General features: G+C 43.0%; 54 protein-coding genes, 2 tRNA genes and 3 pseudogenes. 18 read left to right on the forward strand and 41 right to left on the reverse strand.

The annotated features are described in order from the left end of the window. Positions 1 to 297: pseudogene (locus LW728_RS02210) on the forward strand (hypothetical protein); the annotation flags it as partial. 69 nt (positions 298 to 366) lie between these two features. Next, positions 367 to 1,002, forward strand: a complete 636-nt coding sequence (gene plsY, locus LW728_RS02215) for a glycerol-3-phosphate 1-O-acyltransferase PlsY (protein WP_409771241.1) — start codon at positions 367 to 369, stop codon at positions 1,000 to 1,002. 65 nt (positions 1,003 to 1,067) lie between these two features. Here plsY and LW728_RS02220 read toward each other — a convergent pair whose 3' ends face one another. Both LW728_RS02220 and LW728_RS02225 read right to left on the reverse strand, forming a co-directional pair. Beyond that, positions 1,068 to 2,069, reverse strand: coding sequence for an Npun_R2821/Npun_R2822 family protein (locus LW728_RS02220; RefSeq protein ID WP_287666913.1), 1,002 nt, complete (start codon positions 2,067 to 2,069; stop codon positions 1,068 to 1,070). A 134-nt stretch (positions 2,070 to 2,203) separates the two neighbouring features. After that, complete coding sequence (locus LW728_RS02225; protein WP_287764966.1) at positions 2,204 to 3,709, reverse strand: hypothetical protein; 1,506 nt, start codon at positions 3,707 to 3,709, stop codon at positions 2,204 to 2,206. Between the two features lie 127 nt (positions 3,710 to 3,836). On the opposite strand from LW728_RS02225, the gene LW728_RS02230 reads away from it, so the two are divergent. Further along, a tRNA-Glu gene (locus tag LW728_RS02230) sits at positions 3,837 to 3,909 on the forward strand. Positions 3,910 to 3,928: 19 nt separating this feature from the next. Here LW728_RS02230 and LW728_RS02235 read toward each other — a convergent pair. Next, positions 3,929 to 5,278 carry a sensor histidine kinase gene (locus LW728_RS02235; protein ID WP_287666902.1) on the reverse strand — a complete coding sequence of 450 codons (1,350 nt, stop codon included), beginning with the start codon at positions 5,276 to 5,278 and terminating at the stop codon, positions 3,929 to 3,931. A 48-nt stretch (positions 5,279 to 5,326) separates the two neighbouring features. After that, complete coding sequence (locus LW728_RS02240) at positions 5,327 to 5,509, reverse strand: hypothetical protein (RefSeq protein WP_287764968.1); 183 nt, start codon at positions 5,507 to 5,509, stop codon at positions 5,327 to 5,329. Positions 5,510 to 5,597: 88 nt separating this feature from the next. Here LW728_RS02240 and LW728_RS02245 point away from each other — a divergent pair, with 88 nt between their 5' ends. The 3 genes from LW728_RS02245 (at position 5,598) to LW728_RS02255 (ending at position 7,262) form a co-directional block, all read left to right on the forward strand. Then, a complete protein-coding gene (locus tag LW728_RS02245) occupies positions 5,598 to 6,071 on the forward strand; it encodes an EVE domain-containing protein (protein ID WP_002799938.1) in 474 nt (157 codons plus the stop codon). 3 nt (positions 6,072 to 6,074) lie between these two features. Next, the gene (locus LW728_RS02250; protein WP_002799939.1) at positions 6,075 to 6,929 is read left to right on the forward strand and encodes a prohibitin family protein; all 855 of its coding nucleotides are present in this window, start codon (positions 6,075 to 6,077) and stop codon (positions 6,927 to 6,929) included. A 261-nt stretch (positions 6,930 to 7,190) separates the two neighbouring features. Beyond that, a tRNA-Gly gene (locus LW728_RS02255) sits at positions 7,191 to 7,262 on the forward strand. 62 nt (positions 7,263 to 7,324) lie between these two features. Here LW728_RS02255 and LW728_RS02260 read toward each other — a convergent pair. From LW728_RS02260 to LW728_RS02340, 17 genes are all read right to left on the reverse strand, one after another. Then, complete coding sequence (locus tag LW728_RS02260) at positions 7,325 to 7,594, reverse strand: ParE family toxin-like protein (protein WP_002799940.1); 270 nt, start codon at positions 7,592 to 7,594, stop codon at positions 7,325 to 7,327. Further along, positions 7,591 to 7,809, reverse strand: coding sequence for a hypothetical protein (locus LW728_RS02265; protein ID WP_043997602.1), 219 nt, complete (start codon positions 7,807 to 7,809; stop codon positions 7,591 to 7,593). The genes LW728_RS02260 and LW728_RS02265 overlap by 4 nt, the downstream gene beginning before the upstream one ends. Positions 7,810 to 8,227: 418 nt before the next feature. Beyond that, on the reverse strand, positions 8,228 to 8,626 hold the full coding sequence (gene vapC / locus LW728_RS02270; protein WP_194016021.1) for a type II toxin-antitoxin system VapC family toxin: 399 nt from the start codon (positions 8,624 to 8,626) through the stop codon (positions 8,228 to 8,230). After that, entirely contained in the window at positions 8,613 to 8,825 is a 213-nt protein-coding gene (locus tag LW728_RS02275) for a type II toxin-antitoxin system VapB family antitoxin (RefSeq protein WP_002758634.1), read from the reverse strand. Before LW728_RS02275 ends, vapC begins: the two co-directional genes overlap by 14 nt. A gap of 229 nt (positions 8,826 to 9,054) precedes the next feature. Further along, positions 9,055 to 9,759 (reverse strand): Holliday junction resolvase-like protein, encoded by a 705-nt coding sequence (locus LW728_RS02280; protein ID WP_287764971.1) that lies wholly within the window; start codon positions 9,757 to 9,759, stop codon positions 9,055 to 9,057. An 842-nt stretch (positions 9,760 to 10,601) separates the two neighbouring features. Further along, entirely contained in the window at positions 10,602 to 10,937 is a 336-nt protein-coding gene (locus tag LW728_RS02285) for a XisI protein (RefSeq protein WP_002799944.1), read from the reverse strand. Continuing rightward, entirely contained in the window at positions 10,925 to 11,341 is a 417-nt protein-coding gene (locus tag LW728_RS02290; RefSeq protein ID WP_002799945.1) for a XisH family protein, read from the reverse strand. The genes LW728_RS02285 and LW728_RS02290 overlap by 13 nt, the downstream gene beginning before the upstream one ends. 111 nt (positions 11,342 to 11,452) lie before the next feature. Beyond that, positions 11,453 to 11,680 (reverse strand): hypothetical protein, encoded by a 228-nt coding sequence (locus tag LW728_RS02295; RefSeq protein WP_002781858.1) that lies wholly within the window; start codon positions 11,678 to 11,680, stop codon positions 11,453 to 11,455. Continuing rightward, positions 11,668 to 11,973, reverse strand: a complete 306-nt coding sequence (locus tag LW728_RS02300) for a hypothetical protein (RefSeq protein ID WP_002781857.1) — start codon at positions 11,971 to 11,973, stop codon at positions 11,668 to 11,670. Before LW728_RS02300 ends, LW728_RS02295 begins: the two co-directional genes overlap by 13 nt. Positions 11,974 to 12,156: 183 nt before the next feature. After that, positions 12,157 to 13,311: an ISL3 family transposase gene (locus tag LW728_RS02305; RefSeq protein WP_287764973.1), complete on the reverse strand. Its 1,155-nt coding sequence runs from the start codon at positions 13,309 to 13,311 to the stop codon at positions 12,157 to 12,159. A gap of 48 nt (positions 13,312 to 13,359) precedes the next feature. After that, complete coding sequence (locus LW728_RS02310; protein ID WP_287764976.1) at positions 13,360 to 16,548, reverse strand: Eco57I restriction-modification methylase domain-containing protein; 3,189 nt, start codon at positions 16,546 to 16,548, stop codon at positions 13,360 to 13,362. A gap of 56 nt (positions 16,549 to 16,604) precedes the next feature. Next, positions 16,605 to 17,045: a DUF29 domain-containing protein gene (locus LW728_RS02315; protein WP_002799947.1), complete on the reverse strand. Its 441-nt coding sequence runs from the start codon at positions 17,043 to 17,045 to the stop codon at positions 16,605 to 16,607. Positions 17,046 to 17,270: 225 nt separating this feature from the next. Beyond that, on the reverse strand, positions 17,271 to 18,542 hold the full coding sequence (locus tag LW728_RS02320) for a C-terminal helicase domain-containing protein (RefSeq protein WP_002799951.1): 1,272 nt from the start codon (positions 18,540 to 18,542) through the stop codon (positions 17,271 to 17,273). A gap of 131 nt (positions 18,543 to 18,673) precedes the next feature. Further along, positions 18,674 to 19,054 (reverse strand): clan AA aspartic protease, encoded by a 381-nt coding sequence (locus LW728_RS02325; RefSeq protein ID WP_287664728.1) that lies wholly within the window; start codon positions 19,052 to 19,054, stop codon positions 18,674 to 18,676. A 4-nt stretch (positions 19,055 to 19,058) separates the two neighbouring features. After that, positions 19,059 to 19,325: a hypothetical protein gene (locus tag LW728_RS02330; RefSeq protein ID WP_002765250.1), complete on the reverse strand. Its 267-nt coding sequence runs from the start codon at positions 19,323 to 19,325 to the stop codon at positions 19,059 to 19,061. Positions 19,326 to 20,009: 684 nt separating this feature from the next. Then, positions 20,010 to 20,477 carry a hypothetical protein gene (locus LW728_RS02335; protein ID WP_287664724.1) on the reverse strand — a complete coding sequence of 156 codons (468 nt, stop codon included), beginning with the start codon at positions 20,475 to 20,477 and terminating at the stop codon, positions 20,010 to 20,012. A 340-nt stretch (positions 20,478 to 20,817) separates the two neighbouring features. Beyond that, positions 20,818 to 22,242, reverse strand: a complete 1,425-nt coding sequence (locus tag LW728_RS02340) for a protein adenylyltransferase SelO (protein WP_409786507.1) — start codon at positions 22,240 to 22,242, stop codon at positions 20,818 to 20,820. Between the two features lie 82 nt (positions 22,243 to 22,324). On the opposite strand from LW728_RS02340, the gene LW728_RS02345 reads away from it, so the two are divergent. Further along, the gene (locus LW728_RS02345; protein ID WP_287764983.1) at positions 22,325 to 22,582 is read left to right on the forward strand and encodes a CRR7 family NDH-1 assembly protein; all 258 of its coding nucleotides are present in this window, start codon (positions 22,325 to 22,327) and stop codon (positions 22,580 to 22,582) included. A 173-nt stretch (positions 22,583 to 22,755) separates the two neighbouring features. Further along, a complete protein-coding gene (locus tag LW728_RS02350) occupies positions 22,756 to 23,166 on the forward strand; it encodes a salt stress protein, Slr1339 family (protein ID WP_002799982.1) in 411 nt (136 codons plus the stop codon). A gap of 6 nt (positions 23,167 to 23,172) precedes the next feature. Here LW728_RS02350 and LW728_RS02355 read toward each other — a convergent pair whose 3' ends face one another. The 3 genes from LW728_RS02355 to LW728_RS02365 form a co-directional block, all read right to left on the reverse strand. Next, the gene (locus LW728_RS02355; protein ID WP_287764986.1) at positions 23,173 to 24,402 is read right to left on the reverse strand and encodes a hypothetical protein; all 1,230 of its coding nucleotides are present in this window, start codon (positions 24,400 to 24,402) and stop codon (positions 23,173 to 23,175) included. 190 nt (positions 24,403 to 24,592) lie between these two features. After that, positions 24,593 to 26,302 (reverse strand): 2-succinyl-5-enolpyruvyl-6-hydroxy-3-cyclohexene-1-carboxylic-acid synthase, encoded by a 1,710-nt coding sequence (gene menD / locus LW728_RS02360; protein ID WP_002799986.1) that lies wholly within the window; start codon positions 26,300 to 26,302, stop codon positions 24,593 to 24,595. A gap of 174 nt (positions 26,303 to 26,476) precedes the next feature. Further along, on the reverse strand, positions 26,477 to 27,817 hold the full coding sequence (locus LW728_RS02365; protein WP_287764988.1) for an ArnT family glycosyltransferase: 1,341 nt from the start codon (positions 27,815 to 27,817) through the stop codon (positions 26,477 to 26,479). A gap of 87 nt (positions 27,818 to 27,904) precedes the next feature. Here LW728_RS02365 and LW728_RS02370 point away from each other — a divergent pair, with 87 nt between their 5' ends. From LW728_RS02370 to LW728_RS02380, 3 genes are all read left to right on the forward strand, one after another. Further along, positions 27,905 to 28,900 (forward strand): formylglycine-generating enzyme family protein, encoded by a 996-nt coding sequence (locus LW728_RS02370; protein WP_002799989.1) that lies wholly within the window; start codon positions 27,905 to 27,907, stop codon positions 28,898 to 28,900. Positions 28,901 to 28,977: 77 nt separating this feature from the next. Then, positions 28,978 to 30,240 (forward strand): glycosyltransferase, encoded by a 1,263-nt coding sequence (locus tag LW728_RS02375; protein WP_287664709.1) that lies wholly within the window; start codon positions 28,978 to 28,980, stop codon positions 30,238 to 30,240. An 87-nt stretch (positions 30,241 to 30,327) separates the two neighbouring features. Further along, positions 30,328 to 30,750, forward strand: coding sequence for a M67 family metallopeptidase (locus LW728_RS02380; RefSeq protein WP_149975709.1), 423 nt, complete (start codon positions 30,328 to 30,330; stop codon positions 30,748 to 30,750). Here the strand turns inward: LW728_RS02380 and LW728_RS02385 are convergent. The 3 genes from LW728_RS02385 to LW728_RS02395 form a co-directional block, all read right to left on the reverse strand. Continuing rightward, positions 30,729 to 31,292, reverse strand: a complete 564-nt coding sequence (locus LW728_RS02385) for a DUF4334 domain-containing protein (protein ID WP_287664705.1) — start codon at positions 31,290 to 31,292, stop codon at positions 30,729 to 30,731. The two genes, LW728_RS02380 and LW728_RS02385, sit on opposite strands and share 22 nt — an antisense overlap. A 120-nt stretch (positions 31,293 to 31,412) precedes the next feature. After that, positions 31,413 to 31,814, reverse strand: a complete 402-nt coding sequence (locus LW728_RS02390; protein WP_287764992.1) for a phage integrase SAM-like domain-containing protein — start codon at positions 31,812 to 31,814, stop codon at positions 31,413 to 31,415. A 140-nt stretch (positions 31,815 to 31,954) separates the two neighbouring features. Beyond that, positions 31,955 to 32,773, reverse strand: coding sequence for a hypothetical protein (locus tag LW728_RS02395; RefSeq protein ID WP_287764995.1), 819 nt, complete (start codon positions 32,771 to 32,773; stop codon positions 31,955 to 31,957). A gap of 245 nt (positions 32,774 to 33,018) precedes the next feature. On the opposite strand from LW728_RS02395, the gene LW728_RS02400 reads away from it, so the two are divergent. After that, positions 33,019 to 34,182 (forward strand): cysteine desulfurase family protein, encoded by a 1,164-nt coding sequence (locus tag LW728_RS02400; protein ID WP_287664698.1) that lies wholly within the window; start codon positions 33,019 to 33,021, stop codon positions 34,180 to 34,182. Positions 34,183 to 34,244: 62 nt separating this feature from the next. On the opposite strand, the gene LW728_RS02405 is transcribed toward LW728_RS02400, so the two are convergent. After that, entirely contained in the window at positions 34,245 to 35,717 is a 1,473-nt protein-coding gene (locus tag LW728_RS02405) for an NADH-quinone oxidoreductase subunit M (RefSeq protein WP_002799996.1), read from the reverse strand. A gap of 444 nt (positions 35,718 to 36,161) precedes the next feature. On the opposite strand from LW728_RS02405, the gene LW728_RS02410 reads away from it, so the two are divergent. Further along, positions 36,162 to 36,362 (forward strand): DUF4282 domain-containing protein, encoded by a 201-nt coding sequence (locus tag LW728_RS02410; protein WP_287765022.1) that lies wholly within the window; start codon positions 36,162 to 36,164, stop codon positions 36,360 to 36,362. Between the two features lie 116 nt (positions 36,363 to 36,478). On the opposite strand, the gene LW728_RS02415 is transcribed toward LW728_RS02410, so the two are convergent. The 11 genes from LW728_RS02415 to LW728_RS02465 all read right to left on the reverse strand — a co-directional run bounded on the left by LW728_RS02415 (position 36,479) and on the right by LW728_RS02465 (position 48,986). Next, positions 36,479 to 36,973, reverse strand: coding sequence for a pentapeptide repeat-containing protein (locus LW728_RS02415; RefSeq protein WP_287764998.1), 495 nt, complete (start codon positions 36,971 to 36,973; stop codon positions 36,479 to 36,481). Between the two features lie 382 nt (positions 36,974 to 37,355). Further along, positions 37,356 to 38,021 carry a hypothetical protein gene (locus tag LW728_RS02420; RefSeq protein WP_287765000.1) on the reverse strand — a complete coding sequence of 222 codons (666 nt, stop codon included), beginning with the start codon at positions 38,019 to 38,021 and terminating at the stop codon, positions 37,356 to 37,358. A gap of 2 nt (positions 38,022 to 38,023) precedes the next feature. Beyond that, on the reverse strand, positions 38,024 to 39,274 hold the full coding sequence (locus LW728_RS02425) for a GUN4 domain-containing protein (protein ID WP_287765003.1): 1,251 nt from the start codon (positions 39,272 to 39,274) through the stop codon (positions 38,024 to 38,026). After that, the gene (locus tag LW728_RS02430) at positions 39,275 to 40,120 is read right to left on the reverse strand and encodes a S1 family peptidase (RefSeq protein WP_287765005.1); all 846 of its coding nucleotides are present in this window, start codon (positions 40,118 to 40,120) and stop codon (positions 39,275 to 39,277) included. It lies immediately after the preceding gene. 14 nt (positions 40,121 to 40,134) lie between these two features. Next, entirely contained in the window at positions 40,135 to 40,662 is a 528-nt protein-coding gene (locus tag LW728_RS02435) for a COP23 domain-containing protein (RefSeq protein WP_287765008.1), read from the reverse strand. A 487-nt stretch (positions 40,663 to 41,149) separates the two neighbouring features. Continuing rightward, entirely contained in the window at positions 41,150 to 43,021 is a 1,872-nt protein-coding gene (locus tag LW728_RS02440) for a serine/threonine-protein kinase (protein WP_287765011.1), read from the reverse strand. Between the two features lie 110 nt (positions 43,022 to 43,131). Further along, the gene (locus LW728_RS02445) at positions 43,132 to 43,488 is read right to left on the reverse strand and encodes a hypothetical protein (RefSeq protein WP_287765014.1); all 357 of its coding nucleotides are present in this window, start codon (positions 43,486 to 43,488) and stop codon (positions 43,132 to 43,134) included. 537 nt (positions 43,489 to 44,025) lie between these two features. Next, positions 44,026 to 44,697, reverse strand: a complete 672-nt coding sequence (locus LW728_RS02450; protein ID WP_002800010.1) for a riboflavin synthase — start codon at positions 44,695 to 44,697, stop codon at positions 44,026 to 44,028. A gap of 15 nt (positions 44,698 to 44,712) precedes the next feature. Next, a complete protein-coding gene (gene proA / locus LW728_RS02455) occupies positions 44,713 to 46,008 on the reverse strand; it encodes a glutamate-5-semialdehyde dehydrogenase (protein WP_287765016.1) in 1,296 nt (431 codons plus the stop codon). 482 nt (positions 46,009 to 46,490) lie between these two features. Next, positions 46,491 to 47,663 carry a 1-deoxy-D-xylulose-5-phosphate reductoisomerase gene (gene dxr, locus LW728_RS02460; RefSeq protein ID WP_287666969.1) on the reverse strand — a complete coding sequence of 391 codons (1,173 nt, stop codon included), beginning with the start codon at positions 47,661 to 47,663 and terminating at the stop codon, positions 46,491 to 46,493. Positions 47,664 to 48,152: 489 nt separating this feature from the next. Further along, positions 48,153 to 48,986: an acyl-CoA desaturase gene (locus tag LW728_RS02465; RefSeq protein WP_002748596.1), complete on the reverse strand. Its 834-nt coding sequence runs from the start codon at positions 48,984 to 48,986 to the stop codon at positions 48,153 to 48,155. Between the two features lie 119 nt (positions 48,987 to 49,105). Between LW728_RS02465 and LW728_RS02470 the strand changes: the two are divergent. Together LW728_RS02470 and LW728_RS02475 are read left to right on the forward strand one after the other, a co-directional pair. After that, a pseudogene (locus LW728_RS02470) lies at positions 49,106 to 49,204 on the forward strand (aluminum resistance protein); the annotation flags it as partial. 206 nt (positions 49,205 to 49,410) lie between these two features. Further along, a complete protein-coding gene (locus tag LW728_RS02475; protein WP_287666963.1) occupies positions 49,411 to 50,697 on the forward strand; it encodes an ABC transporter permease in 1,287 nt (428 codons plus the stop codon). A 12-nt stretch (positions 50,698 to 50,709) separates the two neighbouring features. On the opposite strand, the gene LW728_RS02480 is transcribed toward LW728_RS02475, so the two are convergent. Next, positions 50,710 to 51,372 (reverse strand): ABC transporter ATP-binding protein, encoded by a 663-nt coding sequence (locus tag LW728_RS02480; protein WP_287666976.1) that lies wholly within the window; start codon positions 51,370 to 51,372, stop codon positions 50,710 to 50,712. A gap of 402 nt (positions 51,373 to 51,774) precedes the next feature. Here LW728_RS02480 and LW728_RS02485 point away from each other — a divergent pair, with 402 nt between their 5' ends. The 3 genes from LW728_RS02485 (at position 51,775) to LW728_RS02495 (ending at position 55,236) form a co-directional block, all read left to right on the forward strand. After that, complete coding sequence (locus LW728_RS02485) at positions 51,775 to 52,047, forward strand: hypothetical protein (protein WP_287666961.1); 273 nt, start codon at positions 51,775 to 51,777, stop codon at positions 52,045 to 52,047. Positions 52,048 to 52,371: 324 nt separating this feature from the next. Next, a complete protein-coding gene (locus LW728_RS02490; RefSeq protein ID WP_002800019.1) occupies positions 52,372 to 53,985 on the forward strand; it encodes a cytochrome b5-like heme/steroid binding domain-containing protein in 1,614 nt (537 codons plus the stop codon). A 153-nt stretch (positions 53,986 to 54,138) separates the two neighbouring features. Then, positions 54,139 to 55,236 (forward strand): type III polyketide synthase, encoded by a 1,098-nt coding sequence (locus tag LW728_RS02495; protein WP_287666956.1) that lies wholly within the window; start codon positions 54,139 to 54,141, stop codon positions 55,234 to 55,236. Here the strand turns inward: LW728_RS02495 and LW728_RS02500 are convergent. Further along, positions 55,227 to 55,332 (reverse strand): annotated as a pseudogene (locus LW728_RS02500) (IS30 family transposase); the annotation flags it as partial. The gene LW728_RS02495 and the pseudogene LW728_RS02500 sit on opposite strands and share 10 nt — an antisense overlap.

A 55,332-nucleotide genomic window follows, 5' to 3' on the forward strand; every position in this document is an offset into this window, starting at 1 on the left:
CAGAAAAGAGCTTCTAGACTAGACATAGATGGGTTGGGGGTGCTGAGTTTATATATTTTTCAGCTTACTAGCCCCCGCCTTTTCTTTCCTCCCTTATCCCGAACTGACGTTAATATTACTGCTAACGTGGTTTTGCCAAGTGTTATCGATACTCCGGGCAACCGGGAAGCGATGGGAGAGGCAAATGCCAAGGACTGGGTCAGTCCCCAATCTCTAGCCGAGGTGATCTGTTTTCTGGCGGGGGAAGGGGCGAAAGACTTGCGCGGGGCGGCAATTCCCGTCTATGGTTCCCTGTGAGTGTTTTTTTGTCTTCAGGCTGATACACTGATAACGGCGCTCGCTCTTGCTAAAAATTGGGCTTAATTTATGCTTATTCCGATTCTTATCAGTCTTACTATCTTACTTTTATCCTATCTGTTCGGTTCGATTCCCACGGGTTATTTAATCGGTAAATACAGCAAAGGTATCGATATTCGTGACTATGGTTCCGGTTCCACCGGGGCCACCAATGTGCTGAGAACTCTGGGAAAATCTGCTGGGGCGACGGTGTTATTAATTGATATGTTAAAGGGAATGGTGGCGGTGGCCCTGGTACGAGGACTATATTTTATTGATGTCAATCCTCTCCCAGAAAGTTGGTATTACTGGTTAATTATCGGGGCAGGATTGGGGGCAATCATTGGTCATAGTAAATCGATTTTCTTGAATTTTAGTGGTGGTAAATCCGTCGCCACCAGTTTAGGGGTTTTATTAGTGATGAATCCCCTAGTGGCTTGTGGAACTTTGGCAAGTTTTTTAGTTATTCTCGCACTTTTCCGGATTGTTTCTTTAGGTTCGATTATCGGGGCGCTGGTGGTGAATATTTTAATGGTTATTTTAGGTCAACCTCTCCCCTATATTTTATTTAGTTTGATGGGGGGAATCTATGTGATTGTTCGTCATCAGGGTAATATTAAAAGATTGTTGGCAGGGACGGAACCGAAAATAGGTCAGAAAGTATAGCCATCATCGGAATTAGGTTACAGCGTTTCTCCTACAGATGAAGTGTAACCTAATTTGCTATATTATTATTTTCCTAAGCCCAGTTTTCTGGTTACTTTTTGCCAAAAAGTTGGGGTCGGTGGTTGATAGGGTTTGGGACTACCGGTAAATATAGGACGTTGACTAGGTTGGTAGAGATAACGATAGTGTAAGAAAATATCTCGATAGGGAAAATCGAGGTTTTCACCGCTACAAAGTCGAGTGAACAGAGAGGAAGATAAACCAATGTAGTGAAGGTATGTCAAGCGGTTGCCCTTATCGTAAAGAATATTATCTAAAGCCTGAAAATGGGGAGAGGTGACACAGCAGCCGGTGCGTTCTTCTTTAGGCAATTGAAGAGCTAGATTATATATAGGAAAATTTGAGCGCATCATCATATAATTGACGATAGTTTGATCGGGAGCCATCGGATAGAGAATTTCCGCTTCTCCTGCTCGCAATTGTTCTACTAGCCAATCTCGCTGATTTTCATCGAATAAACCAATTTTAGAAGCATAGAAACCCGCACAAAAAATCTCCTTTTCGATACGATCACGGGAAAAAACCTCGAATAATTTTGGTCGAGAAACTTCGTAGACATGAGTGGGATCTTTGTGCTGAAAGTCATAAACAACACAATCGTGCCTATCTAGGATAGCGAAGATTTTATCAACGGCATCGAGTAGCAAGGTGTCCCCATCCATGTAGATAAAACGATCAAAGGGACTATCAAAAGCAATAAAACGGTGGTGCATTCCCATACGATAATATCGGTCAGTGCAACCCGATTTCAACCAACGTTCGCGGGCTTGCGGGTGGCTATCCCAAATCGACTTGGCGAAATTTTCCCAGCGTTCGATAATTTCCTGATTATCAAACAACTGTACGTTAGGACGTTGAGCAATTTCCGCTCTGATCCGTTCGGTGTTGTCATCGTAGGGATAGACACAAACAGGAATATCTTTTCCTCCATTGACCTCGATGCTGTTGAGTAGGGCGACTAATTGATCGTAAACCCGATCATTGGCTAGGGTACAGATACCGTCCATAAGTAATGCCAAGGAAAAAAATCAAAACTTATTATCTTTGCCGTTAGTTTAGCTTATTTTTGTCGATGAATTATAGTCTCAAGTTTCTCACAACAGAAAGACTAACCGATCGACTATACCCAAAACCGATCGATTTAGCGTTTGCGTTTGAGTAATTTAGAAATGCGTCGATTGTACCGCAACCAACGCCAAATTTTAATAACTAATTCCTCCACCCATAAAATAATCGCATCTAATCCCTCTAAAATCCGTTCTAAGGGGTGTTTAACGTAGCCGACGGGGGTTGATTCGGTTTCTAACCATTCTTCGTTAATTGGTTGAATTATCTCCTTGGCATAGCGGGGATCTAATTGGGTTGTGGGGGGGGATTCTCTAGGGGTAATTTCAGCAGCGGCCGGGGGGATTTTTTGTAAAGATTTATTTTGTTTTTCTTGACTAAAAGCTTTTTTTGTGATAATAGGCTCGGCTGGTGTGCCTAGGGACTGGGGAAGGGGATAAGCGGGGTGAAGGCGCGGTTTTTCGGAGTCTTGGGGAGAAATAGCCAAGATATCGGCGGATTCTAGCCATGGCTGCTCACTGACGGCGGAAAATGTCAGGGATTGGCCAGAGGCAAAGAAGTGATCGATCGCCGCTTGGATGAGTTTGCCGATCGTGAAGGGATCCGCTTGGGTTTGTTTTTCTAGCCAATCCTGGAGACGTTGCTTGAAGGTGATCAGCAGAGAATTAGGAAGACTTAGGGGATATTTTGCCGATAAAGCGGGTGAATCAGCACTATATTCTAAATTATTCTTCTCTTTTGCCCAGAAATGCTCGATCGCCGCATAAATTAACCAATAAAGTCGCCAGAGATAGGAGGAATTTTTCTCGAGAGTCGGGGACTGGTTAACGAGATCGGAAGGTAGGTTAGAGGTGTGGCTCAAACTGCTGGGGATTGCGGGGGGGATAGCGAGAAATTTAGCCTCGAAAATTGCTAATTTTTCGTCAATAACCTGTAAAATCGCTTGAGAATTTAAATTAGGCAGTGGTAAGGAGGGTGGTGTCGGGGTTTTGACGAGATGGGATTCTTGGAATAGATCTATGGCGATCGCTATTTGTCCCTGTTGTTCCCAGCGTAGTAGGTTCCAAAACCAACGGATCGGAGGCAAGACAGGATTTTTGTCGGTAAAATTCGGTAATAAAGGCGTATATTGACGATTTAATCGCTTAATTCTCCGTTTTTCGAGGGCGTAGTTAGCCAGTGCCGTCCTAATTTGTTTTTCTATTTGTCTTTGGGTTTGATTATCGGTGATTTTAACAGTCTGGTGATCGTTAGTGACGAAAACTAAAGCTTGATCCTCTAGATCGGCTGCTATGCCAATAAATGCCGTTTCTTGGTCGGATAAGCTCTGGAGAAATTCTTCGATCGCATCCGTCCCCTCTTTTCCGGGGGGTGATAATTGTTTCTGGAGACTGTTCCCTAATTGATTAGCCGTCATCCGCAGGGATTGTACCAGCAAATAGACGGGATAGAGGGCTATTTGCAGGGCAAGAGCGATCGCATTTTGACCGCGACGGGAGACGCGGCCGAGGTTATCTTTCAGACGGATCAAACGACGGTTGATCAGGTTGAACAGTCGGCTTTTATAGGGATCGGCAGCCATGGATTTTGGGCGATAACATCTTCATTTAGACTATCCTATTGTGCAAGGACGGGATAAAAAAAATTTTGGCCAAAACCCTTGACTCCCAGAAAAATTATTGTTATATTTAAAAAGGTCTGAAATCCACGCCCCCATCGTCTAGTGGCCTAGGACACCTCCCTTTCACGGAGGCGACAGGGATTCGAATTCCCTTGGGGGTATGAAAAAAAGTCAGAAGTGTCAAGCTTCTGACTTTTCGGTTTTTTTCTCCCGTTGATGGCTTTTCGGTAAGGTGACGGTGAAGATTGTTCCTCGATCGATCTGACTTTCGACGCTAATTTGTCCATGATGACTGAGGGTAATCGCTAAAGCGATCGCTAATCCTAATCCTGTTCCCCCGGAAGTGGCAGAATTTTGTCGCGCGGGATCGAGACGATAAAAGCGATCGAAAATATGGGACAAAGCAGCCTCGGGAATCCCGATTCCGTTATCTTTGACGCGTACCAGTAACACCGATTGTCGATCGCGTTTACTTTTCTCCAATTCCACAGCCACATTTTTAGGCTCAGATTCGGTTAAAAAAGCGTGTTTTAGGGCATTAGAGATTAAATTTGTGAATAAACGTGCTAATTGATCCCAATCTCCCTGCATAGTAAACATTTCATCGCTGTAGGAAAAATCCTCTTGGTCCGGTTCCACAATCGACAAAGAGAGGGAAATTCCCTGCTTATCGGCGATTAAACGCTGTTCTTCTACCACTTCCATCAATAAAGCATCCAAAGGTACAGCTTGCTCGATCGGTTGGACGATGCCACTATCGGAACGGGCTAAAAAAAGCAGATCATTGACTAAATTGCCCAATCTTTCCGTTAAACGATCGATCACTTGCAAGCGTTGATGGCCAGTTTGGGGATAAGCGATCGCCATTTGCACGTTAGTTTGGATAGTGGCGATCGGATTGCGTAATTCATGGGAAGCATCGGCGGTAAATTGTTTTAAACTCTGATAGGACTCTTTTACCGGTTGAATGGCTAAACCGGACAAAAACCAACCAATCCAGGCGACACTGGCAATCATCAGGCAAATTCCGACGATTAAATCCCATAATAGCTGTCTAATCGGTTTTGTCACCTCAAACCAAGGATGACTTACCCGCAGATATCCCAAAACATAATGACCGATTTCCACCCTTTCGGTTACTTGTCGCAGCAGACGATTATCGGATAAGCGAATAGTTTCCCCTTGACGGTGGGGATGGAGGGGAATATCTAAGGATTCAGCCAAAGTTGACCAAACTAGATTACCTTGGGGATCGAACCATTCCAAATCTATATGATCGTCCTCCACGGATTTACCCTGACTGGGAAAACTTGCGAGGGGATCGACGCGATAACGTCCTTGATCCGGGGGAATCGATTCGATCACGAGGGAACGATTTACCACCTCAATGATGTGTTTGAGGGTATCATCAATGCGATCCACTAGGGTATGGCGCACATAAAAATACATTCCCGTAGCGAGAAAAAGCAGTAGTATGGCAGTGACAACAGTGTACCATAAGGCTAAACGGCGGCGAGTGGCTTGGAACACCGATAATCTATGGATTGGCTAGAGATTTTTAGAGCAATGTATCCTATTTTACAGCTTATTTGATTGATTTAATGCTGGGAATAAATTATTTTTAGCTATAGGGAAAAACTGACGGTTGCCAAGAATAGCTAGACTTGAAGGATCATAGTTCTTAAAAATTGCCCCTAACAAAAGTATTTTTAGATACATTCTTCTCAATAATTGTTTGAGTAGCTCTGCAAAAGCAGTCAAAGTGAATTATATTTAACCCTATGGTGACAGGGCTGACAGGAACGGCTAAAAATTTTTTTGAGCTTATTTGAATTAATAACAAGTATAAATGATGAATTTAAATTATTGGTTAATGAAATCGGAACCCGATGTCTATAGTATCGAGGATTTAAAAAAAGATGGTCAAACTATTTGGGAAGGGGTGCGAAATTATCAGGCCCGCAATTTTCTCCGTCAGATGAAACGGGGAGATTTGGCCTTTTTTTATCATTCTAATACGACCCCGCCGGGGATTGTCGGCTTGATGCGAGTGGTGCAAACTGATATGATCGATCCCACACAATTCGATCGCGATAGTCCCTACTATGATTCTAAATCCTCCCCAGATTCCCCGCGCTGGTGGACGGTTAAAGTTGAATTCGAGCGCCTTTTTCCCCAACTGCTGCCCCTAGGAATTTTAAAACAAAATTTTACCGCCGATGAATTATTATTAGTAAGGACAGGAAATCGTCTGTCAGTGATGCCCGTTAATCAAGCGATCGCAGTAAAAATTCTCGCTTTAGTCGCTCGTCAAGGAGTATAAACTATGAACCAAAAAGATGCTATTAATTTACTTTCCCTGATCGGGGGATTATTGGTCACTATTGTCATTTTAGCGGCCTTTAATGCCTATGTGATTATCACCCCCGGACAAGCGGGGGTTTTAAGTGTGTTAGGAAAGGCTAAGGACGGGGTTTTATTGGAGGGATTGCACTTTAAACCTCCCTTTGTTTCTAGTGTCGATATCTACGATGTTACGGTGCAAAAATTTGAAGTTCCCGCCCAAAGTTCCACTAAAGATTTACAGGATTTATCCGCTAGTTTTGCGATTAATTTTCGTCTCGATCCGACTCAAGTAGTGGTCATTAGAAGAACCCAAGGCACCCTGCAAAATATTGTCGCTAAAATTATCGCCCCTCAAACCCAAGAATCCTTTAAAATTGCCGCCGCGAAAAGAACCGTAGAGGAGGCAATTACTCGACGCAGTGAGTTAAAAGAAGACTTTGATAATGCCCTATCGACTCGGTTAGAAAAGTATGGTATTCTAGTTTTAGATACCAGTGTGGTAGATTTGAATTTTTCTCCGGAATTTGCCCGGGCTGTCGAAGATAAACAAATCGCAGAACAACGGGCCCAAAGAGCCGTTTATATCACCCAAGAAGCGGAACAACAGGCCCAAGCAGAAGTTAATCGCGCTAAAGGGAAAGCTGAGGCACAAAGACTATTAGCAGAAACTTTAAAAGAACAAGGAGGCGGATTAGTTTTACAGAAAGAAGCGATCGAAGCTTGGCGCGAAGGTGGGGCGCAAATGCCCCGGGTTTTAGTCATGGATGGATCGGGAAAAAATAGCGTACCATTTTTATTTAATTATAGTGATTCTTTTCCAGAAAATACCCCCTAAATTCCTGTCCAAGCTAAGAGGCATTTTCAAAGAAACCTTGCCAACTTCTCAAAATTACCCGGTGATATTATCGACAAATGGCATTTAAAACAATCTCTAGCTCCTTGACTCTTTGAGGATGAAGAAGTTGAACGGTGAATATTTTTGATCATCCGCTGGCGAGTCTATTTAGCGTTTTTGGACACACTGGCGCGGTGATGAAAAACAGCCTAGAGCAGTTGCTCTTGTCGGGGGGTCAATGCTATGATTAGGGATGGTTTTGCGGGTATAGTTCAGTGGTAGAACGTCACCTTCCCAAGGTGAATGTCGCGCGTTCGAGTCGCGTTACCCGCTTCTAACGACAATGGGAATCTTCCCTAACATTCCCCAACTGGGCCTACCAGAGCGGCACCGCACTACAATTGATCCAGCAGCATATCGTACTCTGCATGGGAACCAACCCAGAACCAAATCACCGTATCATCCTCTAATTGACCGACAGCAGGATAATCCCTATTGATGCGTGCAGAATAGATGGGCAGCTGTGGATGGACTTTCTTGAATCGCAAGCTGGGATAGCTTGGGTCTTCTTTGAATTGCCGATACGCTTTACGGGTCTGCTCTTGAATCGGTTTTGGAAGATCTGCAAACATCTCCCGAAAACGAGCAGTGGTACAAGACTTCACAACGTTTCTGGGTCTAATTCTTGAGTCTTGCCCAATCGATGTTCTGCCATTGCTTCGGCTGCTAGTTTAGCCAGCAAGTTTGGTGAGCGGGTAAAGGAGTCATTCCATCGCTTTTCTTCTTCGAGTTCTGCCAAAATTAGGGTTGCGATCGCGTCCTGTTGATCGGTTGACAAGGTTTGTAATTGGGCGATCGCCTGCTCAAGTCGTTCAGTCATAGACAACATCTAACGTATAGGGCTTAATATATTCTAGCCCTGACAGGGGGACAAGAAGGCTGAAATCCATATAGCATAAGCTTTTCATGGTTTTGGCTCGAAAAAGTTCGCCGCACCATCTCTCACTTATTAATAATAATTCCTAGTAAGCTCGCTCCTATCCCTAATTCTTTCGTTAGCTTTTTGCCTAGAATCGCTAGATCTATTTCTAGCGAGAGAAGCCAGAAGCCTTTGTTGGCAAGTTTTCTAGCTCGCTTGTCCCCCTGTCAGATTCTAGCCTCCACGTTGCTACAGCGATGGCGTATTGCTACCCAGTGCCTTCAGCATCGCACTTAAACTCACAGCTTCAATCTATGGGCATGGTGCGTTCCCAAAAATCGATCGGTAGAGCAGTGGGAGCCAGATTAGGGAACCCACCCTAGGGCCGAAAACGGAGATTTTGAAGAGATCGCACTTGAGCAATGGTTTCAAAATCACGGTCGTTGTGAATTAGAAGCAGATCATTTTCTAGTGCCGCTTGAGCAATACAGCAATCAATTGGGCTGCGAACAGTCAATCCTTGACGACGCAGATCATAGTAAATACGTGCAGCTGCTTGCCAGGAAGAAGGCGTGAGTTCAACATAATCCTGCACTTCGAGGTAAGTAGAGAGGATTGTCCACTCTTGCTCGTTTAAGCTCCCTTGAAGCAGTTCAAGCTGGGTAAAGCGGGTGAGTAAAATCTCACGATTTGCAATTAACGTTTCCAGTTGCTGGCGAACTTGATCACCACGACTGCGGAAGACGCTGATCCACACAGATGTGTCAATCAGCAACATGACCGGTTTCCCGTAGGGCTTTATAATCAAAATCTGGGGCAAATTGAATTTGTCCGGCAAGGTCGAGAAGGTTTTTCTTACGGCGCGATCTCACGAATTCTTGTAGAGCAAGATTCATTAGTTCCTCTTGGGTGGTGAGGTTAGTCAGTTGAAAGGCTTCCTTGAGAAGGGATTCATCAAGGTTGAGGGTAATTTGCATAGGATGGATATTAGATTGAAGTATGGGTGATTATTCTCTTTACATTTTAATCCTATAGATGACTAACCCAACTCTGGGCATATCTTTGTTAGTTAGCCCTCAAACCTTGCTTTAATCAATGTGCATGGTGCGTTCCCAAAAATCGATCGGTGGAGCAGTACGATCCCCATTAGGGAACGCACCCTAGGGCTAACATTCCTCAACTCCAACGGGATTGTTAGGCTGCGGTTTATTGCAGCAACCCTAATTTCTTCAACCGAGAACGAATACCTCCTGGCTTTCTTTGAAACTCCCTAGCTAAATCTTTGATCACTATACCTTGTTTGTAACGTTGCCTTAGCCGCTCATCTTCAGCTTTAGTCCAAGGCTCATAAGCACGCGGGTGCGTTTTCTGAATGTCCTTAATGCTGTAAGACTTTTTAGGCAAAGCTTCTTCTGATGACTTATCGTAAGCTCTAGCACCTTCTTGCTTGGAAGTTTCAGGTCGAACCACCTCAAAGCGTACTCGCCCCGCATTGATTGCTTTCGCAATAGCCTGTTGCAACTGGGATAGATTTGCTTGCCCTGTTTTAACATCTAAAATTACAACTTCTAGATTGTTCTCGTTACCACCGTTATCTTTGATATCTGTATAACCATTAAAAACAACGTAATCGATCGGATCGCCTATAAATCTAGCATCTGACGGCAAATACTTAAAATTTGGAAGAACTGGTGCTAACTGCTCTGCTATTTTCCCCTTTATAACAGCGCGACTTCCATCTAAGCTTCTATTCCTGGCATCCTTAAGGGCTTGCTGATGCTGTTCTTTTAAAACTTGAATTTGAGTTTCATATTCTCTAACGGTTTTTCTCAGGTTTATTTTCTGCAAAACGTAATACGTGACCGCACTACCAATAATTATGCCCAGCAGTAATGAAACTACAATTTCCATTATTCAAGCCCAACAGCTTTTCTTCGATTTTATCAGTTAAGGAATACCCCTCAGATAGCACCAAATAAGGTCTCAATCGAGAATTTGAGCAGCCTAACTACATATTATAGGTCAACTTTCTATATAACACTCTCCAGAGTAACGATATGGGTTAACTTTCCCTATATCACCCCCAAAAGCCTGTTAGCCAGATTAGTTTACTGCAAACAATCTCCTTTAAGGAGACTGATCACAGAATCACTCTAGGATTCTAGCAAAGATTCTTATATCTGACTGCACTTTGTCACAAAAATTTACTATTATTTCGACACTCTTAATGATATGAGAATACTGTCAACAAATACCGATAGACAGTGGGAATTTCAAGCTTGGGGAGAAACTGTAAGACTCGTTGGTACTTGTACCAAAAAGCGGGTTTGGGGTGAATCAATAATCCCCCGTCACAGTGTCAGCTTGACGGCGGGAGTGTCAAAAGTATCCCATACTCAACGGATTTGGTATAACACAGTTTACTCACAAATGGTAGAATCAAATCGATGCTCCGTTGCTAATATTCTGGTCGGATTTCATCCCCCGCAAAGGTGAGTATCTTGTCGAAAAATGTAGCGGGGGCATTCATCCGACATTTTAGGTAACAATAGATGCTTTGCCTTAATCACTAACCATCCAATCATAGTTCACCTCTCATTTCTTTCTTTTCTCTTCACTTTTTACTTTTGCCTTTTTACTTTTAACTTTCGCTATCGCGCCCCATTCTGTACTTAATGTCGTAGTTGATGAGGTCGTCGAGTTCTTCCTCGGTGAAGCCGTAGTGTTGGGCAAGGATGCGATCGATTCTAAGTTTAGGCAATTGCAAACCCCGTATGAAGTCGAACTTCGGGTTCATGGAAACCAAGCACGATATCTTCTTTGGGAATGCCTGCTTTAAGGAGTTCATCGGTAATACCATCCTCGGTGCCATCATATTGCACCCAAACTTTTCCATTGGCAATTTCAAGGTGCAGTAAAATACTATGCAAATGGCGCTGGTGATCCCAACCTTCAGACAAAATAATATACTGGTCAGTTTCAGGATCAAAGGCAGCACGATTTTTGACGTTGACGTTGGCATAGGTAATGTCAGCGTAAGGTTTGAGAACATTACGGATAATTTGCCGATAAGTATTTAAGCGATCCATCGAGTGATAACCTCCTGATCAGGGTTAAATGTAAACAGCTTTAAAACTTGATTCTCTAAAAGAATTTGTCCGACTTCTTGTTCAAATAATTTTAAGAAGCTGGCATCACGGATGGCTAGGTAGAGGGTGCGTTCAGGGTCAATTCGGCTCAGAATGTTTTGATATAAGACGTACTGACCGAGAGCCGTTTCAAGATCGCGAATTTCAGAAGAACTGATAAAGCTTTTGATTTCGACAGCGATCTTCTGGGTATCTTTTTCAGCGGTGATGAGTTTTTCACCTGCCAGATCAATGAACAGATCTTTTCTGCCAATTTTTAGGTTGTAGGGATCGTGGGTGATGATCCAACCATCCTTAATCAGAGCTTGTTTGCAGTTGTCGTGATAAATATCTTTGGCTGGCATAGATCCTAATCCTCTCCTCCGCTATCTCGACCCATTCTGTACTTAATATCGTAGTTGATGAGGTCGTCGAGTTCTTCCTCGGTGAAGCCGTAGTGGTGGGCGATGACGCATTTATGAAATACCCGCCAATCGACCCATCTCAACGCTGACAGCATCAAAGCGGTTATCGCTAGGATGATAGGATAAAATTTCCATGCCAATCGGTTCGCCTGTTGTTTCATCTTTGATTAATATCACGCCATCCCCAAGTTCTGTGGCAATTTGATTTTTTCGGGGCGGTTGCCAGAAAACAGTGAGCAGTTGCATTTCAGGTTCGTAGTAGATTTTTACTTGCGCCATAGGGTTTCTCCTTCTTTGATTGCATCAGTTTGGTAAGCTGTGATTAGAAATCCATCTCCATTTAAACGTCGAGCGACGGCAACGACCCATCGCTTTTCTTTCAAAGTCAGGTAAAACAGCAACAGATTTGGATCGCGGCTACTGCGACGAATTTCATCGGGACTGTTTAGTGCTTGTCTGACTTCGGCTTCGAGATCGGCAATGTCTGGATGTTTGACGATTAGTTTTTGCCAATATTCTTCTGAGGTGCGGACGGTGAAGTTGAGGGGAGTGAGGATTTCAAATTTGCTCATCAGTCATCACCTCCGTTGTCTCTGCCCATGCGGTATTTGATGTCGTAGTTGATGATGAAGTCGAGTTCTTCCTCGGTGAAGCCGTAGTGTTGGGCAAGGATGCGATCGATTTCGTCAATGATGGGTTTTGAGAGTCGTGGCTGAAAAGATTGGGCTCTTCTGGTTTTCGTGTGTTAATTTTTGTTATGAATTAAAGCAAGCAAACAGCTTAAGTCGAAGATGTTGAAAATTGGTAAATCCATAACTCATTCTTTTAATAAGCTTTATTTTGGTATTCATTCCCTCAATTAATCCGTTGGTTGTATGATTTTCAAAGTAATTACAAATACCCTGCAAATGCTTCTGGATCATACTGGCACTACTTTCATATAATATTCCGCCTATTCTTATCCATTTTTCCAATTTTCTCTCAGCACCTCTGAACGTTTTACTACTTTGATAAATTTGTCTAATTTCTTCTTTCATCTCCCAGGCTATTCCCAAGCAGGGATGTTCTTTTAAGATAACTTCTAGTTGTTGTTTTTGCTCGTCCTTTAAGTCCTCTTTATTCTTCCATAATAAATGAGGTAATCCTTTTTCATGCACCCCCATTAACTTTCTCAAGTTATTAAGCTCGTCATTGATGATAGCCATTACATGAAAACGGTCATAGATGATTTTAGCATTGGGAAATAATTCCTTGATCACTGCCGTAAATCCTGACCACATATCGACGCTCACTTCTTTCACCTTCTCCCGAACTGCGTCTGGCTGTGCTTTTAAGGCTTCCATTAATTCTTCCTGCTTATGTCCTTTAATCACATCTAGTAAAATTTTCTTGTCCAGATCTACGACCGTTGTTATGAAATCTTTATGTCCTTTTAAGTTACTAAACTCATCTAAGCTTATTCGTTCTGGTGCTTCCCACTCTTCCTTTTCTAGTTCTTTAGCACAGTTATTAAATATTAACTCAACTTCTTCCCATCCTAACCCTTCTTCTCGACTTATTTCTTCGATACTACAATTTTTTACTCTCTCATAAATCATCGATTCATAGCGAATTGTGTGATGCTGTCTTAATCTCATAAAACTCAGTCTTTCGCTGATATACTTTTGGCACTTTTGACAATGAAACTGGCGGCGTGGTACTTCTAAATATACCGGATTGCCTAATATTGACAAATCTCTGACTAGATTGTACTCTGTCTGATTGATTCTGTCCAAGGTTTGATGGCAATTCGGACATTCAATTGTTTCATTTAAAAGAGCGAGCTTTAGGAAAATTGTCTGAGCAATTTTTTGATAATTGACCACTGTTACATTTGGTAAATCGAGGAGTTGATCAAAATTTATCCACATAACCCACCTCCTGTTCTGTTTTACTATTATACCATGCTCACACAGAACCTAGAAGAGCCAAGATTGGATAGTCAGAACACCATATTTCCCATAATTATTAGTGAGATATTGAGAGTTTCTTTGGAAGTCTTGCATTAACTCATTTACAAGATCACTGAGAATCAATATCAATTCAGATTCAACTTCATCCATTGACAGCCTGAATTCCTCAATTTCTCTTCGGTTGACATTTCTAACATCAGAATAGGAATTGAAAAACCAGAAGAAAAGATTGGAATTTAAGGCGGCAATTGCAATATCTTTCAATGCATTAGATGGTAAGGATAGAATCTTTAGTTCTGATGGCTCAATTACTTCACCCTGGACATTAGAGATTCTAGGAATAAAGTTATAAAATTGCACAAAATATCTAAGCTTTCTTGTGTAATAGATAATATGTTGACCTTGTTTAGAAAGAAATGTAGCTAATGACTTTTGCTCTGACATTCGCGTGAGTATATTAGCCTCTATTGCTGAAGATATCTTGGGGATTGAAGTCCCAACTAAATTTAATGAATTATTGTGCTTGACAAATTTGATTTGAGCAAAAAGATTATCTCTCTCTTCTGCGAGCCAACGCTTATACCCTTCAAGATGAGATGATGTCTGCGTCTCTTCATTAATTTTGTGCGTAAGCCAGATCGTCAAACGCTTCTCCACTCCGGTAAATAGTTTGGAAGGGCGTTCTGCAAAATTTAGGTTCCATGATATACATTTCTGACTCTTAAAAGACGTTCTTAAGGAGTCAAATCCATCTGTGCTTACAATGGAGACTGGAACAATCATACCAATCCATCCTTTTTTGAGTAAAAGGGTTAAAGAACGCTCCATCGTAAATGCATATAAATCTGCACAATCTATAGTTTTAAAGCCTCGAACTGTATAAATATTTTTTACGGTTTTGTACTCAACATAGGGTGGATTACCGATAATCACATCAAAGCCACCGCGATTGATGATGCTGTAAAACTCTACAAACCAATGAAACGGCTGATGACTTTCCTTCCATTTCTGAAAAGCCCCTGACTTTTTCGACAAACCCAACTCATATTCTTCCGCTAAATAGCGATCCAACTCCTCCCGCAATTGTGCCAAAGCCGCCTTTGATAACCGCTTAGATTCTGCAACTTCTGCACCCGCAATAGAATCTTGCACTTGCAGCGACTTAAACCGCTTAAACTCCATATCCGCCGCCGCCGCACCCTGCACAATCCGATTCAACACCCCATCATCAAAAATTAAACGACCTTGCCCGGTTTGGGTATCCCTTGCCATCGCCTCGCAAACTTCATTCAGCGACGCAAACCCCACCAACGTATTACCCAGCCGAATATTAAAATCAATATCCGGCAACGGTTCCAGTCCAAAGTTTTGCTTCTTGGGTTGGGGTTCCATCTGCGCCACCAGCTTCAGGAATAGCCGCAGCTTACAGATTTCCGTCGCTTCCTCCATGATGTCCACACCATAGAGGTTGTTGAGCATGATCGACTTCAGCACAAAATAGCGAAGATTAGGGTGCTTCGCCATCTCTGCCAGCACTTTGCGGAAGTATTCATAACGCGGTTTTGCCTCTGGTTCCTGTGAGAGCCTCAGATCATCCTCATCGACAAACCCCTGCATCCGTTCCAGACAAGCTGTATAGAGTGGCTCCAGAATATTCAACGCCGCAAACAAAAACGCCCCCGATCCACAGGTGGGATCTAACACCGAGACTTGTTCGATCGCTTGATACAATGCCTTCAGCAAATCCGAACTTTCGCAACTGGTGATCACATCCTGGGCGAATTGGCGAATATCTAGGTTGTGGGTAATCAGGTCATTGATCTGGGTAACTTCTCCCGCAGCCAGTTTTTGCCGCAGTGACCAACACCGCTTGCGCCGCGCCACATACTCCCGCCAGGTTTCTGTGGGTAGGGCAAATCCATCGGCAGCAGGCTTATTCCAGCTGCCTCGTTGCGAGACATCCTCAATGCCAGCGGCAATCTCAGTCGGGAGTTCGAGATCTACACCCTGACGAACCGCAGGATAGATGTAATGGTCAGGATTTTCCCGCAGCAACGCCCATACCGCCCCTTCTGGCTTAAACGCAACCTGACAGCCCTTCTCTGCTTGGTCAAACAAAAAGGGAAGAATCGTGTTCTTGCTGATGTATTCGGTGATGTCTTCCTTGGTGTAGTACGCCCCCATTTGCTTCTGGTTGATGTACTTCTCAAAGATGTAGCCCAGTACATCCGGGTTAATTTCGTTTTGGTTGCGAAGTGGTCTGTCGTCTAAGTGCCAGTCGTACTCATCAAAAAAGTTAAAGACTTGCTCAAACGCTGCATCGGGAATTTGCAGGGTGCTGTCATACTTTTCCTCCAACTGATGGACTTCAAACAAGCCGCCATTTAGATAGGGAATTTTGCCCAAGAGTTTGTCTAATTCAGGATTGCGATCGGGCTTGCCTAACCCCTCATGGAACAGCTTCAGCAAAAACTGTCGATAAAACGAATGAAACCTATCCTTTCCCCATTCTGCCTGACACCGTTTGAGCCGATTTCGCAAATAATTTATATCGCCATCCAGAAAGTTTTTCTTTTGGATGAAATAAACAAACATCAGCCGATTGAGCATCAGCGAAGCATACCAGATGCAATCAAATTCTGACTGAATACCTTGAATAAATTGAAGAAATTTCCCGTGTTCCTTTTCAAATCGGGTAAAGAATTTCTTGGTGACTTTCTCGACATCAAAAGCTTTTTTGACTCGCCCGGCGACTTCCACCAGGGTTAGCTTTTCCTCTTCCGCAAATGCGATCGCCAACGCCTCTAACTTCTGCAACAACCGCTCCGCCGACTGTCCCACCTGATATTGCTCAAATCGAGGGGCGAGGGGTTTTCCCAGTTCTTGCCGCACCCACATCCAAATTTGTTGGGTTTTGCCCTCATCGCCAAATACCAACAGGTGGGATTTGCTGTAGTCCGTCAGTTGGCGATCGAGCTTCACCCGAATCGGACGGGTTGGAATTTCTGGGGTGATGCACTTGAATACAGTGAAGCCGCGCTTTTGAGTAATAGAAACCACCTCAAAGGGTTCGCCATCCACCTCAAACGGTAACGTGACGCGATCAACCGTATCCCAGCCCAATTCTTCAATGAACAGAGACTCAAAATCAAACTTCTGGAGATACTTTTGGGCGCGTTGGCGATTCAGTGGCATAGAGTTAAGGGCTTGGAGAATTAATCAGCAATACATCTGGAAATATGATGTCAAGCCTAGTTCAAAGTCTGAGGAAAATTAGGGTCGAAAATTTGCTCTGGTGTGTACTGACAATCGGCGGGTAAATCTTGATCGTCCAAGGGCGTTTCGCGCACCACTAGATCAATCCCAGATTGATAAGCGTAGGCGATCGCCTCTTCTAGATAAGGCTTGAGGCTAGGGTTTGCTTGCATCAGTCTTTGAATCGCTCGTCGTTGTTCACGAATAGTAGCTTTCCAGCTTTTGCTACGGCGTTCGGGCTGGTAGTCCCACTTAAGAAGATGACCAAGCAAGATTGCTAAACGGTTCTCTAATTCTTGCCGCTGTTGTTTACCCAAAGATTCAATTTCCTCGACCAAATTCACAATATCTAATCCCTTAAAATCGCTTATTTGGAGTAACTTAGATTGCTCCAAAGTCCAAGCATAAAAATCTGTTTCATAGAGATTGGATCGCATCGTTTCTTCTCCTAAGTAGGTAGGCGTTAAAAGTTGTCAGATGCCCCCCTTATTAAGGGGGGATTAAAGGGGGGACTAAGGGGGGATCGGCACCCCCCTTATCAAGGGGGGATCAAGGGGGGATTAAAGGCAAAATCCATTTTTAATTTAATTATAACCAGCTACTTAGTTTCAGTCATAGGTTGTTTTCTCAACAGGGGGAAATACTGGGAACCTGCCTCTACTTTAGCCTCTAAATAATCCCATCGAACAGATAATTCGTGCTCCGTCTTGCCGTTCCTCCGGGTTGATCACACACAAAGCATCATGCTCCCGCAGAAATGTCACCAGTTTTGCCAACTGCTCATCACTGATGCCTGCTTTAAGTTCCCTGTTGAGACGAGCGACCGCATTTTGCTTTAACGGATGCTGGTTGATTTCTTCGATCGCCCGTGACCGGTTTTCCCATTCCGTCCCCATGGCCAGTAGAGGCGTGGTTTCACGGATCCGTTGGGTGTAGGCCATCAGGCGATCATAAGTCCGTGCCGCTGCACTGCGCTTATTGCCCAGGGTACCCGCCACAGTTTTGGTTTGCTCCGCGATCAGTTCCGCCCCCCGTGTCACGAGTTCATGGTGCTGGGGATGGCGGGGTAAGGTTGGGGTATCAATGCTGCATCGCGCCATACGGAGAATCCGCATCTGAGACTGGGTGACGCTGTTACCGTCCTTGTCCACCCATGCCAAAGCGTCGGTGCCGCTATCCGTGCGGAGGTACAACAACACACCCTCTGGATCAGATACTGTAGATTCATGCTCCCGTGTGGAGTACACCACATCGGGCAGTTTTTCGATCATCCCTTTCAGGGCAGGGTTGGCATCGATCGCACTTTGCCAGATCTGCAACGCCTCGGAGGTTAGATCCACCTCCCCTTCATCGGTTTCATCCAGCACCCCCGATCGCTCATTATAAAGATTTAGCAGCATCTCCCGCGCTTGTTCGTCCTCAAAAAAGGCTTCATCGGTGCCTACCACTTCTTGATTTTCGTTCAGGCGGTCGCGCAAACGTCCCCGCAGGTTAATCAGCCGCTCCACCCCCTCCGCAGGCAAAAACGAATAGCAGAGAATTTCGTCCGCCTGCTGCCCAATCCGGTCTACCCGTCCTGCCCGCTGAATCAGACGAATAATCGCCCAGGGCAAGTCGTAGTTGAGAATGATGGCACAATCTTGCAAGTTTTGCCCCTCACTCAACACATCCGTCGCCACCAACACCCGTAATTGCTCGGCTGCTGGGATGGATTTTTCATTACTGATGGGGCTAAACCGCCAAGCCAGAGCCGTCGGGTCAGTCGATTGTCCAGTCGCCAAACCAATCTGAGTGATGCCCTGGGCCTGCAACGCTGTTGCCAGATAGCGAGCGGTATCGGCAAACTGAGTGAAAATTAGCACCTTATCTGTAGGATGTTGCTGTTGAAGCAAATCTACCAATGCTACCAGCTTGCCATCCTCAACTGGTCCCACCAGAGCGGCATCGCACTTAAACTCACAACTTCAATCAATGTGCATGGTGCGTTCCCCAAAATCGATCGGTGGAGCAGTAAGACCCCCATTAGGGAACGCACCCTAGGGCTGGTTAGACAGTGACCCACGGATCAACTTAAACTGCTCAATGCCTGGATTGTAACCGTACCACCCTCGATTACATCAAGCTGCATCCGATAGCCGTAGAGTAAACCCATACCAACCAAAGGTTCTGTATCCGATTCGTTTATATCAATTCGCCGCAACTCTCCATCCCAAATAACTAAACCACGATACACATCGAAAATACAAGTGCTTCCATTCCCCAGGATTCCCTCTTCACGTCTATATGCGCGTAAGTTGAGATCGGCAAGCACTGAGGAAGGCAGAGTCAGAAAACCTGTAAATCCTGTATCAATGACAGCATCGATCATTTGCCTCTGTGAATCTAAATTGCCTACGACCAGTCGGATAGTCGCCTCACAGTTTTGATCAACAATTCCTTGCATCATAGAGTTATTGCAAACGACCGACACCAAAGCGATGAACTCCTCTATGACCAATCCGAACGCACCAGATTTGAGCGTCGGGGCAACGTTCTAGCAATCGGTCTGAAGCAGTCATCGTATCCTTTGCTAATTCAAAGGCTCCTGTCTCAATATCGATCGCCACAATTTTGCCATAGTTGCCTTCCTCGACTTGGGGACGTACCTGAGATTGATAAATCTCATTACCACGTCGAGCGAATTCTTCTTTACTGTAGCGGGGTTGTCTAACTGTCATTGAAGCGACCCTGGGGCGACTTTTGCCCCTCTATTTTAACCAAACATTGGGAATCTTCCCTAACATTCCTCAACTAGGCCCACCAGAGCGGCATCGTACTTAGACTCACAGCTTCAATCCATGGGCATGGTACGTTCCCCAAAAATCTATTGGTGGAGCAGTAAGACCCCCATTAGGGAACGCACCCTACAAGACTGGCGATCTCACTTGAAAAAGGTGCGTTACACGCGCGTTTTCGCACCCTACAAGAGCGGCATCGCACTTAGACGCACAGCTTCAATGAATAGACATCTCCAAAAATTACAACCTAGTCACAGCTTGCTTTTGTCCTGTGTACTAACCAAATCGTTCGATGGCTAGAATGTATATCTATCGTTGCTAATTCAATTTTACTGAAAAAATATGAGGCAATTAAAATCATTTTTATTCGGGTAGATTCCTTAACTAGATAGACTTTTGGTCTTGAGATAATACTATGGAGATGTCTAATGAACTAAAAATAAATTTTCAGATACGAGAGAGATAGTCTAAAATAATCGCCATACAAACAAGATAAACAAAAATTATTCCAATTTTAGTTACAATTGGGAATGAGCAAAACAGGGTAAAAACAATTGTCACAACACTTATTAAGAGCGCAAATATTGCTTTAATTTTTTTCACAGTTGACAAATTACTTATTATTCAAGGAGTTGGCGTATCTGATGAGTTTGATGGTGCCAATTGGTGGAGAGGAGGATTAGGCTTTGCTTCTGATTTAGCAAGATTTTGAAAATCACCTAATATAAAAGTGCTCATTATTGCCAAAAAAGCTAGTATCCATAAAGTCACTGGTCCAGATGTACCAGTAAACTTTAAATTAGCAAACTCAAAAGATAAATCGCGCCCAGTTACAATCTCAAGTGTTAGAACAATCGTAAAAGCTGTAACAGATGAAAATGCAACAGCGCCAAACAATGCAAAGCTTGGATGAATAGGAGAGTTCCAATACATTCGCCAACCAATAATAACCGAAATTCCAATAAAAATCCAAGTAAAGGTAAATGCTATTACACCAATAAGCCATAGAGGTACTTTTGGACGTTTTATAGGGTCTTGATCTTGAATATTTTTAGGAGTTGAATGATCACCTTGTTGGTCTTGTTGACTCATATTTTGTTGGTTTATAGTTATTGTTTGCGATCCCTAGCCTGTTAGCCAGATTAGTTTACTGCAAACAATCTCCTTTAAGGAGACTGATCACAGAATCCTTCCAGAATTTTAGCAAAGATTCTTAGATATGACTGCACTTTGTCACAAAATTTTACTATTATTTTGACAACTCTCAATGGTTGGAGAGAAAACATTGATCGCCAAGTCTGGTCAATTTTTGTCCAACGCATTTCAGGAAATGACCTAAATAAGTAGCTAGAGATAATTAATTACACATATTTAACCACCTCTTGCCTATTCTAACCAAGAAATTAATTTTGCACCACTACTTATTACTTAATTACTGCTTATTTTGTAATTTTATCACTAATTCGTGGAAAGGTTGCCAATCATCGTTATAAGTAATTGCCTCCCAAACCGATTCGATTAGCGGTCTAAGTAAAGCGGTTTTAGGATTATAATGCGTTAAGGTGTCGTCAATTTCAGACAAGGAATCTAGGGGTAATTGATTTAAGACCAAACTATATAACTCTCGCCAACGTTGCCAATCAGCTTTTGGTAAATCCGTATTTTCAAGAATTAGGGAACTATTTTCTCGCCAACCGTAATTAAATTGTTCACTTAATTGATAGAAAAAGTCGTGATAACCCAGGTCAGTTTCTTGGAGAACTTCCACAGTTTTGCTGACCAGTAAAGCGGATTCGGGAGTAAAAATATCCTCAAAACCTAACTTTTTGAGCATCATTTTTTGATAATAAAAATTGTAATGCTGGTCATAGTTAGCCAAAGCCATATCTAACTCTAACAAGGAGATGACCATCGACAGGGGAGATTGCAGTAACTCTAGATTTAAACGACAGATAAAAGGCTGATTACCATAACTATAACGGCCACCGTAGTCGAAATAAGCCGCCGTAAATTGGGGGTTATAGGAAGGAATAAAAGCGTAGGGACCATAATCGAAACTTTCCCCAGTAATTGACATATTATCGGTATTAAGAACCCCATGACAAAAACCTGCGACCATCCATTGGGCTGCTAATTTAGCGGTTCTTTCGATTAAAGCGGCGTAAAATTTTAAATAGCGATCACTATCTTGGGGATTGATTTCAGGATAATAATAAATAATCACATGATCGAGGAGTCTTTTAATTAAATCGCTACGTTTAATATGAAATAAACGCTCAAAAGTCCCGAAACGAATATGAGAATTACTAACTCGAATCATCACCGAAGATCGCGTCGGGGAAGGTTCATCGCCGCGCCAGAGAGCTTCCCCCGTTTCCACCAAACTCAGACAGCGAGAGGTATTCACCCCTAAACTGCGTAAAGCTTCCGCGGCTAAGACTTCTCTGACTCCACCCTTGAGAGTTAACCTACCGTCTGCATGACGAGAATAGGGAGTCCGTCCCGATCCTTTCGTACCAAAATCGTATAATTTGCCATCAATACCCCTAACTTGACCGTAGAGAAAACCGCGACCATCTCCCAAGAAAGGATTATACTCGCCAAATTGATAACCGTGGTAACGCAGGGCCAAAAAGGGGGTCAGGGATTGAAATTTACCAAAAGCCTCGATAAAATGCTCATCTAAGGTTAATTCTGGCTGAATTCCCACCAAAGGTAATAAAGCATCATTGCGAAAACGAAGGATATGACTGGGAAAATCCGCAGCCGCAACTTGATCATAGTATTGGTCCCCCAAGTCCTGCATGGCGCTTTCGTAAGGGAGACTGAGAAAGGGATTGGTGAGATGGTCTGTCATAGTGGTGGTGTCGATCGAGCGTTGAGGCGATAAAGTGATAAAGATAGCCAAAAAATTTTCCTACTGAGACTATCAAACAGCGATGCCCGATTCTATTATGTATCAAGGGGACTATTTTCTTGTCCTTGAGGCCGATCAACCTGAACAATTCCAGACTCCCGACCAGTTGCGGGATAAGTTAAAAGATTTAATCAGCGCAAAACCGGAGATTTGTCCCCGACAATTGGCAAAATTCTCTAGTTTTGAGGAAAAATCTCTCTATCTGCGCGATAATTACTGCGAGTTGGACCTGGGTGAGGAGGGTTATTTACAATGGTATCTAGTGCGTTTGGAAAAATAAGGAAACCCATTATTAAGTAGTTAGGTGTTAAAAACTGTCAGACACCCCCCTTATCAAGGGGGGATTAAGGGGGGATCCATCTTCAATTTAATTATAACCAGCTACTTAGTTATTAAGGCAGAGGCAATCAGAGCAATTATCTTTTTAACTTTTTACTTTCTAACTTGACCATTATGGGAGAAATAGAAGATTTACTGGCACAAATGAAGGCAGAATACCAGAAACGGGATCAGGAAAAACCGATGCCGTCCCCTTCTTCTCACCAAGAAAAAGATCGTTACCCAGACGAATTTAAGGTTAATTATGCTGGCGATTCTGCTACCGATGCGCTTTTAAAAGCTTTAGCCTTAGAAAACCAAGAAAGGCAACAACAGGAGGCAGCGGAAAAAGAAAAAGCAGCGGCATTAAAACAGCAGCGTAAGCGAGAAGCTTTAACTAGAAAGGCGAAGCAATGGTTAAATAAATTAGATGCCAAATCGGAGGAAGGACGCTGGTTTGAGGAGTTTTCCTATAGCTACGATTCTCCTTTAGAAGCGGCGATCACCTATCTAGAAGCTTTGGGAGAAGTGGATATTTATAAATGATCAGGTCTAATTTAAAGTTGTGGGTAAATTGGCTGCGTCAAAAACTTGATTATGCCACCAAATATTATCACCGGCTATAATATTTGTGCCGTAACGAGGGACGATGCCATAAACAGTGCCGGGGTCATAACCCAAAGCTTGACTGATGAGATTGTAGAGACGTTGTAGATCAAAACCCCGGGGGTCACAATGGGGATATTTTCCTTGATTAATCAGAAAACTATCCACGGCAAAATGGCTGACAATTTGCGGTAATTGTCCCGTTTGTAAGGCTGCGAGGAGATAATATTTCGCCGTTTGTTGGTATTGAAAATCGCTGTAACCGGGGAGGGGTTGCAAGCGTCCTTTGGTCAAACAGTGGGATCCCGGCGCTTGTACCAGTTCAATGTTAACGCTGGAGATAACCCGACGATTTCTTTCGGCAAAAACCGGCTGCAAGCGATCGCAATTAGGGTGAGATAGCTGCTGACAAATCGCTTCTGTTGCCCATAATGCGGTGCTTTTTGCCCCATCAAAGTAATTTGTGGGATATTCTTTGACTAAACGCCTAAAGACTGCTTCTGAAGGCGTATTTAACCAAATTCTCGCTCTTTTTTCTAACTCAGGAGCCGATCGCGTACTCAAAGGAACACCCGCTAAAGCAAGTGCAAAACCCTTGACGCGGATAGTTTCTGGGGTAAGTTGCCACAGTTGACGCACTAATTGATCCCTGGTGTCTGCGGGCAGCATTTCGGCCGCTTGTTCATAAAAAGTGGCAGTGGGACGGTGACGTTCAAAAAAAGGCCGGGCGATCGAGTCTAAAATATCTCTATCCCTGGAATTCGGTTTGCGGGGGATGTAAACATTCGGACCCAATTTCATCGGACCGCGAGCATATTTTTTCTGCTCTTCGATGTTACCCGCAGTCATACTCCAAGCTGTATCGTGGAGAATAAACAAGGGAGCGCGATCGAGGGTTAATTCGGTTTCTGGCGGGGCAATTTGCAAAAATTCGGCGATTTTCTGCTTTTCTAACTCATCTAGGCTCTTACCGGCTAAATTCTCCCCCACAGTGGAGGGATTAAAAATATTTATGGTGGCAGTGGAGAGACTAGAGGTATTCAGTTTTAAAATCAGTAGGGACAAGACCAAGCTAATCACCAAAGAAGTCACTCCCGATCGCCATTGTTCCCAGGGAAAGATAGAATATCTAGGGAGAGAAAATTGTCTTGATTTTTGCCGTCTTTGTCGATTCATCTGACCTTTTTAACTCGCTTTCCACCCATTGTATTCACTTTCTCGAAAAAGGCAATTAATACTAAATCCGTTGATTATAAGCTACATATCAGGATAGGCAATAGGCACTCTTGCAATAGGTAGCTTTGTTCTCCCCACACCCCACTTCATAATTCATAATTCATAATTCATAATTCCCACACCCCACACCCTACACATAATTACTGAGGAACCATTGAGTATTAAAAGCTCGATCGCAGGATATTTCTAGTAATCTTATGCCTGATTCCGGCAAAACTGCGATTTTTTGCTCAAAATCAGTCCAATCGCTGATTAAATGGTAATCGATACCGTAGGTGTGACAGAGTTGGCAAAAGTCGATATTTTGGGGAGTGGCAAAAAATTCTTCAAAGGGAGGGTCAAATTTGGCGATCGGCAACATCTGGAAAATGCCTCCCCCCTTGTTATTGATTAAAATTATGGTCAATGAGCCAACAAAATATTTTTTGATTAAAAAACCATTTGTGTCGTGTAATAGGGCTAAATCTCCCGTTAATAGCAGACTGGGGACATTTTTATAAGCTATTCCTATCGCAGTGGATAGGTTGCCGTCGATGCCATTGGCCCCGCGATTAAAATAGGGACGAATTTGGCGATCGCTAGGCGGGTTAAAAAATTCGGCATAGCGAACAGGCATACTATTAGAGATAAAGATCGGGGTGCGGGGGGGGAGGTATTGGGAGAGCAGCCAGGGGATTTTCCCTTCAATCAGTTTAGTTTCTGCTGCCAAAAGGCGATCGATAGTTAATCTGGCTTGCTGGTCGAATTTGTGCCATAATTGCCGATATTCTCGATTATTATCGGTTTTATCTGGGAATAAATCCCCTAATTGCTCGATATTTACCCTGAGATGTCTGGTTTTTCCCTGTAGAGGATCGTAATTATCGGGATGGGGATCGATAATCCAACGCGGACAGTCGATTTCTTCTAACCAGGTCCGTAATTCTTTGCTGGTGGGTAATTCGCCAATTTGTAGGACAACATCGGGGGTTAATTGGGTTCTAAGGGCAGGATTCCGCAATAATAAATCATAGGTAGTGATGAGATGGGGATTTAACCCTGCATAGTTTCGCAGAGGAGATAAAGCTTCCGCTAAGACGGGATATTGTTGCGATCGGGCTAAATTAGCGATCGCCTGACAGTAACTTTCGGGGTTTTGCGGGGAAGCTAATCCCGCGATGATAATTCCTTGGGGGGGTAAAGAAGGAATTTCGAGAATTGAGTGGTTAATGGCGATATTTTGCCGAGATATATGGCTAAAAAAAGCTTCTTCGTCAAAATTAGCCTCTAAATTGTTAATTTCTAGATCGGGAGTTGGTGCGAGGGGATCGCGAAATGGTAAGTTCAGATGCACCACTCCGGGGACAGGATCAAGACAGCGCCACCACGCGTGGATGATAGTTTGACGGAGATAGCGTAAACGCTCGATATTGGCACTAGGACAGCTAATTTCCGCTTGCCAGTTGGGATAATTACCGTAGAGTTTGACTTGATCGATAGTCTGACCGGCATGAGCATGACGCAATTCTGGGGGGCGATCGGCGGTTAGAATTAATAAAGGGACATGACTTTCTTTTGCTTCAATGACTGCGGGATAAAAATTAGCCGTGGCGGTCCCGGAAGTGCAGACTAGAACCACCGGTTGATATAATTGTTTGGCTAATCCCAGGGCAAAAAAAGCGGCCGAGCGCTCGTCTAAGATGGGAATAGCTTCAATCTGGGGATGTCTTGCCAAGGCTATCGTTAAAGGAGTCGAGCGCGATCCGGGAGAAACCACCCCTATCGTCAATCCCAAACGGGCCAATGTTTCGACTAAAATAGAACCCCAAAGTGTATTAAGATTGCGAAAATCGATCGACATTTATCAATTCAGTGGCAAAGGTTAGGGGACAATAAGTTAAAGAGTCTATTAATAAATTTAACATTGGCTGGAACTGGCCAAGAATAAGTTATTCCTGAGTCAGTGATCCTAGTTAAGTTTACTCTCGATTCCCAGGCCAATTTATCCCTTTTCGGGGTTCCTTCTCGCCAAGTTTTAACCAGAAAATTTATAGGTTAATACCACATTGATATTAGCTGCCAGCAGGGCCAAGAATAACAGGAAAGTAAAGCGATCGATCCAGAATTTTTTAAAGAGACCAAAGATATCCTTGAGATAGAATACTCCCAGAATTGCTGCCGTACCGATCATAAAATAATAGCGACCGTAGGGAGAAGCTAATATCCATGCTGTCAAGTTGAGATGAATCGACCAAACTCCCAGAAAGATAAAAATAATTGAGGCAGTTAATCCGTCAGTTTCCTGGCGAAAATCATCAAGAAAGATGCCTAGAATAATAAACATAAACGGATAAAAAGGAATCATATACCAAGTAAAAAAGTGACTTTGCGCTCCCGTGGCAACTAAAATTAAGGTGTAGAGGATTACCGGTAAAGCGAGTAATCTAACTTGGGGACTAGCGGGATTTTTTCTGAGAAAGGGTAAGAGGGTTAACCAGCTAAAAATTAACCAACCATCCTCGAAAAATACCGTAGGAGTGGTTAGATATTTGACAAAGTTAAAGTCCTCAAAACGCAGGGATTGTTCTTGAAATATCTTACGAAAAAAATCGTAGTCGTAGATAGCACCGTAGAGAAAATAGAGAGAGAAAAAGAAAGCACTGATCGCAGTCACATAAATGGCTTCTCGTCCTTGCTTTTCGTAAATCAAGAGGACAATTAATAATACTACTAAATAAATGGCTGTTACCTTGACTAAACAGGCTAAACCAGCTAAACAAGCGGCAATGTAGAGATATTTTTTCTGCTTAGTTTGATAGTATTGCCAATACAGTAAGATGATAAATAAGCAGAAAATAATCATTAAATTTTCACTAATAGCTAATCGAGATAGAAAAACTGTATTGGGATTGGTGGCATAAATTAAACTAGCGATTATAGCGATCGATAAATTACTTAACTTGAGAGCGAGTAAATAGACCAAAACTATAGAAGCAATACCTAAGAATAAAGAAGGGACTCTAATAATAGTTAAACTGCAATCAAAAAAAGTTTTTGCCCCTCCTAAAAGAGCAAATAAACCCACCAATAAACCAAATAAAGGAGGATGATCAAACCAGGGAGTAACCAAACGATAACGGATATTTTTCGCTTCCCAAACCACCGTAGGAAAATTATCCGTGGGACTTAACCATGACCAACTGGTGGGGATACCCGTTTGTAATAAACTCATGCCACTCCAAGCAAAAGCATATTCATCAGAAGTCCAATTATCTGGAGGCAAAGAATCATAATTATAGATTCGCAAAAAAGCACCTAAAAAGGTGATAATTGCTCCAATCAACCAATGTTTATGGACAGTCAAAAAGCTGGGCATCGATTATTAAGGACAAGGGGCAGTGACCAAATAATAGTCAGAATTTAATGGTATAATGGATGGGGTGATAATGACAGAAAAATCGGGATGATTAAAGTAAACAGACGTAAATTTTGCCAGTGGATCAGTCTGATCGGTGCAGGAGTCGGCCTGGCAGCGATTCTAGATAGAAAAAATATTGTTTCCCCCTCCACCGCTACAGCAATCATCCCCCCGCAACCCCCCCAAAATTCCTCTTTTCCCCCCCGACAAAGCTTTTCCTTTGAAACCGTTACTCTCGATCCTAGCGGTTTCGTGATCGAGCGCAATTCCCGCAGCGCCGAATACTACAGCGAAACCCTTGCGGGATTAGAGATGATTGCTATCCCTGCTGGCACTTTTATCATGGGGACACCGGACGGAGAAAAAGGAGACTTTACCGGTAGTGATAAACCCCAGCGCTTAGTCAAGGTGAACAGTTTTTACCTGAGTAAATACCCGATAACCCAAAAACAATGGCAAATTGTCGCTAATATCCCCAAAATTAACCGCGATTTAAACCCCAATCCCTCCCACTTCCAAGGGGATAACTTACCCGTCGATAGCATCTCTTGGTATGATGCGATCGAGTTTTGCGAGCGACTTGCCAGGGCCACCGGCAGAAACTATCGGCTCCCAAGCGAGGCACAATGGGAATATGCTTGTCGTGCCGGCACTACCACACCCTTCTACTTTGGTGCCACCCTTACCAGTGAATTCGCTAACTACTATGCCATTAAATTTCCCTATGCAGTGGAAAGAGAGAGCGAATTTCGAGCTAAAACCACCCCTGTAGGTAGTTTTCCCCCAAATGCCTTCGGATTATACGATTTACACGGCAGTTTATACGAATGGTGTGCCGATCCTTGGCATCGCAACTATAAAAATGCTCCCAACGATGACCAAGTATGGCCGGCCGATCCTAATAGCACCGGCAATCGTTATCGCGTCCTGCGTGGAGGTGGTTGGGGGACAGAATTGAGGGAATGTCGCTCCGCTAGTCGAGGCCAATTTAGCCCCGATAATCGCTATAGTGTATTAGGATTCCGCATCGCCAGTAGTTAGCTCAAAATTCTGGTTTCAACAACTTTGCCGGTAAATTGTGCGTCTCTAAACCTGTTTTAGTCTGTGAGTGTAAGCGAGTGACCAACTGTCCACCCTATCCCTTTTTAACCACCCCCGTCGGCTCTTTGCAAATCCCTTTTTTAGAGCAAATTGAAGGAATTATTAGCAATAATAGTTATATTCTCAGGGATGAACCCCAGTTACTCAAATTATCTCTAGTTATTCCCACCTATAACGAGCGAGATAACGTTATTCCCCTAGTCGAGAATCTCAGTCAATTACTCGATCGAAAAATTCCCGATCAGTATGAACTAATTATCGTCGATGATGACAGTCCCGATCGCACTTGGGAATTAGCCAGCAAATTAACCCCGGATTACCCGCAACTGCGGGTGATGCGTCGTCAGGGAGAAAAGGGATTAGCGTCGGCAGTGGTGCGGGGTTGGCAAGGGTCAAGGGGTGAGATACTAGGAGTAATCGATGGAGATTTGCAACATCCCCCCGAAATTCTCTATAATCTCCTCGAAACTATCGAAAAAGGAGCCGATTTAGCTCTTGCTAGTCGTCACGTCGAAGGGGGAGGAGTGAGCGAGTGGAATCTGCTGCGAAGATTTCTCTCCCGCGGCGCTCAAATTCTTGGTTTAATTCTACTGCCAGAGGTGGTCGGTCGCGTCTCCGATCCCATGAGCGGTTACTTTATGGTCCGCCGTCAAGCGATCGCCGGTCCGATTCTCAATCCCACCGGTTACAAAATTTTACTAGAAGTCATCGGCAAAGGCCGCATCGAAACCATCGGAGAAGTGGGTTATGTCTTCCAAGAGCGCCTAGAGGGGGAAAGTAAGGTAACTTGGAAACAATGGCTAGAATATATCTTTCATCTGCTGCGTTTGCGCTCTCAAAAGCCATTAAGGTTTTTAGATGCAATTGTCAATCTACCTTTAGATAGATTTATTCGCTTCGGTTTAGTGGGATTAACCGGGGTTTTTGTCGATATGGCCTTTCTCTATCTTCTCAGTGATCCCGCCGCTTTGGGTTGGGGATTAACCCGCAGTAAAATCATCGCCGCCGAATTAGCAATTATTAATAATTTTATCTGGAATGATCGCTGGACTTTTGGCGATTTATCCGCTCGTCAACGGGGTTGGAATAAACGCTGGAAAAGATTTTTCAAGTTCAATTTGATCTGTTTAGCTGGTTTAATTTTAAACGTCTTGCTGCTCAACCTTCTCTTTAATGGTTTAGGAATCAATCGCTATCTAGCTAACTTTATTGCGATTGCTATCGTCACGGTTTGGAACTTTTGGGTTAATCTTAAACTCAGTTGGCGGGTGACAAAATAGCCAGCTAGAAGCAAAAAAATGGTGGGCCAAAATTGAGATGCGCTTACCCTGTTGTCCATAGCATTTGATCCCCGCTTACTCCAGCCTATGATCCTGATTACAGACCAAATTTACCAGTCTATTTTCACCCACGCAGAATCTACCTATCCCGAAGAATGTTGTGGGTTACTCCTAGGAAAAATTACCGAGACAGCAGCCGAAGTTATCAGCATACAAGCAACAGAAAATAACTGGTCAGGCAATAAAAGAAACCGCTTTAGTATTGCCCCAGAAGTGCTTTTACAAGCTCAAAAATCGGCGCGGGAAAACCAGCTAGAAATTATTGGTATCTATCATTCTCATCCAGATCATGCCGCCATTCCCTCGGAAATCGATCGCCAATTAGCCTGGTCAGGATATACTTATTTAATTGTCTCCGTAGTTTCAGGGCGGGCGATCGATTTACAAGCTTGGCAACTGGACGAGCGCGAACAATTTCAAATCGAACCTCAAGAATTAAAATGTTTTTGACATCGCTTGAGAACAAAAAAGAAAGGCTGGGGAAAGTTTTTAAAATCCATAATTCCCAGCACCGTATTATCATCTACTTTCCGAAAAGAGTCATTAATCGGCAAATAATCATAAATCATCGTGGCGCTAACTTTGTCGCGATATTCCATCATTCGCAGTCTAGCCTGACTTGTCTCTGTTTTCAGCAAGGAGTTGGTCAGCATCAGCAAAGGTTTCAGAGAATTATTTTTCAGTATCGGCAGCTTCAAAATCCAGTTCATGGCCGTGGGATTGGGTGCCACCTTAAAAATTTTTCCCTGACCATCTAAAAATAACAGGGGGTGGACATTCTCAGTATCGACAAATTCTTTACCATACCAATTAGATGCCTCTAATAAACCATCCATTGGGTGATTTGTCTCAAGTCCAGAACCTTGCCAAACACCGAGCATAAAGTCTAAACTCACGGGTTCGAGAGCGTCAAACAATTCTAACGCTCTTTCGGTGGTCGTTTGACCAGCTTTAAGAATCGACTGGCAGCTTTCTAATTCTAATGTTTCCATTGTCTCGCTCTTATTGTGTCCTGACAATGATATTATAGCTGCCCAGCCAGAGGGTCGGGGATTGCCCCTCGGCTAAAATCACCAAACATCCCACATATCTTCACTCAATGGGTCATCGTATCACTCTAGGGTTTCCAGCCATTCACTCATTTCTTCCTTGATGGTTTCTTTAAGTTCTCGCAAATCATCTTTATTTATTAGACCTTTTTCCAGTAAGAAAGTGTAGAACTTTTTCAGACTACCTGCGTTAGCCTTGAGGCTTGATTGACTGGCCCACAGGGCCTTTTTGATAAACCAATAACCCAAAAAGTCACCGACCATATCTACCCCGTCTTTAGCTTCTACTGCATCCTCATAGAGTAAATATTCGTTGATATAAAAATCTATATTTGAAATATGATTATTAATGGTTTTTTCCGACAAACCTGATGATTCTAGCCAACTCTCGAAATCCTTTAGTAATTCATGATTGACTTTTCTTATCTTTTGACAGTCAGCCTCATATTTCTGGGAATCATCCATCTCAAATTTCTCTCCTCTAAATCGCTGCTCAATGGTCAATAGGGTAATTAATCAAGTCTTTTTTTCCAAGCGTCTAAAGCCGCCATTTTCTCCTCAGGGTCAAGGTCGGCCAACCGCCGGAATCGCCTTTCTCTTTTCTGCTAAATAGCTCCAACGATGTTAGACTCAATTTGCTCAATGATGGCGGCCACATCTTCTTCTGTATCTCGAGGTTGGGTTAATTCCACATCCGTTGAGGAGAGGTACATTTGGGTCCAGTCTCGGTTTTCCAGTTCACACTGGTCAATCACCGAACTGGGGATGTTTTTCAGGGTGATGCTATCCCATTCAATGCCGATGAGATTGCTCTGCCGCTCAATTATCACAATTCTTCCTTGCCAACCACCGATGTCAGTCCCCAAATCTGGGTCAAGTACACCCTGTTTGACGATGACCGAGTCGCCGACTTTGAAGGCAAACTCTGACTCGGAAAATTCGGGCGACAAGCTGGAGGCAACCGAGAGATGATACTCGCTTCCTAGCTCTTTTAACTCAAAATCCACAATCATCCGCTTGTTTTCCGAGAAATAACGGTTTTTCCTAGCGATTAGCTCCTCGATTAGCCCTTGAATATCCGCCTTGAGCCTTTTATCTCCTTTAAGAAGGTCTTTATTAAAAACTCGGTCTATCATCTCTTGCCGCTTTGACTCGGGGGACAACGCCAGATTCCAAGCGATTATCCCTATGGTCAGCAGTGTTCGCATAGATCCCTTCGTTTCATTGGATTTGCGGTAAGGCTCGATAAAATCATCCAGAACTTCCGACATTGTGACTTCCCTGGGAGGAGAGACGACAAAGTCCTTGAAAGCCGATGACTTTTCTCTTAATTTCTTCTCAAAGCTTTTCAAGGGTTTTTCGGATCCTTGGGACATTTTCTGCAGCCTGAGCAGTTCACTAAATGCCTTCGATTTTTTAGCCATGATTGAGCCAGAAAATATGTGTTATTAATCCTGTTGGGTTGCTGAACAACATTGGAATAGGGAAATTGTAACTGCTGTCAGGGAGCGATTGCGCTCTCATTATTAAATCTTAAAGTTCTGGTCTGAGTCGTCAGCTGTTGACTGCTATCCGATACTTTTTTGTTAACATAGATTAGCAATGCACTTTCAGAGATTCTCTTAAAACAGAGGATATCTCCTTCCCAAATCCCCCGCAAGGGAAAAATATGTCTCAAAAGCCGATTTATCTAGATTGCCACGCCACGACACCCCTAGATCCGCAAGTTCTGGCGGCGATGTTACCCTATTTTACCGAACACTTTGGTAATGCCAGTAGTATTAATCATGTCTATGGTTGGACAGCCGAGGCTGCGGTTAAACAGGCACGAGAAACAATCGCCGCTGCTATTAATAGTAGTCCCGAAGAAATTATTTTTACCAGTGGAGCAACAGAGGCCAATAACCTAGCTATCAAAGGGGTTGCCGAAGCTTATTTCGCCAAGGGACGGCACATAGTTACGGTGGTGACAGAACATCGCGCCGTTTTAGATCCCTGTCATTATCTGGAAAAATTGGGTTTTGAGGTGACAATTTTACCCGTCAGTGGTGATGGTCTAATTGACTTGGAATTACTAGAAAAATCTTTGCGTCCTGACACGATTTTGCTGTCAATTATGGCGGCTAATAACGAGATTGGGGTGATTCAACCTTTAGCGGCAATTGGTGCGATTTGTCGCCAGTATCAGGTACTTTTGCATACGGATGCGGCCCAAGCAATCGGGAAAATTCCCCTAGATGTGGAGGAAATGAATATAGACCTGATGTCCTTAACTGCCCACAAAGTCCACGGACCGAAGGGAATCGGTGCGCTGTACGTCCGGCGCCGGAACCCCAGAGTTCGTCTCGCCGCTCAAATTCAAGGGGGAGGCCAGGAAAAAGGACTGCGATCGGGTACAATATTTACACCACAAATTGTCGGTTTTGCCAAGGCGGTAGAATTGGGCATCAAAGCGATTGAAGAAGATACCAGCTACTTAAATCAGTTAAAAGCCCGTTTATGGGAGATTATCAGTCAATTAGACAGAATTTATCTCAATGGTCATCCTAGCCAAAGATTAGCCGGAAATTTAAATATTAGTATTGAAGGGGTGGACGGTGCGGCGTTATTGTTAGGATTACAGCCAATAGTGGCTCTTTCCTCCGGTTCTGCCTGTTCTTCTAGCCATACCGCCCCCTCCCACGTTTTAACTGCCTTGGGTCGCCCCGAATCTCTTGCTTATGCTTCCCTGCGCTTCGGGTTGAGTCGTTTTAATACTTTAGAAGAAATTGAACTGGTGGGGGAACAGGTGGTTTTAACGGTTAATTCCCTCCGCAAGGCCAAAAATTTTTGACGTTTCGGCTCCTATCCACAAGTTAGTTTCGGTCTAGGTTTGAAAAATTCCGGAAAAGGTTTCTATGATTGCCTTTGACTGATTGCCGTGCCAGTTAATAACATTGATGCTTGGTTTTCAGTCCAGTGAATCATCCAACTCGGTTGTAATCCCAAAACAATAATAAATAAAGCCAAAGCAATTTCGGGAAATCTTTCGGGCCAGGTACTGCGAGGAATGCGCGATAATTCAGGGGTTAAACGACCAAAGAAAACCCGATTAATCATCAGGAGAAAATACACTGCGGTTAAACCACTAGCAACCAAACATAAGAGCGTTTGTATCGGAAAAATCGGGAAACTGCCACGAAAGACCAAAAATTCGGCGATAAATCCCACCATTCCGGGGATGCCGGCGCTGGCCATGGCCGCTAAAATCATTAACATTCCCGTGATTGGTAAACCTCTTTCTGGATTTAATAAACCGCGTAGATAATCCACATCCCGGCTGCCGGTTTTTTTATACACTACTCCCACCAACAAAAATAACAAAGCGGAAATTAAACCGTGACTAATCATCTGCAAAATCGCCGCGGTGATGCTTAATCTGGTGGTGGCCGCCGCCGCTAGTAAAATATAGGCCATGTGGGAAATGGAAGAATAGGCGACCACTTTTTTCATATCCTTTTGGGCAATAGCGCAACTGGCCCCGTAGAGGGCGCTGATAGCTGCTATCGTTGCTAACCAAGGGGCGATAGTCACCCAAGCATCGAGGAATAAACCGACTCCAAAGCGCAGCAGTCCATAGGTTCCTAATTTGAGTAATATTCCCGCTAAAAGCACAGAAACGGGGGTAGATGCTTCGACGTGGGCATCCGGTAGCCAAGTATGAAAGGGAAAAATCGGGATTTTGATGGCTAATCCAATCAGAAGGGGGATGAGGAGCAGTAATTGAGTTTTAACGTCTAAATTGTTCGATAAAAGGGGGTTATAGGCGAAATTATTAGCACCGGTTAGCCAAACTAAGCCGAGGAAAGAGATTAGCACTAAAAAGCCTGAAATTGCCGTGTATAATAAAAATTTCATGCCCGCATAACCGCGTCTTTGACCCCCCCAAATGGCAATGAGAAGGTAAAGCGGGACGATTTCTAATTCGTAAAATAGGAAAAATAGCAGTAAATCCTGCGCTAGAAAGGCCCCCGCTACTCCGGCATTGAGTAACAAGAGCAGGGAATAGTAAAATTTCGGACGGTTAACCTCTGTGCCACTAGCATAAAGAGCAATTATTGTCAAGATGCTGTTAAGAAAAAGTAATGAAAATGATAAGCCATCGACACCGAGGGCATAATTGAAACCGAGGAAATTAATCCAAGGCAGGTTAACCGTGAACTGCATTTGCGGGTTACTAGGGTCAAATTGCCAGCCAAGGAGAATATTCAGCAGTAAGAGAACGACAGAAAGAGTTAGAGCTAATCCTCGCACTTTTTTCGCCTCTAGAGGCGTGTAGGCAATCAGTATCGCCCCTATAATCGGTAGCCAAATAAAAGCGTTCAGCATTCTTTACTGGAAATGGGGATGATAAACCTTCCTATTATTGCCTGAGCGGTCAATCTTTGGCAAGATAAGCTGTTAAACATTTAACTGAGTGTCAGCAGAAATCCCCGACGATTAAGTACGTCGAATAATTGTAAACTTTTGTCAAAAAATGCAGTCATATCAAAGAATCGTCGCTAAACTTCCAGAAAGTTTCTGTTATTTCAGCCTATTGTCAGAAATCTACTTCAAGCTTCTGGGTGTGATATACGAAAAATTCTGCGATTGCACCAAAACAGGCTGATATGCCGAAAGTTTCCACAGATAATTACTCAGACCTCAAAAAATTGCCGTTTATTAAGAGAGGAGTAAGTTAAATGCCGAGTAATTTTTTCAGTTTATTATTCGACTTCCAAATTTATTGGAATTAGAATTATTGGTTTAATTTACGGAGTAGGGGGAATTTTTATCTTCCTATTTTCTTTAGGATTTTTGATAGGTGGATTTCAAGCAGGTCCTGGTCAAGGTTTACTGGCTTTTCTCTTGTCTCCACTTTTATTCCTATCACTCCTGATTAGCTTTCGCATTGGTTTAGAGGGATTTGTGGCCTCACTAAAAACTGCTGAAAATACTTCAGAGCTTGTTGAACACTTCAAACGGCTTCCTTAAGTCTGGAGTTTTTCATCGCAAGCTTCTGAAAACAAGTTAAGGTCATGCCAAATCATTAACCCTTAAATGAACTACTCCACTATGCTACGAGATTGAGTAGAGTGGTTCGTTTTTATTTATTTACACCATGCTGCACTTGCGCTTCCATCCAACCCTGTATAAGTATCACATCTCACACCATTAAAATTAGCACCTGTCACATCCGCCCCTGTAAAATTAGACCGGCCTATGTTAGCATTTATCAGGCTTGCTCTTTTTAAATTAGCATCCATTAATTTTGCATAGCCCATATAAGCACTATTAAGTCTAGCATTTGATAAATTTGCTCCTATTAATTTGGTACTATTCAAGTTAGCTCCCGTCAAAATTGCGCCACTTAAATTGGCTTTGGTTAAATCAGAATCACCAAGACTAGCACCACTTAAATCAGCGCCTTGTAGGTTAGCGTGTCTTAGATTTAATCCACTCAAATCTGCACCGCTTAAATCACATCCGGGGCATTGTTTTGTTTGCTTAAATTTTTTCACATGATCGATATTTTCAGCACCGATAGAACTTGCTAAACTCACAGAAGATAGAACGATTATTGAAAAGATGACAGTAAGTTTCATAGCTATTTTACCTCAATTTTTTTCAAACAAATAAGTAGCTGGTTATAATTAAATTTAAAATGGATTTTAGGTTCGATCCCCCCTGCTCCCCTTGATAAGGGGGGTGCCGATCCCCCCTTAGTCCCCCCTTAATAAGGGGGAATCTGATAATTTTTAACGCCTACCTACTTAAGAAGCAATTATAACATAGTATTTCCCTGATGCGGACAAAAAGGATGCTATCCCTCAGTGCATTTTCTGAGGGCAGTTTATCCTCCACTAACCCTATTAAGTCCAACGAAACTACCTTTGAGATTTTCATTACTAGGGAAATCTCAAAGCTGTTGAATCATATCAAATAAAAGCCTTTTTTAGTAGAGCTTTTACCTATATTGAGCGAACCCTATCTTGTAACATCGGGAGGAGGAGATGGACATTCATAGACTGTTACTTCGTACATCTCCTTCGACTCACAGATGAGGCGATTACCCGGACAAACATACTTGGTTCTTGGTTCTTTATTCCTTTCTTCAACAATGGTTGTTGTTTCCACGTATGCCGTGAAGGTTCCCTCGTCAACTATTGTGTTTTTTTCCTTAATTTTATAATCGAAATCGTTTTCTCCCTGTCTGACGATTAGATATAGTCTATCGTGTCCCGGACCGATGGTTATCTCGGTAATTTCGGAGCCTCTGCCCCGGCTATAATCTCGGTCAGTGAAGGGAAAAGGATCGCTCGCCACTCCCCGGCTAACATTTCTAACAATAACCCTTCTGTCCCGACTCGGAGGGAAGGCCGTGGAGGTAAAGCTTGCTCTTACTATACCTTTAGAAAAACCTGGGCATTCACCAGTGTATCGGTACATGGGAATCACCAATCTGTTGAGAGAGGGACTTCCTATTATTTCCAAACCAACTTCCGGCGATTCCGTTTGCTTATTCTGTTGTTGTTGGTTGCTGGTGATAATTGGCGGGTAAATATTTATCGCTTGGGTATTTGACGGCAGACAAGTTAGGCAGAAACTTAGGCTGAGAAATTTCAGAGGTGAAATGAAACCGTTATTCATCATAATTAGGGTTCAGATTCGCTTGAGATTATATTCTCTATAATACCTGAGTCTGTGAAACTTAAAGCATCGCATTTTTCCAATCGGTTAAGGAATGTTCCGAAGTCGGAAGCGGCAAGAAGTTTATAGGATGGCAAGTGACCTTTTTTGGCTTCAAGACTGTAGTTGGGGGGATTGGTCAATGGTCCTTCATAGCCACGCCGCCACCCTACCCTCTCTTCAAATTGCTTATAGTCATTTTTTACGCCTCTCCAGATTTCCCCCTGAACGCTAAAGCCAAAACGTCCACTGGAATATTGCACCCAAAGTCGATTAATAATCTTCAGGTTAGAACAAGACAGATTGTTGATGATGTTTCCGTTAAAGTAGGTTTGATCTGTACCTCGAAGCATTAGTTTTTTCGTTTCGGCTTCGGCCCGCTGCCAATTTCCCTGTTCGAGAAGACTGCGAAGTGTCTTAAAGAGATTATTATCGGGCAGCGGAGTGGCTCGACAGTCGGCCACTACTTGGATATTTTGCCAGCTTGCATAAAGATTAATAGGAACGGATAAAAATTCTTTAATTTGTGTGTTAGGGTCTATGTCAACTCTTCCATTAATTCCCACCAAACAGCCGTTTTCGTGTAATAGTGGACCGCCACTCATTCCCTGTACAAGTTCGAGTTTATGGACAATTTGATATCCCCCGGCGGCTTTTCTGTCAATACCAAGTATATTCCCTGGACCCAAAAATCGCGCACGTCGGTCTCGGCTAGTTTTGCTAATTTCTGCCCAGCCAAATACATAAACTTTACTTGAGCCAGATAGCTGTTCTGCATTACCTATTCTGACAATTTCGTATTCTATTGTACTAAAAAACTTGAAAATTGCTAAATCAGCATTCGGATGAATTCTTACCGAGGAAATTTCACTTATATATTGTTGTCTGTCAGAAGTTTCAACGCGATAGCCAGTAGAGTTGGGCATCGGTTCGGGAGTTAGCTTATTTTCTTGATCGCAGAATGTTGAATTGAGAAACACATGGCAGTTAGTCAGGACAGTATATAAGTATCCTTCCTGTCCTTTAAATATATATTTTTGTTTCTGGACAATTGCTCCAGTACCTGGATTATGACCGTCTATTCTAATTATTTTGACTGTAGTTTGTTTGGCGATTTCTTCAACTTCGCTTTGGGAGAGAGCTAATAAGCCTTGCTGAGTTAATGAAACCGCTATTAATCCAACAATAAGCCAGTTTATTGTAGCTAATATTTTCATCTATTTATCAGATATTACTTTAATAATTTGTTCGCTGGGGATTGCCCAACTTGAGTTATTGATTAGAGTCTGCAAATCCGGCGATGGTTGAGAACCATCTTCATAATTATCGGAGTTTTCCCACAAAACGGGATGTCTGCCGCTGATGCCGACTAATTCTCCCTTTTGATTGAGTAATGGACCTCCGCTCATTCCCTTTTCAAAGTCGCCATTATATCCGATTTGATATCCTCCTTCTAGCGGTTTTTCTAAGAATGCAACTATTTTACCCGGTGTAAAATCAAACTCGTCGTTTAGGCTCTGAGTGCTTTCTTTTGTTTCTTTTTGTTGTATTGACTCATTGGCTGGATAGGCAAATTGTGGTTGCAAATAAAAAGGGAAACCCGCCGCTAACACATATTCCCCTCTCTTTAGGTTAGCGGAGGAACCTAGACGAGAAGCTACATAAAAGCAGGGGGATTTAAATTGTAGTAAGGCTAGGTCATTCCGAGCAAAATTTGCAGTTTTTACCACTTCTGAAATATGAATCTTTCCGTCAAAGGTTTGAATGCTGTAGGAAAAGTGATTATCTTTGAGAACATGGGCGTTAGTAATCACTTTATAATTGTTGTTTTGGGAGTAAATTATTACTCCAGAACCGATAAATTCTGATTCATATAATATTTTTACGGTGATAACTTTAATCTTATTATATAAAGAATCGATCAAAATTGGTCGAGAAGATGGGCATCCCGACCGAATAATGTGAGGAGCAAAGTAGCTATTATCTGCATCAGTCACTAGCCTTAAGGCTGGACTACTGATGAGGAACATTATTAGTAAAAGTTGACATTGGGATTGGTTCACTGCCAAACTTACTCCTAGCGAGGCTCATTTTCTGAAGCTTCGATTGTTAGTTCAAGAATGTCGATAAAAGTATATATATCAATATTAAGTTCTCCTTCTGTATCATAGGAAAAAATTTGTTTAGTGACCTTAAGTGTTGAAGTATTAGCATAACGATTCATCTCAAATAGTTTCTTGGCAACTTCTTGAGCATTTACTCCTGTTTTTAGAGTGAATAATACTTGGTTTTTAGCGCAACTTCCGCCCTTAAATGTAGAAACACAGACGACGGGATAGCCGTTGACAGTTGAAGTTTTAACATTGGTCAGCAGAGACTCGTATTGATTAAAGCGATCGGAAACCGTGATGCAGCGTTTCCTGTTGTCCCATCCTGACTCGGCAAAGTCGTTAGATGTCCATTCAATTATCGCCATGTGTCTTTTCTTGCGTTTGACAAAGGTATTCCACTTTCCATGAAGTTGGGCGCAGAAGAACAGTCCCTTTCCTGCGGACTTGCTAGGTTCTGGTAAACTAAAAGTGACCGCACCAGTTAAAAATAACATCGCCAGAATTTGGCATGGCTGTCGGTGTTTCATTCTCAATGACCTCTTTTTTCGTTTTAGTCGCTAGTCTAACATGGGATTCATCCCAAATCAACTTTTAATAATACGATTAACTCCCGATCGAGCTTTAAAAACCTGCGCCCCGCTTCCCACTTAAGTAGCTGGTTATAATTAAATTAAAAATGGATTTTAGGTTCGATCCCCCCTGCCCCCCTTGATAAGGGGGGTGCAGATCCCCCCTGCCCCCCTTGATAAGGGGGGTGCAGATCCCCCCTGCCCCCCTTGATAAGGGGGGTGCAGATCCCCCCTTAGTCCCCCCTTAATAAGGGGGGTGCAGATCCCCCCTTAGTCCCCCCTTAATAAGGGGGGCATCTGATAATTTTTAACGCCTACCTACTTATTTATAGCTATCAGTCATCAGCCTTGAAGACGTTATTAAACAAGATGTAGTATAAAAGCTGGTCAGGATAATCTTGACACCGATAATTCAGAAACTCGGCCGCCAAACTTTGATTTTCTTGTCAAAATTGCTGGCAACGGTACGCCCATCTCCACTGAGGGCGATCATTCTAGGTGAATCGAAAGATTTGGGAGAGGAAGGGGAGTAGCTAAAAATCTCCTTTTTGGTGTTTAGGTTCCATAATCTAATGGTTTCATCGGAACTGCGGCCAGCAATTATCTTGCCATCTTCGCTGATAACTATCAAACAGATATCGGCGGATGACCCTGCTTGGAGAGGAGAATCTTTCCAATCGCTATCTTTCCAGATTCTGATATTGTCTTGGCAACTGCTACTAGCGGCGGTGGTTCCATCGGCACTGACGGCAACCGAGGGGGCTGTCCATGGATTGATAGAGGGAAAAATGCGTGGTTCGTATGGGTTACTGCCTTGTTTTTGCCAAAAACTGATGTCACCGCCCGAATGTCCGCTGACGATAATTGATGCGTCTTGATTAATGGCAAGGGATACCACCTCTTTTTCCACCGGTAGCGTCTCGATTAAATTTCCCGTTGACAGATTCCAGAGTTTAACTGTTGCATCTTCTCCACCAGTAACCAGTGTATTGCCATCGGAACTTAAGGCTAGGGCGATCAAACCTCGTTGGTTTGGCAGGGTAATACGTTCTTTCCCCGTTTTTAAATCCCAAACCTTGATTGTGCCATCTTCACTGCTGCTGGCTAATATCTGTTGATCATTACTTATGGCGATCTCTAAAATAGCTTTTCCGTGTCCTGCTATGGTTTTTTTCTGTTTTCCAGTTGCCACGTCCCACAGGTAGATGTTCCCTTTCTCATCCCCACCTAGCAAAGTTTGACCATCTTCGTCTAGTACAAAAGAATTAATCTGGCTCGACGGCTCAATCAAGGGAAGTTCTTCAACCGTTGGTTTATTTGGGAACAAGAAATTCAACCACGGTTTTATTATTGGATGGGCAACCCCAAGAGAAAACCCACCAGTTATAACAATCAAAATTACCGAGAACCAACGTTTAAACCTCGGTGGTGGGAGAATTTTGGTATCAGGAGGAACAACAACAGGCGTTTTTTCCCGTCCAGCGGAACCAGGCAAGCCGGTTAACATTTCTTGAGCAGAGGTGAAGCGATCACGGGGGTGGAAACGGACAGCGCGATCGATAACGGCGGCTAAATTCGAGGGTCGGTGGGGCGCATCTTTTCGCCAGAGGATTTCACCGGTTTTGGGGTGGCTAGTGAGATCTTGAGGAATTTTGCCCGTCAGCAGGAAAATTGCGGTTAGACCCAAGCTGTAGAGGTCGCTGGAGAAAACTGGATGGCCAGCTATTTGTTCTGGTGCCATGTAGCCAGGGGTTCCCAATGAGACTGTTTTACTGCCGACATTGATGTTGTTCACCTCTTTGACAATACCAAAATCAATGAGAACAGGTTTACCGTCGCTGGCCCGCAGGATGATATTGTCGGGTTTGATGTCCCGGTGGATGATTCCTCGGCCGTGGATGTAGTCGAGGACGGGTAGGAGTTCTCGCAAGATTTTTTCTACTTGCTCTTCCGAGAGGTTGCCTTTTTGTTGGTGTTTTTGACTGAGGGTGATCCCTTCAATCCATTCTTGGACGAAGAAGAAATTTTCCCCTTCTGAAAAGTACTCGTAAAGTTCGGGAATTTGTCGGTTATTTCGCCCTAATTCTTCTAAAATAGCGGCTTCTCGCTGGAAACGTTCTTCAAACCAACCGGGAGTTGGTGCTGTGTTAGTTGTATCATCTGGCTTTAGTTGCTTGATTACACATTTACGGCGGGAGGGCATACGAGTATCGATCGCGAGGAAAGTTTCGCCAAAACCGCCTCTACCTAGTGTTTTCAAGATTTCATAGCGATTGTTTAGCATTTAATAGCGACTGTTTAATAGGAATGCTGTTATTTTAAAATAGATAAATCCGTGGGGGTGATTTTCTTTTCAACCCGGGCTGCCGAACATCACTAATAAAAAGCCGGCGATTAATTCACGAGTCGGGGAATTGACAGATCGCAATCCTTTATCCACATTTTTGTCCGAGAGGGTTCATAGAAAACCTGCCAAATTTTATATCCCTGTGGATCGGTTGCTGTAATGCCCGTTAGCAAGACCACCTGATCAACGATTAGATAACTTCCTCTAGTTCCTTTCTGAGCATCATACACTCTACCGTCCGCTCGAATCCTATGATTTTGACAATTTCCCCTGCGACGGGGTTTGATAATAGCAACAACATTACGAAAATTGTTTTCTTGATGTCGAGACCAATTTTGAGCTTCTACGGGACAAATAGCGGAGAAGAAAATCTGTACAGCAAGTAAAGAGAAAATTAATTTCATAGAAAGCAGAGTTTAAAGGAGTATTCTGTTTTCGTACATTAGCCGTTTTTAGAGGGGCTGAAACCTTTAATCTAGTGCTTTTTCCCTCATGGCATATTCTCTTGTAATAAGTAGTCGTGCAAAATAAATTTCCTAGTGAAGAAAGGCAAAAGGCAAGAGGCAAGAGGTGGTTAGATATGTGTAATTAATTTTGCTTAGGTACTTAGTGATGATGGCCGATCTAAATAGGGTTTGCTGAAAAAGCTTTTCCTAGGGGCAGGGTGTGGGGTGTGGGGTGTGGGGTGTGGGGTTTTACCGATTTTCAGGTGGTCAACTACCTAATTTTCAGGGAAAAAGTACCTGAATTTTCCCCCGATCCCCGCAATGGCTGGCACTTTTTGAGGGGAAAAAAGTCCAAAAGTCTTATCCAACAAGGTTTTTAGATTTATTCAGCAAACCCTAAATAGGGTTTGCTGAAAAACTTTTTGCCGCAAACCCTATATATATAACGAGTCGTGCAAAATTGATTTTATAGCTGAAAAGGCTTTTTCTGGAAAACTAATAACCATGTTCAGCCAGAAATTCTAGGCTAATCTCACTAGGAGCGTGATAAGAGCGCATTCCTAGCAATTTTTCCACATATTTGCCTAAAATATCCCCTTCTAGATTCACCCAATCGCCTAATTTTAAATGGGAAAGATTGGTTTCGGCGTAGGTGTGGGGGATGACAGCCACTTTAAACCAGCTACCGTAGGCATCACAATCGGCCACGGTTAAACTAATGCCATTAACAGCTATACTGCCCTTACCGACGATATAACGAGCTATGTAGTTATTCCACTGCTCTTCTAGGGAACTAGGGGCAGCAAAGGTCATTTCCCAAGAATTAGCCACGATTATCGATTCGACTAAACAGCCAATACCGTCCACATGACCCGTGACAAAATGACCGCCGATTTTACTACCCACCCGCAGAGAGGTTTCTAGGTTAACGTTGGTTTCTGTGTGAATTCTTCGTCCTAAAGTAGTGCGCTGTAGGGTTTCCGGGGAAGCAGTGGCCAGAAAACCCTCTGGGAGAATTTCCTCAACTGTCAAACAAACCCCATCCACAGCCACACTATCACCAATAATTAAATCTTGGAGAATTGTATCAGAGGATACAGACAAATAGAGTCTATCAGTGTCCACGACCCGAATTGTTGCCAAGGCTTGAATTAATCCTGTAAACATCGGCTTTTTTCTCGACTATAAATCCTTGTGAGTGAAAGATTGGGAATTTTCCCCAGAATAATCGGCGACAATATGACCATCTCCCACTAATTGATATTTGTAGGTCACTAATCCCTCTAATCCCACCGGACCGCGGGGAGGCATTTTTTGGGTACTGATACCCACTTCGGCCCCAAAACCGTAACGGAAACCATCGGCAAATCGGGTGGAACAATTATGAAAAACTCCGGCAGCATCGACTCGATCGCTAAAGGTTTTGGCCGTGTTAAAATTTTCGCTGACAATGGCTTCCGTGTGTCGAGAACCGTAATAATTAATATGTTCGATTGCCGATTCTAGACTATCGACAATTTTAATTGACAGGATTAAATCACTATATTCTGTTTGCCAGTCCTGTTCTGTGGCCGATGGTACGTTAATCATCTGACGAGTTGCTTCATCTCCCAATAATTTAACCTTTTTTTCCTCTAATGCCTGGGCCACTGCGGGTAAAAATTGTCTAGCGATGTCTTGATGAACCAATAAAGTTTCAATGGTATTACAAGCGGCAGGATATTGGGTTTTGCCATCGACGGTAATCCTAATTGCTTTGCTTAAATCGGCTTCTTTGTCGATGTAGAGATGACAGATACCATCGGCATGACCGAGGACGGGAATGCGGGTATTATTTTGGATATAACGCACAAATTCGTTAGAACCTCTAGGAATTATTAAATCGATGTATTGCTCAAGTTTTAATAGTTCCTGAATTTCTTCTCGTGTTGTTAATAATCGTACCGCCGCCGGATTAACTTTAGTTTGACTCAATGCCTGATGAATAATTGTTACTAAAGCTTGACAAGAACGGATCGCCTCTTTCCCCCCTTTTAAAATAACGCCATTACCGGATTTTATCGCTAAACTGGTAATTTGAATTAAAGCATCGGGACGAGCTTCAAAAATCACCCCTAAAACCCCTAAAGGACAGGTTATTCTCCGAAGAATTAAACCTTGATCTAATTCCCGATTAATTTGCATCGTAGCTAAAGGATCTGCTAATTTAGCCACATCTCGCACCCCGGCAATAGCGGCTTTTAATTTGCCCGGACTTAACTCTAATCGCGCACATAAAGCCGGAGATAATTGCATCGCTTTGGCAGTTTGAACATCGGCGATATTAGCTTCTAGTATCTTATCGGCATTGGCAGTCAAAGCCTCAGCAATAGCCTCTAAAGCTTCATTCCTTTCTTCGTTAGTCAGGATAGCCAGTTGACGACTCGCTTGACGGGTTTCTCTGGCGATTTCGGGGAGGGATAGAGAAGTTGTAACCATAGAAAATTAAAAGTAATAACCGCTATCTTGTTTATTTTATCTTATTTTTGAGAAAGCTTCAGGGTCATTAGACCTCATTGTAAAAATCAAAAATTGTTGTTAGGGTTAGGAGTCAGTAGTCAGGAGAATTAAGAATGAATAATAGTCAATTAAATGGTCTATTTACAGATTTGGCTCTCTTGAGTTTGGTGGGTAAAATGTACTCTAAGATACAGTCCTGCCAGCGAGCGACTAGAACGAACCACAAAGACACAAAGGACACAAAGATCGATCCTATATAAGTTAAACTTATCACACAAAGAATAAGAAAACCCTGATTTTAGGCAATTTAATCTTTATTTTCGACGTTTATTGAAGGTTATCAACTCTTGTCATGATCATCATAAATCTAGTTAAATAGAAAAAATAGCCGAAATTAGTGATTTTTCTATCCTAGACCTGTAGAGACATTATAGTTAACATCCCTACAGGATCTAGACTATCTAGACCGGATTGGCAATCAGACAGTTAGATACTTCTTGACGCGCCCAATTATCGGCGGACAAAATATCATCTAGGCTAGGGGTAGAAGTGTTATGAATTGTAAAGCGATCGCAAACTTTTTCGATCACCCGGGGAATATCTAAGAAGCTAATCTTTTCTTCTAAAAATAATGCTACCGCTTGTTCATTGGCCGCGTTTAATACTGCTGGCATTGCCCCACCTGCCCGGCCAGCTGCGTAGGCTAATCCCATACAGGGATATTTTTGATGATCGGGTTCTTTGAAGGTTAAACTACCAGCTTTAACTAAATTTAAAGGTTCCCAATCGGTATAAATTCTTTCGGGCCAAGACAAGGCATATAACAGGGGTAAACGCATATCGGGCCAGCCTAATTGGGCTAAAACCGAGGTATCCTGTAACTCAATTAAAGAGTGAATAATACTTTGGGGATGAATAACAATATCGATCGCATTATAATCAACACCAAATAAATAATGAGCTTCGATAACTTCTAGACCTTTATTCATTAAAGTAGCCGAATCGATGGTGATTTTTCTGCCCATCGACCAGTTAGGATGTTTGAGGGCATCAGCTACGGTTACTTGTGGCAATTTTTCCACGGGTAGATCCCGAAAAGCACCCCCAGAAGCGGTGAGAATAATCTTTTTTAATCCCCCAGTGGGAACTCCCTGTAAACATTGAAAAATAGCTGAATGTTCCGAATCGGCAGGTAATAATTTAACTCGGTGTTTTTCCACTAAAGGCAACACCACCGGACCGCCAGCAATCAGGGTTTCTTTATTAGCGAGGGCGATATCTTTACCGGCAGTAATAGCGGCAATTGTCGGCAGCAATCCCGCACAACCGACAATTCCCGTGACGACGCTTTCGGAATCGCCATAACGGGCCACTTCGATTACTCCTTCCTTTCCTGCTAGGATAATCGGGGTATAGTCAAGGTCGGAAATTAGGCTTTTTAGGTCTTCTAGTTGACTTTCGTTATTAATCGCCACGATTTGCGGGCGAAATTGCCGAATTTGCTCCGATAGTAGTTGAATATTATTACCCGTGGCTAATCCCACCACTTGAAACTTATCGGGATGATCGGTGACAATATCGAGAGTTTGAGTACCGATCGAGCCTGTAGAGCCTAAAATCGAGATTTTTTTCATAGAAACTTACTATAATTTGGGGATTAGCTTTTAATATACGTTCTCTGGGGTCTTTCCGGCACATCAGCGTAAATATTAAGTATTTGTTAAAAAAGTTGCTAGTTTGACCTTTTTATGCTATGGCTTAGAAAAAGTTAGCGATAGAGATGGTGACAGAGAAGAAATCGAATAGAACGGCCAATGGATTAGGCTGTCTAGCGGGGGGTCTGGTTTTTTGCCTCTTATTTCCCCTGTGTGTTTTCTTTTTTGTTTGGTTATCCTTCGCTCTTGGGATGAGTTGCGCTCTCCCCAGTCAATGTTCGGCAGCAGCAGCATTCATGAAAGGGATTCTGTCCTTAATTCTTTTTTTTGGGGGAGGATTGGCATTACCTATATTCCTCAGTTGTGCCGTGGGAAAAGCTGTCAGATTTGGGTTAAGTCGGAGAAAAAATAACCGAACTTAAACTTAAGTTCGGCTAGATTTATAATCTATTTAACAACTGGATAAAACTAACTTTCTGTCGCCGTTGCCGTGGTGGGGGGTAACTTAATATTAGTAGCTAATCCCAGAATTTGCAGCAGACGAATGGTCATCCAAGTCAGGTCAACTTCCCACCATTGTAGGCCATGACGGGCAGAATACTGATAGGCATGGTGATTATTGTGCCAACCTTCACCGAAAGTTAAGAGAGCAACCCACCAACAATTTTTAGAATTATCGTGGGACTCATGGCTAACATAACCAAATTTGTGGGTGGCGCTGTTGACAAACCAAGTGGAGTGGAAAACTAAGACCAAGCGAACAAAAATTCCCCAAATTACAAACGGCCAACCACCCATAGCATAGAGAATTAAGCCTAAAACAATTTGGATAGGAACAAAATAATTTTGACAGAATTTATAGAAAGGATCGTCGGCGATATCTTGGGTAAAACGGGCAATTTCTTCGTCGGCAGGAATTTCGTGCAGCATCCAACCCATGTGACTCCACCAGAAACCTTTATTAGAATCGTGGGGATCGGGAGCAGTATCAGAATATTTATGATGAATACGATGTAAACCTATCCATGCGATCGCACCCCCCTGACAAGCGAGGGTCCCGCACAAAACCAGAAAGTATTCTAACCATTTGGGAGTCTTAAAACTCCGATGGGAAACCAAACGATGGAAACCGAGGGTAATTCCTAAACCCCCGGTAATCCAATAAAGAATCAATGTCACTCCCACAGCACCCCAGCTAAAATTGCCAGGCAAGAAGGCTAAAAGAGCCACTAAGTGGATAAAAGCCATGTAGATGAGAGTCACCCAGTCAATGGGAAGTTTTTCGGAAGTCGCAACAGTCATTGAATAACCCAAAGGGAAACAACAGGAGACAGAGCATCATTGTCTTATCTGTCTCGATTTGACACAGGGGGAACTTTGACGCTTAATAAATAGTAACAAATATCACAGTCTATTGTTTGATGGATATCCCCCCTCTACTCGACGGGGCAGCAAAGGCCTTACTCCCCATCTTTTCGGAAATTGACGCACAGGTCAAGGAAAATCTCGCTAAAATCTTATTGGGAAAGTATGGCGAAGCGATTGATTTCCCTAAGTGAGGGTTTTTATCGGCAATGCTATCGGACGGGAAAGCCGCAGTCAATACAGCCTAATCTCTTCTAGAAACAGTAAATAAGGTGATTTATAGATAAAAAAGACAAATAAGTCCAAAATATCTGTTTTATCCGCTCAGAACTCTATATTTAGCCAGATTAAATAGAACTCAATGACTCTTAACTTACCTAAACAAATAGTTCAGGCTAATCATCCTCATCCCGTGGCGATCGGCGAAATTGTCTCGATAGCGATCGAAGCCCTCTGGAGTAATAAACTGCGGACTTTGTTAACCATGTTAGGGGTGATTATTGGCATTGCCTCCGTGATTGCTCTCACCTCCGTAGGCCAAGGAGTACAAAAAGCCACCGAACAAAAAATTCAATCTCTAGGTACTAATGTTTTACAAATTTTACCCGGAGAAGCCAGAACCGGGGGGATTAGTCTCGGCCGCGGTTCCAGTAGTACCTTAATCTGGGAAGATGCCAAAGTTATTCAAAATCAAGTTCCTGGTGTGCAGGTGGTCTCCGCCTATCTGCAGCGTCCAGCACCAGTGGTGGCGGGCGAGGTCAATCATGCCACTAATGTGGTGGGCATCGATCTCAACTACATGAAAGCCAGAAATACAGAACTCAGCCAAGGTCGATTTTTTACCGAGGAAGAAATGGCACAGGCGACACCAGTGGCGATTTTAGGCTCGACTCTGTTAACAGAACTCTTTGGCGATGATACTAATCCTATCGGCAAAAAGCTTTGGATTGAAAGAAAAAATAGTTACGAAATTATTGGGGTATTTGAGCCAAAAGGTGCAGAAGGTTCGATTAATCGCGACGATCAGGTCTTTATTCCTCTGAGCAATATGTCTTCTCGTCTGGTGGGCAATAATTCTTTAAGTGGTAAGGCCGTTAACGGCATTTATGTCAAAGTTGACCAGCAAGATCAGATGAAAAATGCCGAGTATCAAATTACTAATCTTTTGCGTCAGCGCCACAATCTCGCCGCTGCTCAAGCCGATGATTTTAGCATTAGAAACCAAACAGATGTGGTCAAAACCTTGACCACGGTAGTGGGTTTGTTTACAGTGATGCTGGTGGCGATCGCTGGCATTTCCTTAGTAGTCGGCGGTATTGGCATCGCTAATATCATGTTAGTTTCCGTGGTGGAACGCACCAGGGAAATCGGGATTCGCAAAGCTGTGGGGGCTACCCGTTCGGCAATCCTCCAGCAGTTTTTAGCGGAATCGGTGATGATTTCCCTGACTGGCGGCGGCATCGGTGTATTATCGGGAATTTTAGTCGCCCTCTGTAGCGCCCAGATTTTCCGATTTCCCTTTGTCTTATCAGGTTGGTCGATAGTCAGTGGATTTGGCTTATCTTTTATCGTTGGTTTGTTAGCAGGAGTAATTCCCGCCCGTTCTGCCGCTCATTTAGACCCGATTACCGCTTTACGACGGGATTGAGGCCAGTACATCCTAAAAAACGATTAAGCCATCTTGAAGACGGATCACCCGCCTAGTTTGGGCAGCTACATCAGGATCGTGGGTGACAATCACAATCGTGATCCCCTGTTGATTGAGTTCGGTTAGTAAATCCATCAGTTCTTGGGAAGTTTGTGTATCTAAGGCCCCCGTCGGCTCATCGGCCAACACCAGAGCCGGTTGATTAACTAGGGCCCGGGCGATGGCGACTCGCTGTTGTTGTCCCCCGGAAAGTTGGCTAGGCCGATTGTGGAGATAATTAGCCAATCCAACTCTAGCTAAAGCTTGCATCGCTCTTTGACGACGCTTTGGCTTGGGAACATTGGCATAGACCATCGGCAACATGACATTTTCTAGGGCAGTGGAGCGGGACAATAAATTAAATTGTTGGAAGACAAAGCCAATCCTCTGATTGCGAATATAAGCCAGTTGGTTATCGTCCAAGTTCTTTAAGTTTCTGCCTTCTAAAATATATTGTCCCCCCGTCGGGCGATCGAGGCAGCCGATAATATTCATCAAGGTTGATTTCCCGGAACCCGAAGCTCCCATAATGGATATGTATTCCCCTGACCGAATTTCCAGATCTATGCCCCGAAGAACAGGAATTTTCACTTCCCCTAGAGAGTAAATTTTTGTAATCGTCTGCAAGAAAATCATTGTTTTTACCACGGGTGTTTTGGGATAATTTTGCCCTAAAAATTAGGTTAAGCAGTGGAATGTCAAAAATGGCACTATGTTAACAAATATGAAGTAAATTTTTTAGTGCTGGTTGACTATCAACGGCTATTTTTATCGGTAAGTTCCAACTATGTCCACATTTAAAGATGAATGTATCCGATTTTGTCCACTTTCTGGGAGTTATCTCAACTAGACACTTGATTAAAACTCTTTTTTTGCTCAAGAGAGGAAATTATTAAGAAATAAAAAATATCTGGAATCACTGGCAAATAGTGAGAATAAAATAAAAAAACTAAATAGTAAGTATAGGGAGAAATCAATCAATGTTAACACCAAGACATCCTCACCCCCCCCGCTGCCCCGCAAAGCCCTCCTCCTGGTGTGCCTCAAAGTCCTCCTCCCGGAGCGCATCAAGGGTTTCCACCTGGTGGACACCAGAACAATCCTCCGGGGACACCGCAGCCCTTTGCACCGACTGGGGCAGGACCTGCCAATCTACCGCGTCTAACAGAACAAGATCAAGAACTCTTAAAACAATTACTCGGTAATGATGAACAGGCTCAAGCTTTAGGGGGAATGTTACAAAACTCACCGCCAGAAATTGCCGCTTTGGGTTATTTAATCTTACGAGTATTTGAACGTAGTCAGTCCTAATTGGTCTGGTTCTTCGGTTGCTTGTCTGCTTACCAAAGAGCAGAAATGTCATAGTTGCCGAAGAACTTTTATACCGTTTTTTTGAGATACAACAATTTTGGCAATTTCTAATTTTTCCCTGATAACATAGTTATTTCCCTCTATAAGCCCTGGGAATTTACCTTTAGCACTTCTCAAAAAAACATTTTTAGATTCCATCCTACTCGGTCAATCCCTATCTACACAACCCCAGAGACTTAAGAGAGCGTTATCTTGATTTTCCCCGCCAGCTTAGGTCGGGATTCTGCCAGAGAAAATATAGTCAAACGAGGATGAAAATTTACTATGAACTCAGAACAAAAAATCAATACTCCCCAAAACGTCCCAGCACCAACACCATTTCCTAATCAGTCAGGAGTGATGCCCTCATTGCCGCCCACAGATGCCGGCCGGGGGGCGCCTCATAATCAAGGTGGAGTGAGTCCCTTCATGCCGCCCCCCTTGCCAGGAGATAACGAACCACCGCCCCATCCCCCCGACGGTACACCCTTGCCGAATGTCTGGATTTATGAAGGAGAAGCCTATGATCTCACGGAATTTATTGCCAAGCATCCGGGGGGACAATTTTTTATTGGACGTACCAAGAACAGAGATATAACCACGATTGTCAATATCTTTCATCCCAATCCTGAAAGAGTCAAAAAAGTCCTGCAAAAATATTCCCTTGGACAACAGGGAAGACCAGAGCATATTCATCCTAAATACAACGCTCCTGCCTTCTTATTTAAAGAGCATTTTAATGGTTGGCGGGATACTCCTCGCTATGATTTCCGCAACCCAGAACAATTGCTTAATAAGATTAAAGCCAGAGTTTACTCTCCAGAATTTAAACAGAAAGTGGAGCGCATGGATTTTCTGTTTAATGTTATCAGTATCTGTCTTTTTCTTATCTATTTTGTGGTGCAGGGGCTGTACTTAGAGGCCAGACAGTATATGCCGATTTACCTATTTGTGCCTCTCATCGCTATGCTAAGAATTGCCCTAGCAGGGGTAGGTCACTACCTAATTCATCGGCCACAAGTGGGATTAAACAAGGTATTTGCCAATATTTTTGATATTAACTACGTTCCCCTCGCTTTAGTAGTAATAGACGGTCATACTTTACTGCATCATCCTTTTACCCAAACCGATGTTGATATCAAAAAGAATGTTTTCACCTTCATGTTAGAATTGCCTCGTTTTTATCGAGTTCCAGTACATACATTCCATAAAATAGGTCATGTGGTTACGGGAATGTTTGTTCGCATTATGGAATTATGTATCCTCGCTTTTAAAGCAGGTGTTAAGAATATGTATGGCAGTTGGCAGCTGGGATTACCCCATTTTTTAGGTAGTTTTGGTATTCACTTATTACTATTAATCGAACTGGTTATCTTTTGTCTGTACGGTCAATTTTGGGCTTGGTTAGCACAGTTTTTCCTTACCCTCTGGATTAGCACTTTTATGATTGTGGCTAGTCATGATTTTGAAGCCGAAGAACCGCCAATAGATCCTATGGCACCACCTCAATGGGAAACCCAAGATTGGGCGGTTATGCAGATTAAAAATTCCTACGATTTGACCATGGTAGGTAATAAGTATATTGACTGTTTTCTCTCGGCGGGCTTGGCTCCCCACCGGGTGCATCACGTTCTTCCCCAACAAAAAAGTGGTTTTGCCAATATCATCAGTGAAGATATTGTCCGGGAAGAATCGGAAAAATTCGGAGTTGAATGGGCGGCACCTCAAAACTTCTTTTTTGACCGCCTACCAGGGCTAATTAAACACTATCTAGCTGTGCCATCCCGATTAGCCAAAGAGAAGGAGTTGGGATTATTGAAAGAACATTTTCACCCGCAAGCCTTAAGAACAACCCTAGACTATATTGTCAAAGGTTGGGCTGGCATTGGTTCGATTTGAGCCGACAAAAACCAGAAATTCTGGCGGCAAGTTTCGGGAAAATTATTGGGCATCTTACGGATATAATAAAGACCCAGACTTTTCCCTAGCTTTCCAGGCAATTGGTTGACAGAAACCCTCCCTATAATACCTAAACTGGTTCTGATATTTGCCATGCAATCTTCTCAGTTTTTACCTGTCATTGAAAGTCTCGCCACTGGCACTCCGGGCAATCTTGTCCAACAAACGGATGCCGCTAAATTTTTAGCTAACCTCAAAGGTCTAGAGAAGAATCAACATCGTATCGAAAAAATCTACGAACATACCCGGATTGACACTAGGCATCTAGCTATTAACTTATTAACTGAAGAAACTGTTAACTTTAGTAGAGAAAAGGGAACTATTGAACAACGAATGCAAATGTACGAAAAATATGGGCTTCCCCTAGCAGAAGATGTGGCGAGAAGAGTTATTTTAGCCGCATCGGAGCAACAGAAAAATCATAATCCTTTGAGTACAGAAAAGATCGAGGATTCTATTGGTCTAATCGTATTCGTCACCAGTACAGGCTTTGTGGCCCCGGGTATAGATGCTCAATTAATTAAAAGTTTAGGACTTCGACGCAACATTGCTAGAGTGCCAGTTAATTTTATGGGTTGTGCAGCCGCGATGAATGGTTTACGAGTAGCCTGTGATCATGTAAGAGCCAACCCTGAGCATAAAGCTTTAGTAATTTGTTTAGAATTAAGTTCTATTAATGCCGTTTTTCAAGATGATTTAAATGACATTATCATTCATAGTATTTTTGGTGATGGTTGTGCGGCAGTAGTAATCGGAGCCTACGAACCAGAACAAATACAAGGTCGAGGAAAATTTATCATTCGGGATAATTTTAGTTATCTGGCTGAAAATACCGAAGACGGCATTACCTTAGGCATTAGAGACAATGGTATTACCTGTCTGCTGTCCCGTCAATTACCTGATTATATTGAGTCTGGTGTCGGTCGAATTATTACTAATTTTCTGAATAGTCATGAGATAACCAAGGAAGATATTGATTTATGGATGGTTCACCCTGGAGGGACAAAAATTATTGAAAAAGTGCAACTTTCCCTAGATTTAAATGATGAACAAGTGGCCGATAGTTGGGGAGTTCTCCGTCAATACGGCAACCTACTTAGTTGTGCGATTTTATTTGTAATGGAACGCATGATCTTAAGATTAGAACAAGGATGTGAGACGCAAGCTCTGAAACGGCCAATTCAAGTCTGAATTGCATCACTGTCTGATCTATCTTTATAGAATACCTCATTCGGGGTACGATAGTCAAGACATTTTCGAGGACGATTGTTAATCAAGTTTACGGCT

This window comes from Microcystis sp. 49638_E5 (assembly GCF_021300285.1).
Taxonomy (GTDB): domain Bacteria; phylum Cyanobacteriota; class Cyanobacteriia; order Cyanobacteriales; family Microcystaceae; genus Microcystis; species Microcystis aeruginosa_C.

Coding starts and splice junctions, on each gene's coding strand:
- LW728_RS02315 (WP_002799947.1), bottom strand. CDS start 17,045: ATGCGATCCAATCTCTATGAAACAGATTTTTATGCTTGGACTTTGGAG.
- LW728_RS02275 (WP_002758634.1), bottom strand. CDS start 8,825: ATGCAAATTACCCTCAACCTTGATGAATCCCTTCTCAAGGAAGCCTTT.
- menD (WP_002799986.1), bottom strand. CDS start 26,302: ATGTCGATCGATTTTCGCAATCTTAATACACTTTGGGGTTCTATTTTA.
- LW728_RS02390 (WP_287764992.1), bottom strand. CDS start 31,814: ATGGATGATTCCCAGAAATATGAGGCTGACTGTCAAAAGATAAGAAAA.
- LW728_RS02325 (WP_287664728.1), bottom strand. CDS start 19,054: ATGATGCAAGGAATTGTTGATCAAAACTGTGAGGCGACTATCCGACTG.
- LW728_RS02435 (WP_287765008.1), bottom strand. CDS start 40,662: ATGTTATTTTTAACTGGTGCGGTCACTTTTAGTTTACCAGAACCTAGC.
- LW728_RS02475 (WP_287666963.1), top strand. CDS start 49,411: ATGACTCTTAACTTACCTAAACAAATAGTTCAGGCTAATCATCCTCAT.
- LW728_RS02225 (WP_287764966.1), bottom strand. CDS start 3,709: ATGGCTGCCGATCCCTATAAAAGCCGACTGTTCAACCTGATCAACCGT.
- LW728_RS02415 (WP_287764998.1), bottom strand. CDS start 36,973: ATGAAACTTACTGTCATCTTTTCAATAATCGTTCTATCTTCTGTGAGT.
- LW728_RS02355 (WP_287764986.1), bottom strand. CDS start 24,402: ATGAATCGACAAAGACGGCAAAAATCAAGACAATTTTCTCTCCCTAGA.
- LW728_RS02305 (WP_287764973.1), bottom strand. CDS start 13,311: ATGTGGATAAATTTTGATCAACTCCTCGATTTACCAAATGTAACAGTG.
- LW728_RS02350 (WP_002799982.1), top strand. CDS start 22,756: ATGGGAGAAATAGAAGATTTACTGGCACAAATGAAGGCAGAATACCAG.
- LW728_RS02300 (WP_002781857.1), bottom strand. CDS start 11,973: ATGAGCAAATTTGAAATCCTCACTCCCCTCAACTTCACCGTCCGCACC.
- dxr (WP_287666969.1), bottom strand. CDS start 47,663: ATGAAAAAAATCTCGATTTTAGGCTCTACAGGCTCGATCGGTACTCAA.
- LW728_RS02380 (WP_149975709.1), top strand. CDS start 30,328: ATGATCCTGATTACAGACCAAATTTACCAGTCTATTTTCACCCACGCA.
- LW728_RS02220 (WP_287666913.1), bottom strand. CDS start 2,069: ATGGACGGTATCTGTACCCTAGCCAATGATCGGGTTTACGATCAATTA.
- LW728_RS02290 (WP_002799945.1), bottom strand. CDS start 11,341: ATGCCAGCCAAAGATATTTATCACGACAACTGCAAACAAGCTCTGATT.
- LW728_RS02330 (WP_002765250.1), bottom strand. CDS start 19,325: ATGACAGTTAGACAACCCCGCTACAGTAAAGAAGAATTCGCTCGACGT.
- LW728_RS02335 (WP_287664724.1), bottom strand. CDS start 20,477: ATGAGTCAACAAGACCAACAAGGTGATCATTCAACTCCTAAAAATATT.
- LW728_RS02490 (WP_002800019.1), top strand. CDS start 52,372: ATGAACTCAGAACAAAAAATCAATACTCCCCAAAACGTCCCAGCACCA.
- LW728_RS02495 (WP_287666956.1), top strand. CDS start 54,139: ATGCAATCTTCTCAGTTTTTACCTGTCATTGAAAGTCTCGCCACTGGC.
- LW728_RS02465 (WP_002748596.1), bottom strand. CDS start 48,986: ATGACTGTTGCGACTTCCGAAAAACTTCCCATTGACTGGGTGACTCTC.
- LW728_RS02400 (WP_287664698.1), top strand. CDS start 33,019: ATGTCTCAAAAGCCGATTTATCTAGATTGCCACGCCACGACACCCCTA.
- LW728_RS02385 (WP_287664705.1), bottom strand. CDS start 31,292: ATGGAAACATTAGAATTAGAAAGCTGCCAGTCGATTCTTAAAGCTGGT.
- LW728_RS02310 (WP_287764976.1), bottom strand. CDS start 16,548: ATGCCACTGAATCGCCAACGCGCCCAAAAGTATCTCCAGAAGTTTGAT.
- LW728_RS02445 (WP_287765014.1), bottom strand. CDS start 43,488: ATGAAATTAATTTTCTCTTTACTTGCTGTACAGATTTTCTTCTCCGCT.
- LW728_RS02370 (WP_002799989.1), top strand. CDS start 27,905: ATGATTAAAGTAAACAGACGTAAATTTTGCCAGTGGATCAGTCTGATC.
- LW728_RS02340 (WP_409786507.1), bottom strand. CDS start 22,242: ATGACAGACCATCTCACCAATCCCTTTCTCAGTCTCCCTTACGAAAGC.
- LW728_RS02395 (WP_287764995.1), bottom strand. CDS start 32,773: ATGGCTAAAAAATCGAAGGCATTTAGTGAACTGCTCAGGCTGCAGAAA.
- LW728_RS02425 (WP_287765003.1), bottom strand. CDS start 39,274: ATGAAAATATTAGCTACAATAAACTGGCTTATTGTTGGATTAATAGCG.
- LW728_RS02420 (WP_287765000.1), bottom strand. CDS start 38,021: ATGATGAATAACGGTTTCATTTCACCTCTGAAATTTCTCAGCCTAAGT.
- proA (WP_287765016.1), bottom strand. CDS start 46,008: ATGGTTACAACTTCTCTATCCCTCCCCGAAATCGCCAGAGAAACCCGT.
- LW728_RS02480 (WP_287666976.1), bottom strand. CDS start 51,372: ATGATTTTCTTGCAGACGATTACAAAAATTTACTCTCTAGGGGAAGTG.
- plsY (WP_409771241.1), top strand. CDS start 367: ATGCTTATTCCGATTCTTATCAGTCTTACTATCTTACTTTTATCCTAT.
- LW728_RS02405 (WP_002799996.1), bottom strand. CDS start 35,717: ATGCTGAACGCTTTTATTTGGCTACCGATTATAGGGGCGATACTGATT.
- LW728_RS02345 (WP_287764983.1), top strand. CDS start 22,325: ATGCCCGATTCTATTATGTATCAAGGGGACTATTTTCTTGTCCTTGAG.
- LW728_RS02250 (WP_002799939.1), top strand. CDS start 6,075: ATGAACCAAAAAGATGCTATTAATTTACTTTCCCTGATCGGGGGATTA.
- LW728_RS02295 (WP_002781858.1), bottom strand. CDS start 11,680: ATGGCGCAAGTAAAAATCTACTACGAACCTGAAATGCAACTGCTCACT.
- LW728_RS02440 (WP_287765011.1), bottom strand. CDS start 43,021: ATGCTAAACAATCGCTATGAAATCTTGAAAACACTAGGTAGAGGCGGT.
- LW728_RS02365 (WP_287764988.1), bottom strand. CDS start 27,817: ATGCCCAGCTTTTTGACTGTCCATAAACATTGGTTGATTGGAGCAATT.
- LW728_RS02245 (WP_002799938.1), top strand. CDS start 5,598: ATGATGAATTTAAATTATTGGTTAATGAAATCGGAACCCGATGTCTAT.
- LW728_RS02450 (WP_002800010.1), bottom strand. CDS start 44,697: ATGTTTACAGGATTAATTCAAGCCTTGGCAACAATTCGGGTCGTGGAC.
- LW728_RS02285 (WP_002799944.1), bottom strand. CDS start 10,937: ATGGATCGCTTAAATACTTATCGGCAAATTATCCGTAATGTTCTCAAA.
- LW728_RS02280 (WP_287764971.1), bottom strand. CDS start 9,759: ATGGAAATTGTAGTTTCATTACTGCTGGGCATAATTATTGGTAGTGCG.
- LW728_RS02265 (WP_043997602.1), bottom strand. CDS start 7,809: ATGACTGAACGACTTGAGCAGGCGATCGCCCAATTACAAACCTTGTCA.
- vapC (WP_194016021.1), bottom strand. CDS start 8,626: ATGTTGCTGATTGACACATCTGTGTGGATCAGCGTCTTCCGCAGTCGT.